General features: G+C 65.7%; 47 protein-coding genes and 3 pseudogenes (2 of these 50 only partly in view). 25 read left to right on the top strand and 25 right to left on the bottom strand.

The window, feature by feature from the left end; all coding sequences use genetic code 11:
- Together ASE02_RS03660 and ASE02_RS03655 are read right to left on the bottom strand one after the other, a co-directional pair.
- On the bottom strand, nt 1–638 hold the beginning of the coding sequence (locus tag ASE02_RS03660) for a M14 metallopeptidase family protein (RefSeq protein ID WP_056731228.1). Its footprint begins 2101 nt before the window's first position; 638 of the gene's 2739 nt are visible here — the first part of the coding sequence; it begins with the start codon at nt 636–638; the stop codon falls past the left edge of the window.
- A 136-nt stretch (nt 639–774) separates the two neighbouring features.
- Nucleotides 775–2556: an amidohydrolase family protein gene (locus ASE02_RS03655; RefSeq protein WP_235536602.1), complete on the bottom strand. Its 1782-nt coding sequence runs from the start codon at nt 2554–2556 to the stop codon at nt 775–777.
- Between the two features lie 260 nt (nt 2557–2816).
- Here ASE02_RS03655 and sppA point away from each other — a divergent pair, with 260 nt between their 5' ends.
- Complete coding sequence (gene sppA / locus ASE02_RS03650; RefSeq protein ID WP_056731225.1) at nt 2817–4592, top strand: signal peptide peptidase SppA; 1776 nt, start codon at nt 2817–2819, stop codon at nt 4590–4592.
- Nucleotides 4593–4594: 2 nt separating this feature from the next.
- On the opposite strand, the gene ASE02_RS03645 is transcribed toward sppA, so the two are convergent.
- The 3 genes from ASE02_RS03645 to ASE02_RS03635 all read right to left on the bottom strand — a co-directional run bounded on the left by ASE02_RS03645 (nt 4595) and on the right by ASE02_RS03635 (nt 10621).
- Nucleotides 4595–5602, bottom strand: coding sequence for an aspartyl protease family protein (locus ASE02_RS03645; protein ID WP_056731222.1), 1008 nt, complete (start codon nt 5600–5602; stop codon nt 4595–4597).
- A 141-nt stretch (nt 5603–5743) separates the two neighbouring features.
- Nucleotides 5744–8680, bottom strand: a complete 2937-nt coding sequence (locus ASE02_RS03640; protein ID WP_162257133.1) for a TonB-dependent receptor domain-containing protein — start codon at nt 8678–8680, stop codon at nt 5744–5746.
- 273 nt (nt 8681–8953) lie between these two features.
- Nucleotides 8954–10621, bottom strand: coding sequence for a peptide ABC transporter substrate-binding protein (locus ASE02_RS03635; protein ID WP_162257132.1), 1668 nt, complete (start codon nt 10619–10621; stop codon nt 8954–8956).
- Between the two features lie 18 nt (nt 10622–10639).
- On the opposite strand from ASE02_RS03635, the gene ASE02_RS03630 reads away from it, so the two are divergent.
- Nucleotides 10640–11185, top strand: coding sequence for a hypothetical protein (locus ASE02_RS03630; RefSeq protein ID WP_056731216.1), 546 nt, complete (start codon nt 10640–10642; stop codon nt 11183–11185).
- A 4-nt stretch (nt 11186–11189) separates the two neighbouring features.
- Here ASE02_RS03630 and ASE02_RS03625 read toward each other — a convergent pair whose 3' ends face one another.
- Both ASE02_RS03625 and oppB read right to left on the bottom strand, forming a co-directional pair.
- Nucleotides 11190–12098 (bottom strand): ABC transporter permease, encoded by a 909-nt coding sequence (locus ASE02_RS03625; RefSeq protein WP_200957605.1) that lies wholly within the window; start codon nt 12096–12098, stop codon nt 11190–11192.
- Nucleotides 12095–13018 (bottom strand): oligopeptide ABC transporter permease OppB, encoded by a 924-nt coding sequence (gene oppB, locus ASE02_RS03620; protein ID WP_056731281.1) that lies wholly within the window; start codon nt 13016–13018, stop codon nt 12095–12097. The genes ASE02_RS03625 and oppB overlap by 4 nt, the downstream gene beginning before the upstream one ends.
- Nucleotides 13019–13128: 110 nt before the next feature.
- On the opposite strand from oppB, the gene ASE02_RS03615 reads away from it, so the two are divergent.
- Nucleotides 13129–13539: a TIGR01244 family sulfur transferase gene (locus tag ASE02_RS03615; RefSeq protein ID WP_056731212.1), complete on the top strand. Its 411-nt coding sequence runs from the start codon at nt 13129–13131 to the stop codon at nt 13537–13539.
- Nucleotides 13540–13763: 224 nt separating this feature from the next.
- Nucleotides 13764–14660, top strand: a complete 897-nt coding sequence (locus ASE02_RS03610; protein ID WP_056731211.1) for an MBL fold metallo-hydrolase — start codon at nt 13764–13766, stop codon at nt 14658–14660.
- On the opposite strand, the gene ASE02_RS03605 is transcribed toward ASE02_RS03610, so the two are convergent.
- The 3 genes from ASE02_RS03605 to ASE02_RS03595 all read right to left on the bottom strand — a co-directional run bounded on the left by ASE02_RS03605 (nt 14649) and on the right by ASE02_RS03595 (nt 18177).
- Nucleotides 14649–15881, bottom strand: a complete 1233-nt coding sequence (locus tag ASE02_RS03605; RefSeq protein ID WP_056731209.1) for an alpha/beta fold hydrolase — start codon at nt 15879–15881, stop codon at nt 14649–14651. The two genes, ASE02_RS03610 and ASE02_RS03605, sit on opposite strands and share 12 nt — an antisense overlap.
- Nucleotides 15878–16168: a hypothetical protein gene (locus ASE02_RS03600; RefSeq protein ID WP_056731207.1), complete on the bottom strand. Its 291-nt coding sequence runs from the start codon at nt 16166–16168 to the stop codon at nt 15878–15880. Before ASE02_RS03600 ends, ASE02_RS03605 begins: the two co-directional genes overlap by 4 nt.
- 158 nt (nt 16169–16326) lie before the next feature.
- The gene (locus ASE02_RS03595; protein ID WP_235536595.1) at nt 16327–18177 is read right to left on the bottom strand and encodes a long-chain-fatty-acid--CoA ligase; all 1851 of its coding nucleotides are present in this window, start codon (nt 18175–18177) and stop codon (nt 16327–16329) included.
- Nucleotides 18178–18360: 183 nt separating this feature from the next.
- Here ASE02_RS03595 and ASE02_RS03590 point away from each other — a divergent pair.
- Together ASE02_RS03590 and ASE02_RS03585 are read left to right on the top strand one after the other, a co-directional pair.
- A pseudogene (locus ASE02_RS03590) lies at nt 18361–19422 on the top strand (NAD(P)/FAD-dependent oxidoreductase); the annotation flags it as partial.
- Nucleotides 19423–19571: 149 nt separating this feature from the next.
- Nucleotides 19572–20687 (top strand): endonuclease/exonuclease/phosphatase family protein, encoded by a 1116-nt coding sequence (locus ASE02_RS03585; protein ID WP_056731205.1) that lies wholly within the window; start codon nt 19572–19574, stop codon nt 20685–20687.
- A gap of 4 nt (nt 20688–20691) precedes the next feature.
- Here the strand turns inward: ASE02_RS03585 and ASE02_RS03580 are convergent, their stop codons facing one another.
- Together ASE02_RS03580 and pdxH are read right to left on the bottom strand one after the other, a co-directional pair.
- Nucleotides 20692–22194, bottom strand: coding sequence for a bifunctional aminoglycoside phosphotransferase/ATP-binding protein (locus ASE02_RS03580; protein WP_056731203.1), 1503 nt, complete (start codon nt 22192–22194; stop codon nt 20692–20694).
- Entirely contained in the window at nt 22191–22856 is a 666-nt protein-coding gene (gene pdxH, locus ASE02_RS03575; protein WP_056731201.1) for a pyridoxamine 5'-phosphate oxidase, read from the bottom strand. Before pdxH ends, ASE02_RS03580 begins: the two co-directional genes overlap by 4 nt.
- Nucleotides 22857–22957: 101 nt before the next feature.
- On the opposite strand from pdxH, the gene ASE02_RS03570 reads away from it, so the two are divergent.
- From ASE02_RS03570 to ASE02_RS03555, 4 genes are all read left to right on the top strand, one after another.
- Nucleotides 22958–23641: a DnaJ C-terminal domain-containing protein gene (locus ASE02_RS03570; protein WP_156405894.1), complete on the top strand. Its 684-nt coding sequence runs from the start codon at nt 22958–22960 to the stop codon at nt 23639–23641.
- Between the two features lie 33 nt (nt 23642–23674).
- Nucleotides 23675–24796 (top strand): chorismate synthase, encoded by a 1122-nt coding sequence (gene aroC / locus ASE02_RS03565; RefSeq protein ID WP_056731198.1) that lies wholly within the window; start codon nt 23675–23677, stop codon nt 24794–24796.
- Nucleotides 24797–24997: 201 nt separating this feature from the next.
- On the top strand, nt 24998–25507 hold the full coding sequence (locus ASE02_RS03560) for a response regulator (protein WP_056731196.1): 510 nt from the start codon (nt 24998–25000) through the stop codon (nt 25505–25507).
- Between the two features lie 59 nt (nt 25508–25566).
- On the top strand, nt 25567–25770 hold the full coding sequence (locus tag ASE02_RS03555) for an NF038104 family lipoprotein (protein WP_056731194.1): 204 nt from the start codon (nt 25567–25569) through the stop codon (nt 25768–25770).
- Here ASE02_RS03555 and ASE02_RS03550 read toward each other — a convergent pair.
- The 3 genes from ASE02_RS03550 to queC are packed head-to-tail and all read right to left on the bottom strand — an operon-like array spanning nt 25767 to nt 27540.
- On the bottom strand, nt 25767–26141 hold the full coding sequence (locus ASE02_RS03550) for a 6-carboxytetrahydropterin synthase (protein WP_056731192.1): 375 nt from the start codon (nt 26139–26141) through the stop codon (nt 25767–25769). The genes ASE02_RS03555 and ASE02_RS03550 overlap by 4 nt on opposite strands.
- A 38-nt stretch (nt 26142–26179) precedes the next feature.
- On the bottom strand, nt 26180–26812 hold the full coding sequence (gene queE / locus ASE02_RS03545; RefSeq protein ID WP_056731190.1) for a 7-carboxy-7-deazaguanine synthase: 633 nt from the start codon (nt 26810–26812) through the stop codon (nt 26180–26182).
- Entirely contained in the window at nt 26809–27540 is a 732-nt protein-coding gene (gene queC / locus ASE02_RS03540) for a 7-cyano-7-deazaguanine synthase QueC (RefSeq protein ID WP_056731277.1), read from the bottom strand. Before queC ends, queE begins: the two co-directional genes overlap by 4 nt.
- 401 nt (nt 27541–27941) lie before the next feature.
- Between queC and ASE02_RS03535 the strand changes: the two genes are divergently transcribed.
- From ASE02_RS03535 to ASE02_RS03515, 5 genes are all read left to right on the top strand, one after another.
- Nucleotides 27942–30776 (top strand): TonB-dependent receptor, encoded by a 2835-nt coding sequence (locus tag ASE02_RS03535; RefSeq protein ID WP_056731188.1) that lies wholly within the window; start codon nt 27942–27944, stop codon nt 30774–30776.
- A gap of 396 nt (nt 30777–31172) precedes the next feature.
- Nucleotides 31173–33701, top strand: a complete 2529-nt coding sequence (locus ASE02_RS03530; protein ID WP_056731186.1) for a TonB-dependent receptor — start codon at nt 31173–31175, stop codon at nt 33699–33701.
- Nucleotides 33702–33886: 185 nt separating this feature from the next.
- Nucleotides 33887–34993 (top strand): response regulator, encoded by a 1107-nt coding sequence (locus ASE02_RS03525; RefSeq protein ID WP_056731185.1) that lies wholly within the window; start codon nt 33887–33889, stop codon nt 34991–34993.
- Nucleotides 34994–35030: 37 nt separating this feature from the next.
- The gene (locus ASE02_RS03520; protein WP_056731182.1) at nt 35031–35651 is read left to right on the top strand and encodes a class I SAM-dependent methyltransferase; all 621 of its coding nucleotides are present in this window, start codon (nt 35031–35033) and stop codon (nt 35649–35651) included.
- A 117-nt stretch (nt 35652–35768) separates the two neighbouring features.
- The gene (locus ASE02_RS03515; RefSeq protein ID WP_056731180.1) at nt 35769–37418 is read left to right on the top strand and encodes a M10 family metallopeptidase C-terminal domain-containing protein; all 1650 of its coding nucleotides are present in this window, start codon (nt 35769–35771) and stop codon (nt 37416–37418) included.
- A gap of 18 nt (nt 37419–37436) precedes the next feature.
- Here ASE02_RS03515 and ASE02_RS03510 read toward each other — a convergent pair whose 3' ends face one another.
- Complete coding sequence (locus tag ASE02_RS03510) at nt 37437–37646, bottom strand: hypothetical protein (RefSeq protein ID WP_162257130.1); 210 nt, start codon at nt 37644–37646, stop codon at nt 37437–37439.
- Between the two features lie 262 nt (nt 37647–37908).
- Between ASE02_RS03510 and ASE02_RS03505 the strand changes: the two genes are divergently transcribed.
- Complete coding sequence (locus ASE02_RS03505; protein WP_056731178.1) at nt 37909–38310, top strand: DUF883 family protein; 402 nt, start codon at nt 37909–37911, stop codon at nt 38308–38310.
- Between the two features lie 82 nt (nt 38311–38392).
- Nucleotides 38393–38572 carry a hypothetical protein gene (locus ASE02_RS03500; RefSeq protein WP_156405892.1) on the top strand — a complete coding sequence of 60 codons (180 nt, stop codon included), beginning with the start codon at nt 38393–38395 and terminating at the stop codon, nt 38570–38572.
- 1 nt (nt 38573) lies between these two features.
- Here the strand turns inward: ASE02_RS03500 and ASE02_RS03495 are convergent, their stop codons facing one another.
- The 4 genes and pseudogenes from ASE02_RS03495 to ASE02_RS22845 form a co-directional block, all read right to left on the bottom strand.
- Nucleotides 38574–38927: a hypothetical protein gene (locus ASE02_RS03495; protein ID WP_156405891.1), complete on the bottom strand. Its 354-nt coding sequence runs from the start codon at nt 38925–38927 to the stop codon at nt 38574–38576.
- A 666-nt stretch (nt 38928–39593) separates the two neighbouring features.
- On the bottom strand, nt 39594–39974 hold the full coding sequence (locus tag ASE02_RS03490; RefSeq protein WP_056731173.1) for a type II toxin-antitoxin system VapC family toxin: 381 nt from the start codon (nt 39972–39974) through the stop codon (nt 39594–39596).
- Nucleotides 39971–40228 carry a type II toxin-antitoxin system Phd/YefM family antitoxin gene (locus ASE02_RS03485; protein ID WP_056731172.1) on the bottom strand — a complete coding sequence of 86 codons (258 nt, stop codon included), beginning with the start codon at nt 40226–40228 and terminating at the stop codon, nt 39971–39973. Before ASE02_RS03485 ends, ASE02_RS03490 begins: the two co-directional genes overlap by 4 nt.
- 226 nt (nt 40229–40454) lie before the next feature.
- A pseudogene (locus ASE02_RS22845) lies at nt 40455–40792 on the bottom strand (transposase); the annotation flags it as partial.
- 417 nt (nt 40793–41209) lie between these two features.
- On the opposite strand from ASE02_RS22845, the gene ASE02_RS03475 reads away from it, so the two are divergent.
- A complete protein-coding gene (locus tag ASE02_RS03475; protein WP_082601849.1) occupies nt 41210–43546 on the top strand; it encodes a TonB-dependent receptor in 2337 nt (778 codons plus the stop codon).
- A 197-nt stretch (nt 43547–43743) separates the two neighbouring features.
- A pseudogene (locus ASE02_RS23290) lies at nt 43744–43854 on the top strand (IS481 family transposase); the annotation flags it as partial.
- 110 nt (nt 43855–43964) lie between these two features.
- On the opposite strand, the gene ASE02_RS03470 reads toward ASE02_RS23290, so the two are convergent.
- Together ASE02_RS03470 and ASE02_RS03465 are read right to left on the bottom strand one after the other, a co-directional pair.
- A complete protein-coding gene (locus tag ASE02_RS03470; RefSeq protein ID WP_082601848.1) occupies nt 43965–45098 on the bottom strand; it encodes an acyl-CoA dehydrogenase family protein in 1134 nt (377 codons plus the stop codon).
- Nucleotides 45099–45154: 56 nt separating this feature from the next.
- Nucleotides 45155–46366, bottom strand: a complete 1212-nt coding sequence (locus tag ASE02_RS03465) for an acyl-CoA dehydrogenase family protein (RefSeq protein ID WP_056731163.1) — start codon at nt 46364–46366, stop codon at nt 45155–45157.
- Between the two features lie 138 nt (nt 46367–46504).
- Here ASE02_RS03465 and ASE02_RS03460 point away from each other — a divergent pair, with 138 nt between their 5' ends.
- Nucleotides 46505–48073: a long-chain-fatty-acid--CoA ligase gene (locus ASE02_RS03460; protein WP_200957604.1), complete on the top strand. Its 1569-nt coding sequence runs from the start codon at nt 46505–46507 to the stop codon at nt 48071–48073.
- A 2-nt stretch (nt 48074–48075) separates the two neighbouring features.
- A complete protein-coding gene (locus ASE02_RS03455; protein WP_056731162.1) occupies nt 48076–49044 on the top strand; it encodes a Rieske 2Fe-2S domain-containing protein in 969 nt (322 codons plus the stop codon).
- A 1-nt stretch (nt 49045) separates the two neighbouring features.
- On the opposite strand, the gene ASE02_RS03450 is transcribed toward ASE02_RS03455, so the two are convergent.
- Nucleotides 49046–49585, bottom strand: coding sequence for a MarR family winged helix-turn-helix transcriptional regulator (locus tag ASE02_RS03450; RefSeq protein WP_056731160.1), 540 nt, complete (start codon nt 49583–49585; stop codon nt 49046–49048).
- A gap of 482 nt (nt 49586–50067) precedes the next feature.
- On the opposite strand from ASE02_RS03450, the gene ASE02_RS03445 reads away from it, so the two are divergent.
- Together ASE02_RS03445 and ASE02_RS03440 are read left to right on the top strand one after the other, a co-directional pair.
- A complete protein-coding gene (locus ASE02_RS03445; protein ID WP_200957603.1) occupies nt 50068–50952 on the top strand; it encodes a hypothetical protein in 885 nt (294 codons plus the stop codon).
- On the top strand, nt 50945–51184 hold the full coding sequence (locus ASE02_RS03440) for a hypothetical protein (RefSeq protein WP_056731158.1): 240 nt from the start codon (nt 50945–50947) through the stop codon (nt 51182–51184). Before ASE02_RS03445 ends, ASE02_RS03440 begins: the two co-directional genes overlap by 8 nt.
- A 396-nt stretch (nt 51185–51580) precedes the next feature.
- On the opposite strand, the gene ASE02_RS03435 is transcribed toward ASE02_RS03440, so the two are convergent.
- On the bottom strand, nt 51581–52309 hold the full coding sequence (locus ASE02_RS03435; protein ID WP_235536593.1) for an alpha/beta fold hydrolase: 729 nt from the start codon (nt 52307–52309) through the stop codon (nt 51581–51583).
- 331 nt (nt 52310–52640) lie between these two features.
- Here ASE02_RS03435 and ASE02_RS03430 point away from each other — a divergent pair, with 331 nt between their 5' ends.
- A complete protein-coding gene (locus ASE02_RS03430) occupies nt 52641–55484 on the top strand; it encodes a TonB-dependent receptor (RefSeq protein ID WP_056731156.1) in 2844 nt (947 codons plus the stop codon).
- Between the two features lie 13 nt (nt 55485–55497).
- Complete coding sequence (locus ASE02_RS03425) at nt 55498–57435, top strand: CocE/NonD family hydrolase (protein ID WP_235536591.1); 1938 nt, start codon at nt 55498–55500, stop codon at nt 57433–57435.
- Here the strand turns inward: ASE02_RS03425 and ASE02_RS03420 are convergent.
- On the bottom strand, nt 57432–57671 hold the final stretch of the coding sequence (locus ASE02_RS03420; protein ID WP_056731153.1) for an ABC transporter substrate-binding protein. Its footprint extends 855 nt past the window's final position; only the last 240 of its 1095 coding nucleotides appear in the window; its start codon lies off the right edge, out of view; it ends in the stop codon at nt 57432–57434. The genes ASE02_RS03425 and ASE02_RS03420 overlap by 4 nt on opposite strands.

Below are 57671 nucleotides of genomic sequence, written 5' to 3'. Positions count from 1 at the left end.
TTGTTATCGTGGCCGATATACTTCTGGTACAGGCGCGGCAGGCTGCCAAACTCACGCTTCGCCGGGTCGGCGTTACGCATGTACCAGTTGGAGACCAGCTCCTGGCCGTCAGGGTTCACCTGACCGAACAGGATGATGACGTCGTCCAGGATACGGCGCGTCTCGGCGTCGTCCTTGGTCAGCATGTCGTGCAGGGCGGCGATCAGCGCCTGGGGCGGAACGACCTCGGTGGCGTGCAGCCCGCCGTCGATCCAGATCACCGCCTTGCCTTCGGCGGCCAGGGCCTTGGCCTCTTCCTCGCTGACGCCTTCAGCCTTGGCCAGCTTGCGAGCGATCTCGCGATAGCGGTCCAGCTTGGCGAGATTGGCCGGCGAGGAGACGATGGCCATGTATTCGCGGCGACCCTCCTCGGTCGGGCCGATGTCGACCAGCTTCATGCGGTCGGACTGCCCGGCGAGGGTTTTGAAATAGGCTTCCAGCTGGGTGTAGTTGGCGAGGAAGTAGTCGTCGCCGATGTCATGACCGAAGGCCTCCTTCGGCGAGGTGATCCCACTCGGCGCGGCCAGCGCCGGGGCGCCCAGCGCGATGGTGATCGCCACGACGGCGGCGGCGTTCTTCAGCGATCTGGAAAAGTACATGGGACCCCCTCACGGCGCACAACCGTCACCTTATGAAACCCAGACGCAGGGCGATTGGAAACCCACATCCCGGCCGCGATTTTCCAGCTGGCCGCGGCCCGGCCCTCGCCTAGAGAACCGGGCCGCCGGGCCGACCTCAGTAGAAGGTCACGTTGTCGATCTCGACCCACAGCTTCTGACCCGCGGGCCGAGCGCCGTCGATAGAGACCTCCAGCAGGTCATCGCCAGTCCACGGGCCGCGAGCCCCGCCCCAGCCAGCGGCGGCCTTCAGGGCGCTGAAGGGAACCTCGACCGTGCGCCATTCGGCGCCCCCTTGGACCTCGGAGGCCCAGCGACCGCTCAGGGTGTTGACGCCCAGCTCATAGGCGCCGTCGCCCCGCACGTCGAACCGCACGCCCTTGAAGGGGCGCGCATCGACCGGCTGCACTGAACCACGGGTCAGGGGGAAGATGACCCCGGCGTTGGGATCGTCCTTGGTCGACATCCGCGCATCGAGGCTGAGCACGTGGTCGCTGGCCGTGCGCGGGATCACCTGGGCCACCTGGACCGTACGGTCGATGCCGCCGTCGGTGTCGTTGAGGCGCAGGGTGTCGAGGGCCGTGCGTTCCTTGGCGCCTTCGAAATCGTCGATCAGGGCCTGGACCTTCACCGGCGGCATGGCCTTTTGGCTGTTGGCGGCCGGCAGCTTCACGCCGGGGCCGTGCACCAGCTTGCCGTCGACGAAGACCCGGTCGGTCTTGCGAACGTCGGCGATGTTGGTCCAGGGCGCGCCGGACACCAGGACCAGGTCGGCGCGCTTGCCCTTCTCGATGGTGCCACGGTCATCCAGTTCGCCCAGCGCCTTGGCGCTGTTTGCGGTGCCGGCGATCAGCGCCTCGCTGGGGGTCAGGCCGGCCTGGACCAGAAGTTCCATCTCGCGCAGCGTCGAGACGCCGTGCGGGGTGCCGGGCATGCCGGCGTCGGTGCCGAGCGCAACGATCACGCCCGCGTCGTGCAGCGCCTTGGTGTTGTGCAGCGCGTAGCCGAACTTGATCTCGCTGCGCTTCCTGGCTTCGGGGTTGGTGGCCGCCCCCTCGCCCTTGGCCGGATCGTAGACCGCCAGGGTCGGCGCATAGGCCGTGCCCGCCGCCTTGATCAGGTCGATGGTCGCCCTGTCGAGCTCGCGGTCCTGCAGGCTGTGGGCGATGATGTCGACCTTGGCGCGGGCGGCGATCTGGCCGCGCTCGACCGTCACCGTATGGGTCAGCACCTTGATCCCGTTACGGTGCGCCTCGTCGACCAGGGCGCTCAGCGTGCCCTCGTCCATGCTGGTGTTGTCGGCTGATGCGCCATAGCGCCAGCCGTCGGTGAAGGCCTTGATGAAGTCGGGCTTGTAGGGAACCAGCGCCTTGACCTCGACCCGCGCGGCCTGAGGCGTGTTCACCCACTTGGTGGTGGCGGTGTCGGCCCAGTCGGCGCCATGGCCGCCCGGCGTGCTCATCCGCGCAACGAAGTTCACATGCGGCGAGGCCAGGGTCCCGATCCACTGGCGGCGCGGGGCGAAGGACTCCGGCTGCTGGTGGAAATCGTTCACAGTGGTGACGCCCGCGGCGATGTAGGCGTTCGCGATCTCCGGCGAGATGTTCGGCTTTCCGCCCGGGGTCCAGTGGGTGTGGACGTCGAAGAAGCCCGGCAGCAGGGCCTTGCCCTTGGCGCTGATGACGACCGCGCCGCGCGGCGCCTTCACGTTCGGCCCGACATCGGCGATGCGGCCGTCCTTGATCAGCACATTGGCCAGGTGCGGCGCCGCGCCGGTCGCATCGAACACCGTCGCGCCGATGATCGCCACCGCCGGACCTTCGGCATGGGCCGCGCCCGCGACCGTCAGAATCCCGCCGGCCGCCAGGGCCCCGGCCACGCGCCAACCGTCTCTCACCACGCTCAAGGCAACCCCCGATACTCTTGCTTCCGACTGCGCTGGAGGGCGTCCTGCCCCCTCGCAGCCTGCTGCATACTGCGCGAAAGGGAGAGAAGGCCAAGCCTAACGGCGTTCGCGTGGAAGAATTTGCCTCGCCCTGACTTCACGCCGCCACAAACGACCAACGACAGCCCTCGTGCGACAATTGCCGCGTCTTCATTTGAACGAAACGCAGGCCCATGTAGCTTGGGCGGCGCACTTTCCTCCTGGCGAACTCCTCCATGAAGCAATTCCTCATCACCACGGCCGGCGTCTTTGCGGGCTTGGTGCTCTTCCTGATCGGCGTGCCGTTCCTGCTGATCGTCATGGCCGCCGGAGCCGCCAAGCCCGCGCCGACCCCGTCCAACGCGGTGTTGCAGCTCGACCTGCGCGACCCGCTTACCGACCAGGACCCGGTCAATCCGTTCGCCTCGATCGGCCGCCGCTCGATGTCGGTGATGTCGGTGATCGAGACCCTCGACCGGGCGGGCAAGGATGGAAAGGTCAAGGCCGTGCTGGTCCGGCTGCCCGAGGGCGGCATGGCCCCGGCCGCCGCCGACGAGATCCGGCTGGCCCTCAAGAAATTCCGCGCCGCCGGCAAGCCGGTGATCGCCCACAGCCAAGGGCTCTACCCCTCCGGCGTGGTGACCTCGACCTACATGCTGGGGGCTTCGGCCGACGAACTCTGGATGCAGCCCGGCGCATCGTTCCAGGCCGTGGGCCTGTCGAGCGAGGACGTCTTCCTCAAGCGCGCCTTCGACAAGTACGGCGTGAAGGCCGATTACGAGCAGCGCTACGAGTATAAGAACGCGGTCAATCCCTACCTCTACAGCGACTACACCCCGGCCCACCGGGAAGCCCAGCTGTCGTGGATGGGATCGGTCTACAGCACTGCCCTGGCCAACGCCGCCACCGACCGCAAGCAGACCCCGCAACTGCTGCGCACCAACCTGGAGGCCGGCCCCTATCTGGCTGAGGACGCCCTCAAGCTGCACCTGATCGACAAGGTCGGCCAGGTGAAGGAGGCCGAGACCGCGGCCCTGGCCAAGGCCGGCAAGGGCGCCGAACTGATCGGCTTCGAAAAGTACATGCGCGCCAGCCGCGATCGGGTTCACTCGCCCGGCCCGGCCATCGCCGTGGTCGAGGGCGAAGGCGCCATCGTCACCGGCCATGACGGCACCTCCAACCCGTTCTCGTCCTCATCGTCGATGTATTCCGACGACATCTCCAAGGCGCTCTACGACGCCATCGAGGACAAGGACGTGAAGGCCATCGTCTTCCGCGTCTCCTCCCCCGGCGGCTCCGACACCGCCTCCGAACAGATCTTGGCCGCCGTGCGCGCCGCCAAGGCGGCCAAGAAGCCGGTCGTGGTCTCGATGGGCGCCTATGCGGCCTCGGGCGGGTACTGGGTGTCGAGCGAGGCTTCGGCCATCGTCGCCCAGCCCTCCACCCTCACCGGTTCAATCGGGGTGTTCGGCGGCAAGTTCGCGCTCGGCCCGGCCCTGGAACGCTTCGGCGTCGACGTGCGCCAGATCGGGGTCGGCGGCGACTATGCCGGCGCCTTCGGCATGGGCGGCGAGATGAACCAGGCCCAGCGCGCCGCCTTCTCCGGCTGGATGGACCGCATCTACGACAACTTCATCTCCCGCGTGGCCGAGGGTCGCAACCTGCCGCCCGAACGGGTGCGCGAGATCGCTAAGGGCCGCGTCTGGACCGGCGCCCAGGCCCGCGAAATCGGCCTGGTCGACGAGGTCGGCGGCTTCTATCAGGCGGTCGACAAGGCCAAGGCCCTGGCCGGCCTGAAGGGCGAGGTTCGCCTCAAGCGCATGACCACCCAGACCTCGCCGTTCGAGGCGCTGGAAAGCGCGCTGGGCGTCTCGGCCACCTCGGTCCGGACCCTCGCAGCGGCGGCTTGGATCATGGGCGACCCGCGCGCCAAGGGCATGCTGGACGAAATGGCCCAGGAACGGCTGCGCAGCGGCGGGGCCATGGTGCTGGCGCCGACCCCGGTGAAGTAGGGCTAGCTCGGAGGGCGTACTCGGCGCGGACTGCCTGACGGCAGCACGAAGATGACCTGGCGTCGACCATAGTCGAGAGTCACGGACTCGAACTGCCGCATGGCGTCGATCCCCATGAGCAGGCTGGGCTTGGTCTTCAGGTCCCAGATGTCGAAGACGTGCAGATCGGCGAACACCGTGGTCAGACCCGCGATGCTGAGCCCGCCGATCTTCAGCAGCGGCATGACCGCCAGCTCCCCCTGGGACGTCTGGCCGGTCGCGCTGAGCACCGGCACCAGATAGCGGGGCTTCTTGGGGTCTGGCTCAGTGCCCAGGACCAGCCGACGCAGAGCGTGGTTGCCCACGGTGCTCTGGGACCCTGAGTCCATGAAGGCGGTCACGGGCCGACCGGCGACATCGGCGCCGATGATGATGAGTTGGCCAAAGCGATAGCGCGCGGGCACCACGATCTGACGGCCTGCATGCTCCTGCGGCTCGACCCTCGACGCCGCCTGCCCCATCACCGGCAGCACCCCCGCATCGCCCCGCGAGGCGGTGATTCTGAATTGATTATGCTGGAAGTCGATCGTGACGCGCCGGTTGCGCAGGACATCGACGCCGAGCAGGCCATCGGCGCCCAGACGCCCACGGCTGAGGGTCGGCGCACGTATCTTCCGAGTGACCACGTCCCCCACCCGCAGCGTGTCGATGATCGCCGTCCCGGCCGGCTCGATCCCGGCGACGCCGTGGATCTGGGCCGAGCCCGCATCCGGCAACCCCAGCTGAGTGGCCAGCGCCGTGGTGATCACCGTCCGGTTGGCGCCGGTGTCCACGACGAAATCGAACGGCCCCTGACCATTGATCCAGACCGGCGCGGTGACCCGGCCGGCGAGGTCCGCCGCGGTGGCGAGATCGGCGCCGGCGTCCGGAGCGGCCGGTGCGCCAGCGGCCGGGGGCGGCGCCAGCTCAGCGAAATTGACGAGAACGGCCGGCTCGCGCGAGGCGCAGCCCGCAAGGGCGGCGGCTGTCATTCCCAGTCCCGCGCTGCGGCGGCTGAATAATCTGGACTCCAAGCGGCGCATCCTCCCCACCCTGGATAGACCGGCGTTCGCCAAAGAAAAAGGGCGGCGGATTGCTCCGCCGCCCTTCGCCTCCCTTTGAGGGGATGCGTCTTAGAAGTTAGCCGTGAAGCCGACGAACAGCTTGCGACCCAGCAGATCGTAGGTCGGGTAGGTGTTCGGCAGGCCCGTGCCGATGAAGCGCGAGATCAACGGCGGGTCTTGGTCCAGCACGTTGTTCACACCCGCGCGCATCGTGAAGGTGTCGTTGATGTTCCAGATGCCGGCCAGGTCGACGTAGGTGCGCGACGGCAGCATGTGGTTGAACAGATCGTTCCCACCGGTGCCGATGGACGGCTCGTTGGTGTCACGCTCCAGCTTGACTTCGCCGATATAGCGCCAAGCAGCCGAGAACGTCACATCCCACGGCGTGGTCCAGTTCACGCGGGCGGACGAACGCCAGCGGGGGCTGATGCCATCGCATTGCGGACCGTAGAGACCCGCGCAGTCATACTTCGGGTCGCCCGGCAGCGAGACGGTGGTCTTCTCGATCAGGTAGGCGCCGTTGAAGGACACCGAGACCTGGCCGAAACGATCCCAGCCCATGGCGTCCAGGGGCAGGTTGTAGTTGGCCTGGAAGTCGACGCCCGACAGCTTGTCCGCACCGACGTTGACGTTGGCGCCGTTGAAGTAGCCGGCCGAGGCGACGTCGTCGCCGAACAGCGAACCGTTGGAGGCGTTGCGTCGGATCTGGCTGCAGAAGTCGGCTTCGCCGGTCTGCAGGCAGCGCTCCAGGATCACGCCCAGCGGGATGTTGCCGATCGTGCCCTTCAGGTCGATGGTGTAGTAGTCGACGCTGGCGGTCAGGCCGGCCAGGAACGTCGGCGTGAGGGTGAAGCCCACGGCGATCGTCTTGGCCTTTTCAGCCTCCAGGTTCGGGTTACCACCCGTCAGCACCGCGCACTGGCCCGACGGGCACTGCGGAATGGTGACGTTGTTGTACTGAGCTTGAGTGACGCCGGTGTTCGCGCATTGCGCGAAGCTGGGACGATTGGCGACACCCTGGGCGCAGGGGTCTTCACCCACCTCGCTGGTGTTGGTGACCGATTGCGGCGTGTAGAGTTCCAGCAGGTTCGGAGCCCGGATCGCGCGCTGATAGGAGGCGCGGAAGCGGATGTCGTCGGTCGGAGCCCACTGAATGGCGCCCTTGTAGGTGTCGGCCTTGATACCCGTCGAGTAGTCCGAGTAGCGGTAGCCGACATCGATCACGACGTCGCGAGCGAACGTCATGTCCTGGATCACCGGGATACGGGCTTCGGCGAAGCCTTCGGTCACGCTGATGCTCTTGTCGATGGAGACCGAAGCGCCGCCGGCGCCGGAGAGGTCGCCGCTGAGCAGGGCCGTGTCAGGCGCGTATTCCAGGTTCTCACGACGGTTCTGGAAGCCGAAGTTGACGCCCACGCCGTCATTCGCCCACGGCGACTTGATGCCGTATTCGCTGAGGTCGCCGGTGATCGAACCTTCGACGATCCGCTGGCTGACCGCACCGCGCGAGGTGCCGGTCACGTCGAGATAGGCCAGGGCTTCCGGGGTGACGCCGCCGTCCTTGAAGATGTTGTAGGGCACGCAGCCGGCGCCCGAGATGCACTCAGGACCGTTGGCCCCCTGGACCACCTGCAGCGCGTTCTGGATCTTCGAGATGGCGAGGTAGTTCTGCGAGGCTTGGTACAGGCTGGTGTAGTAGTACGAACCATAGAGGTCATACGACCAGGGGCCAACGATGTCGCCGCGGGTGCCCAGAACAACACGGTAGTTCGTGTGTTCGTAGAACTGGTTCCGACCACCGCCTTCGACGTTGCGGCGACCGATGTACATGTCGACGCTTTCACCAGCGGTGACCATGCCCGGCGTACAACCGATGGCGCCCTGCTGTTGCGCGCTCATGAACGGGTTGTTGCAGTTGACCAGGAAGCCGCTGCTCGGCGACGGGCCGCTGCCTTGGAACAGGCCGGTCGGCGCGATCGTGACGTTGGTCCGATCGTTCATGAACGAGAAATCGGAGTACAGCTTGACGTGATCGTTCACGTCGTACTTGGCGAAGAAGCCCGCGGTGTAGCGGGTGCTCTGCTGCATCAAGTACGCGTATTCGTTCGAGTTGAAGAGCGGCGGCGGGGTGGTGACCGCGCTTCCGCTGTACGGCGCGAATTGGTTGCCGACGACGGCGAATTGCCCACCCGTGCCATCGGCGCGGAACCACTGGTTCGAGTTCGGCGAACCGGCGCAGCTGGCGATACCGCCGGCGTTGGCGGCGTTGATCTGACAGGCCGAGTAGTCGCGCTTGCCTTGAGCGACAGGATCCTGGTCGTGGTAGGTGAAGAAGGCGGTGACGTTGCCGCGACCGTCCGACGAATTGGCGCCCCAGACGATGCTCAGGTCACGGGACTTGCCGTCCCAGGCGCTGTCCTTCGGCCCCTTGACTTGGCGCGGGCCAAACAGGCTCTGCACGAATTCGTTGTGCTGCTCGTGCTGATAGACGCCGAATTGGGCGTCGACCTGCAGGCCTTCGAAGTCGCGCTTCATGATGAAGTTCACGACGCCGGCGATGGCGTCCGAACCGTAGGTCGCCGAGGCGCCGCCGGTCAGCACGTCGACGCGTTCGATCAGCTGGCTGGGGATTTGGTTGAGGTCAGGCGCGGGGTTCGGGTTGCCGGTGTTCGGGTCGCCGATGCCGAGGCGACGGCCGTCCATCAGGACCAGCGTGCGGGTTTGGCCCAGACCACGAAGGTCGACGGTGGCCACGCCGCCCGGCCCGGAGAGCGGGTTGGAGGTGCTGGAGAGGCCGGCGCTGGCGCTCTGCGAAACTTGCGGAAGTTGGTTCAGGAAGTCAGCGGTGACCGGACGGCCGCCGAGGGTGACTTCTTGCGCGCCCACCACCTGGACGGGGCTGACGCTGGTCAGGTTCGGTTGCGGAATCCGCGAACCGGTGACGACGATTTCGCTGACTTCGGCCTCTTGAGCCAGGGCATGCCCGGCGCCCAGAGAGACGACCATCCCGCAAATCATCGATGACGCCATCAGGCGTCCACGTTGCGTAGTCATTTTCAAGGTCTAGATCCTCCAGCGGTCCGCCAAGCCGTAACGACCTGCGATACCCGCTCCCCACATAAGGTTCGGTCCCAGGTTCAATTCCGAACCCGGTTACGTTGGAGTTACGAGGCTTACAGCCTGGGGGTCAACGCAGATTAAACCGCTGCAATCTGAAGGGCGCCAACCTGTCGCATTCTGGTCACAGAATGTGCCCTGGAGCCCATTGCGCGCATGAATTTACCCTTTTGGCGCCGCAGGGGCGGCCGGCGCGGTACGGGAACCTGCAACACACCAGTAACGCGCCCGGTGCTGATCGACGATGTTATCGACGAAGCCGGTCACCTTCGGGGCGACGAGATTCTTGTTCACGTAGAAGTAGATAGGCGCAACCGGGGCGTCATCGAGCATCATCTGCTCAGCCTGCGCCAGGTAGCCCGCACGCACCTTGGCGTCGGGCTCGTTGTCAGCCTTGGCCAGCAAGGCGTCATAGGCGGGATTGCGGTAGTCGCCATAATTTTGCGCGCCAGTGGCCGACTGCTGCAGGTAGAGGAAGCTCATCGCATCGTTGTAGTCGGCGATCCAGGCGGCGTCGGCGACCTGGAAATCGCGCGAACGGAACGCCGCATAGGCGATCTGAGCCTCGTTCTGCGCCAGGGCGGTGTCGACCCCGATGGCTTTCCAGTCGGCCTGGATCGCCGGCATGAACAGCATCGGGTCGGGCGTATTGCGGTGCTTGATCTCGATCTTCAGCGGCCGGCCGGGGCCGTAGCCGGCCTGGGCCAGCAACCGCCTGGCCTCGGCCTGACGCTTCTCAAGCGGCCACGCGGCCCAGGCCGGCGGCTTGGCCGGCTCATAGTTGGCCACCCCGGGCGGCACGAAGGTGTAGGCCGGCTTCTGCCCGCCCCGCAGCAGCTTCTGGGTGATGAAGTCGCGATCGATGGCCATGGCCAGGGCGACACGGACACGCTTGTCCTTGAACGCCGGAACGGACGAGTTGAAGGCCAGATAGGTGACGCCAAGATACGTATGGGTGCGCACATACTGCGGCGTCTTCTCCCGCAGGAAGGCGATGCGGTTCGACTGGATGTCGGCGTTCATGTCGAGCTCGCCGCGTAACACCCGGCGCTCGGCCATGGTCGCGTCGGAGGTGGGGTAGAGGTAGATCTCGTCGACGCAAACCTTGTCGGCTTCATAGAACCGCGGGTTCTTCACGATCTTCACATAGTCGCCGAGCTTCCAGTCGGTCACCACATAGGGGCCGTTGGAGACGTAGTTGCCAGGCGTCACCCACTTGTCACCCAGCCTCTCAACCACATGCCGGGGCAACGGGTACATCGTCTGGTGCTTGGCCAGCTGCGGCAGGTAGGGAGCCGGATGCTCGAGCGTGATCTCCAGCACCTTCGGCGACACCGCCCGAACGCCCAGCGCCTCCTTCGGCGCCTTGCCCTCGCTCACCGCCTGGGCGTTCTTGATGAGATAGAGCAGCGAGGCGTACTCCGACGCCGTCTGCGGCGACATGATACGCCGCAGCGCGAAGACGAAATCGTCGGCTGTGACCGGCACGCCGTCCGACCAATCGGCATCACGCAGATAGAAGGTCCAGACCAGGCCGTCGGGCGTGGTCTCCCATCGCTCGGCCATGCCGGGGACCGCGTTGCCTTCGGGATCGGCCTCGGTCAGGCCGACCAGCAGGTTCGAGACGATGCGATCTTCCCAGACCCCGGTGATCTTGTGCGGATCGAGGCTGACTGGTTCGGCGACATTGCCGGCCTGGATACAGACCTTGCCGGGAGGGCATGGCGGCCTCGACGGCCCCTTGGGAGCGCAGGCGGCGAGCGAAAGCGCCGCGAGCCCCAGCACGAACATGTTGCCCAGCGCCGGGAGCGCCCTATCAATACGGGACATCAAAACCATGGGTCACGGATGACACATTTTTCCATCGGCTCAAAACTGAGCGCCTTCGTCCTGTTGGGCGTCTTCGCCAGTAGCGGAGCCATCGCCGCCGAGCCCAAGATCGAGGGGCGCACGGCGGTCCTCCAGAACGTGCTGGACTGCAAGGGCAAGACCGACGCCGCCGAGCGCCTGGCCTGTTACGACGCCGCCGTCGGTTCGCTGGGCGCGGCCGAGCAGAAGGGCGACATCGTCGTGGTCGACCGCGAACAGGCCCAGGCCGCGCGCCGCCAGGCCTTCGGCTTCGCCATGCCCTCGCTGGACATCTTCAACCGCACCGACACCACGCCGGAACAGGCCGACCGCCTGGAGACCGTCGCGACCAACGCCTATCGCGGCGGCGACGGCAAGTGGGTGTTCGAGCTCGAGGGCGGCGCCGTCTGGTCGCTCTACGACGCCGTGACCCTGGGCCGTACGCCCAAGGCGGGCTCGAAGGTCGAGATCCGCAGGGGCGGCGTCGGCGGCTTCTTCCTCAGGTCCGACGGCCAGGCCGGCGTTCGCGCCAAGCGCCTTCGGTAGCGCCTCAGCGGTCCTTCGGGTCGATCGCGTCCCGAAGGCCGTCGCCGATGAAGTTGAAGCTCATCAGCGTCACCACCATGGTCAGCGACGGGAAGATCAGCAGCCAGGGCGCCAGCTCCATGTCCTGGGCGCCGCCGGCGATCAGGGTGCCGAGCGAGGCCATCGGCGGCTGCACGCCCAGACCCAGGAAGCTGAGGAAGCTCTCGGCCAGGATCACCGCCGGAATGGTCAGGGTCACATAGACCACCACCGGCCCGAGCAGGTTGGGCACGATGTGCTTGGCGATGATCGAGCCCTGGCTGAGGCCGGCGGCGCGCGCCGCCTCCACGAATTCCTTGTGCTTGAGGCCCAGCGTCTGGCCGCGCACGATCCGGCTCATGGTCAACCACTCCACCGCCCCGATGGCGATGAAGATCAGGATGATGTTCGACCCGAAGGTCACCATCAGCAGGATCACGAAGAAGATGAACGGCAGCGAATAGAGCACGTCGACGACGCGCATCATCAGCTCATCCAACGCCCCGCCGACATAGCCGGCGACCGCGCCCCAGACGATGCCGATGGCCAGCGAGACCATGGTCGCCACCAGCCCGATCGCCAGCGACACGCGCAGCCCCATCAGCAGCCGGGCCAGCAGGTCGCGGCCCAGCGAGTCCGCGCCCAGCAGATGCCCGCCGGTCAGCGGCGGCGCCCACACGTCGTTCTTGTTGATCTGGTCGTAGCTGAACGGAACCAGGTGCGGCCCGATCAGGGCGACGGCCACCAGGACCGCCAGCACCAGCATGCCGCTCACCGCCGCCCAGTTGCGGAACAGCCGGCGCCGGGCGTCGTCCCACAGACTGCGGCCCTTGACGGCCTTTTCCATGACTTGCGCCCCGGCGCGCGAGCCGGGGGCCAGGATTGGACCGATCACGACAGCCTCACGCGGGGATCGAGCGCCGCATAGAGCAGATCGGCGATCAGGTTCAGGACAAGGATCAGAGCAGCGTAGAAAATCACCATGCCCATGACAACGGTGTAGTCCCGCTGCAGGGCGGAGATGACGAAGAATTTCCCCAGGCCCGGCAGATTGAAGATTTTCTCGACCACCAGCGAACCGGTCAGCAGCCCGGCGCAAGCCGGGCCCAGATAGCTGACCAGCGGCAGGATGGCCGCGCGCAGGGCGTGCTTGATGACGATCCGGTGCTCCGGCAGGCCCTTGGCCCGGGCGGTGCGCACATAGTTTGAATGCAGCACCTCGATCATGCCGGCCCGTGTCAGCCGCGAGATGATGGCGATCTGCGGCAGGGCCAGCACCGCCACCGGCAGGATCAGGTTGGCCAGCGCACCGCCGTTCCACCCGCCCGACGGCAGGATCTGGAGCTTGGAGCCGAACAGCAGCACCAGCAGCGGCGCGGTGACGAAGGTGGGAATACAGACCCCGACAATCGCCACCGCCATGACGCCGTAGTCGATCAACCGATTTTGCCGCAGCGCCGCCAGGACGCCGAGCGTGACGCCAACGATGCTGGCGATCAGGATCGCCGACAGCCCTAGGGTCAGGCTGACCTTGTAGTTCTCCTTGAGGATCTGGAGGACGCTCTTGTCCTTGTATTTCAGCGACGGGCCGAAATCGCCACGAGACACATCCTTGATATAGTTGAAGTATTGCTCATGCAGCGGCTTATCCATGCCGTACTTGGCCATCACGTTGCGCTCGATCTCGGGCGAGAGCTTGCGATCCATGTCGAAGGGGCTGCCGGGCGCCGCGCGCATCATGAAGAAGGCGACGGTCACGACCAGGAACAGCGTCGGTATGGCCACGAGCAGGCGGCGGCCGATGAAACGCAACATTTGGGAGGGGCTCGAGGTGAAGGCCATTTGTCGGCCGGGCGTTGCGAAACTTTCATCGCCCCCCGATGATGTCAAACGAAGGGTCCTCCTCCCAACCTGCGGTAACTCACATGACTGACTTTCGACGCGTCACCGATCAGCTCTCCGTCGCCCCCCAGATCGGGACCGACGACCTCGCCGCCGCCGCGGCCCAGGGCTTCAAGATGGTGATCAACAACCGCCCCGACGGTGAAGACCCGACCCAGCCGTCCAGCGCCGAGATCGAGGCCGCGGCCAAGGCCGCCGGGCTCGCCTATGTCCACATTCCGGTGCGCGGCGGACCGACGCCCGATCAGGTCGAGGCCAATCATCGCGCGATCGAGGCCGCCGAGGGTCCGGTGCTGGCCTTCTGCCGCTCGGGCACGCGCTCGATCGTCACCTGGTCGCTGGGCCAGTTCCAAGCCGACGAGCGCAGCGCCCAGGAGCTCGTCGATCTGGGCGCCCAGGCCGGCTACGACCTGTCAGGGGCGTTCCCGCGCTAGCGCTGGCTGAACTCGAGCGGGATCCGGGCTGCGCCCATGGCCACCTGCTCGGGCTCGCAGCTCGCGACCGCCAGGACCAGATGCGCCGCAAAGAGACACAGTAAGGCGAAGACCGCCCTCTGAAGCCGTTTTGATACAAAAATCGCCGCGTCCGTCGCCATAACCGACCTCATTTTCAGATCGAGGTTGGTCGGAGCAATTAAGGCGCCGTTTAGGATATTTCGATGATCCCCTATGTCCGCGAGATCAAGTTCGACTACGGCGCCTGCGATCAGGTCTCGCCGCTGATCCGGCGGGTGGTGGCCAACAACCCCGGCCCCTTCACCTATCTGGGCACCGGCACCTACATCGTCGGCAAGGGCCAAGTGGCGGTGATCGATCCCGGCCCCGACCTGCCCGAACACCTCGACGCCCTGATGGCGGCGCTGGAGGGCGAGAGCGTGACCCATATCCTGGTCACCCACCACCACTCCGACCACTCTCCCCTCGCCCGCCCCCTGCAGGAAAAGACCGGCGCCAAGATCTACGGCTGCGCGGTCGGCGGCCAGGCGGTGGAATCGGTGATCATCACCGAGGCCGGCCACGACCTCTCCTTCCGTCCCGACATCGATATCTGCGGCGGCGGCGCGGTGTTCGAAGGTCCCGGCTGGACGCTGGAGGCGATCGCCACGCCGGGCCACACCTCCAACCACATCTGTTTCGCCTTGCGCGAGGAGAACGCGCTGTTCTCCGGCGACCACATCATGGGCTGGTCGACCACGGTGGTCTCGCCGCCCGACGGCGACATGACCGACTACATGGCCAGCCTCGAGCTGGTGAAGGCGCGCGACTTCACGACCCTGTGGCCGACCCACGGCCCGCCGGTCTTGGAGGTCGAACCGTTCATCACCGCCTATATCGCCCACCGCCGCGCCCGCGAGGCGCAGGTGCTGAAGGCGGTGAGCGAGGGCCACGGGCGCATCAAGGACATGGTCCCGGTGCTCTATGCCGAGGTCGACAAGCGTCTATGGCCGGCCGCCGCACGCTCGGTTCTGGGCCACATCATCGACCTGGAACGGCGCGGCGTACTGAAGACCGACGGCCCGCCCGGCCCCGACAGCGACTACCGACTAGCCGGCTGACGGGCAGCTGGTCTTCGCGGGCTCGCCGCGCAGCCGCATTTCCATCCAATGGAGTATCCCCTCGCGGGCCGAGGGGATGATGCTGCGATGGTCGCCGCCCTCGATGCGGTCGATCTGCAGCTTGGTCCCCACCGCGCAGGCGCGCGCCTGGTAGAGGTCGGTGCTGCCGAACGGCACGATCCCATCGGCCGATCCATGCACGACCAGCACCGGCGCGGCCGAGACACGCAGCCCCGAGTTGTTCCGCTCCAACGCCGTCGTCCAGGCGGGATCGTTCGTGACGTCGGCGATCACGCCCGGTTCCTTCGAGCGCCCGACTTCCTTGAAGACTTCCAGGATGCAGCCCTGCCCGGCGACCTCGACAAGATCCCGCCCGCGCTGGGACAGCAGATCGGTCGACAGACCATAGGCTGAGGCGTAGCCCCGAATGATCTCGTAGACGTGCGGCGTGCCGGACCGGAACAGCTGGTTCACGACCGGAGACATGATGGTCGCGCTAGGCGCCAAGGCGGCGACCCCACGCACTCGCAGGTCAGGGGCGTAGGCCGATGCGACTTCGCCGGCCGCCAGGGCCGCCTGCCCGCCCTGCGACCAGCCCAGCACCACCACGTCCGCGCCGGCCTTCGCGCCGCGCAGATGTCTTGCCGCGCGGGCGGCGTCCAGGCCGCCGCGCGCCGCGGTGTCGCCGACTAGGAACTGGTGCACGCCCGGCCCGCCAAGGCCCTGATAGTCGGGGGCCGCCACCACGTAGCCGCGCGCCATCAGGTCGGTCAGATAGGGCGTGCCGATGTCGATGGGATAGCCGGCCGCGCCGCCGCGCTCGAGGAAACTCCGGGCGGGATCGGGCGCCAGCGACGGCGCGCAGCCCCGCGCTCCACCGGTCGTCCCATGCGCCCAGACCAGCACCGGGCGCGGCCGGGTCGTCTTGGCCGTGGAGGCGATGATCAGCCCTGTCGCGGCCACAGGCTGGTCGTCCCAGGTCCGCGAGGCGTACATCACCCGCCAGGCGCGCGCGCCGGACGGCGCGGCCACCGGCTCGGCCTTCAGGATGTCGCCCGGCTTGGCGCGGGCGAGCTTCGGCGAGGCGTCGTAAAACGACGTCACCGCGAAGGCGGGCGGCACGTTCGCCCCCGCGTCGAAGCCCTGCAGGGGCTGGGCCAGGGCCGAAGACCAGGCGATGACGGCGCCGGTGACGCCGGTCAGCAGGTGGCGAAGCATCATGGAGCGGTCGAGACCATGGCTGGAACGGTGGGTGCGGGCGCCGCCGAGGCCGGAGCCTGCCGATCCCAGACATAGGCCAGCAGGGTCAGGGTGGTGATGGTCAGCACCAGCAACGCCCGCAGCCAAAAGCGCTGGAAGCCGGCGAGCATGGCGACGATCACCCCGAAGACACCGGCCGCCACGCTGCCCAGTGCGACATGCGGGGCCCACTCATAGGCCATCCTGCTCAGCCCGAACTCCGGGCTCAGCAGGCCAGACTTCGCCCCCGCCCACCCCACGACCACCATGACCGTCGGGGCCAGCGCGATCAGCGTCGCGGCGTGCAGATAGAGATCGGCGAATCCCGCCGAAACCGACCGCCCCCGGGATGAGGGCGGCGTCGGCGACGGCGAGATCGCAGGCCGGACAGATTCCGGCCGGGGAGGCGGAGCGGCTTCAGCCGCAGCTACCTCCCCCGAAAAGGGAGTTGGGCGTCCGCCGGGGCCTCCACGTGGTCGGCGGGCGCCGCCGGCGCCTCCCGGCGGCTCCGATCCACCGACTGCGCCGCGTCCGGGGTCCAGTGCAGCCAGGCGTCATCCTCGTGCCCCGGCTCGACCACGGGCTCCGGCTCCGGCGCGTAGATCTTGGGCTCGGGCGGCGCGGCCAAGGCCACGGCGCCGCTGGCCACCCCGGCCGCGGGCGGCAGGACATAGTCCTTCATCCGTTCGCGGATCAGCTTCTTGTCGATCTTGCCGGTGGCGCCGAGCGGGATCTCGTCGACGAACACCACGTCGTCGGGCATCCACCACTTGGCGATCTTGCCGTCGAGGAACTGCAAGAACTCGTCCTTCGTCGCCGCCTCGCCCGTCTTCAGCTTGACCAGCAGCAGCGGACGCTCGTCCCACTTGGGGTGGACCACGCCGATCACGGCGGCCAGTTCGGCCTTGGGATGGCCGGCCGCGATGTTCTCGATCTCGATGGACGAGATCCATTCGCCGCCCGACTTGATGACGTCCTTGGCGCGGTCGGTGATCTGCATCACGCCATGCTCGTCCAGGGTCGCCACGTCGCCGGTGTCGAAGAAGCCGTCCTGGTCGAGGATCTTGCCGCCTTCGGCCCTGAAGTACTCGCCGACCACGAACGGACCGGCCACCTTCAGGCGCCCGAAGGTCGTCCCGTCGTGCGGCAGCGGCTTGTCGTCATCGTCCACCAGCTTGAGCTCGATGCCCAGCGGCGCGCGTCCCTGCTTCAGCTTGAACTGCAGCTGCTGTTCGGCGTCCATCTGCGAGATGGCGTAGTTCGGCGTGGCCTGGGTGCCGAGCGGCGAGGTCTCGGTCATGCCCCAGGCATGGGTGACGTCGACGCCGTATTCGTCGCGGAAACCGCGGACGATGGCCTCGGGCACCGCCGAGCCGCCGATGACCACCCGCTTCAGGGTGCTCAGCGTGCCCTTGCTGGTGCGCAGGTGGGTCAGCAGCATCTGCCAGACCGTCGGCACCGCGGCCGAGAAGGTGACGCCCTCGGTCTCCAGCAGTTCGTGCACCGAAGCGCCATCCAGCTTCGGACCCGGCATGACCAGCTTGGCGCCGACCGCCGGCGCCGAGAAGGTCAGGCCCCAGGCGTTGGCGTGGAACATCGGCACCACCGGCAATACGGTGTCGGTGGCTTTGATCCCCAGTACGTCGGACCCCATGGTCACCAGGGTGTGCAGGAAGTTCGAACGGTGCGAGTAGAGCACGCCCTTCGGATTGCCGGTCGTGCCCGAGGTGTAGCAAAGGCCCGCGGCGGTGTTCTCGTCGAACCCGCCCCAGGAAATATCGGCCGAGGCGTTCTCAACCAGGGTCTCGTAAGCCAGCGCGCCGGGCAGGCTGCCGTCCAGATGAGCCTCGTCGGACAGCACGATGATGTGCTTCACGCCGGGAATCTGATCGCGGATCGAGGCCAGGACCGGCACGAAAGTCAGATCGGTGATGATGATCCGGTCGTCGGCGTGGTTGATGATGTAGACGAGCTGCTCGGCGAACAGGCGCGGATTCAGGGTGTGGCACACGGCCCCCATCCCCATGATCCCGTACCAGGCCTCGATATGGCGGCCAGTGTTCCAGGCCAGGGTGGCGACCCGGTCTCCGGGCAAAATCCCCAGGCCCAGCAAGGCGTTGGACACTCGCTTGGCGCGCTCATGGATCTCGGCGTAGGTGGTGCGGACGATCGGTCCCTCGACCGAACGGCTGACGATCTCGCGTCCCCCGTGCCAGGCCTTGGCGTGGTCCAGGATCTTGTCGACCGTCAACGGCCAGTCCTGCATCAAGCCTTGCATTATATTGTCTCCTCCCGACATTGCCCTTTGGGCTGGCGCGCAAGCTAGATTCACCAAGTCTTTTAAGCAACGCGGCGCCCGCCGAACGGGCGACTTAAACTTGATGTCGCCAAGGCTCAGGTTGACTTGGAGGTCCGCCTCTTATCGAAGAGCCTCTCTTTTGATCAGGTCGCGAGGCGGCAATTGGATTTCTTCGACGTCGTCGTGATCGGCGCAGGTGCGGCGGGCATGATGTGCGCCATCGAGGCCGGCAAGCGCGGGCGCAAGGTGCTGGTCGTCGACCATGCCGCAGCCCCCGGCGAGAAGATCCGCATCTCCGGCGGCGGCCGGTGCAACTTCACCAACATTCACGCCGCGCCGGCCAACTTCATCTCGACCAACCCGCGCTTCTGCATCTCGGCCCTACGGCGCTACACGCAGAAGGACTTCGTGTCCTGGGTGGAGCGCGAGGGGATCGCCTATCACGAGAAAACGCTGGGCCAGTTGTTCTGCGACGACTCCGCCAAGCAGATCATCGCGATGCTGACGGGCGCCATGCGCGCCCACCGCGTCGAGCTGCGCCTGCGCACCGCCGTCGACAAGGTGGAGAAGACGTCGGACGGTTTCCAGCTGACCCTGACCCACGGCGCGGTCACCTGCAGCTCGGTGGTGATCGCCAGCGGCGGCAAGTCGATCCCGAAGATGGGCGCCACCGGCTTCGGCTACGAGATCGCCCAGCAGTTCGGGCTGAACATCATCGAGACCCGCCCCGCCCTCGTGCCGCTGACCTTCGAGATCAAGACGCTGGAGCGGCTGAAGCCCCTAGCCGGGGTCGCGGTCGACGCCGTGGCCGCCTGCGGCAAGACCAAGTTCACTGAGGCGATGCTGTTCACCCACCGCGGCCTCAGCGGTCCGGCCATCCTGCAGATCTCGTCCTACTGGCGCGAGGGTCAGGCGATCACCGTGACCATGGCCCCTGGCCTGGACCTGACCCAGACGCTGAAGACCGCCCGCGGATCGCGCGGCAAGCAGGCGGTCGTCACGGTTCTGGCCGAGCATCTGCCGCGTCGCGTGGCCCAGATGATCCTTGAGGAGATCGGCGCCCCGCCCAATGTCGGCGACCTGTCGGACAAGCTGATCGCCCGCATTGATGAGGCGGTGAACGCCTGGACGGTCAAGCCGGTCGGCTCGGAAGGCTACCGCACCGCCGAGGTCACCCTGGGCGGGGTCGACACCGACGAGCTGGACTCCAAGACCATGGCGGCGNACAATTTCCAATGGGCGTGGTCGTCGGGCTGGGTGGCGGGCCAGGCCGTCTAGGCGCGCGGCTGTCACCAGGTTTTCATTTGGCCGTGGTTCTCTGAGACTCGATAGATCGATCGGCTGCATCTCAAACCAGCGGAAGCTCGCGAACTGTGAATCTGGCGGCGATAGCGACAGCTCCCGTACTTGCGGCCACCGCGGCGACGGCTCCGGTCGGCGGCGGCGCCACGATCATCTCACCGCCGCCGGTGATCGTGGAACGGGCCGCTGCGAGCGACGACCACAGCACCGACATCAGCGTGCTGACCTACAATATCCGCGGCCTGCCCTGGCCCATCGCGCGCGGCCGCGCCAAGGCGCTGAAGAAGATCGGCGCTGAACTGGCGACGATGCGCGAGGAAGGCCGCCAGCCCGACGTCGTCCTCATTCAGGAAGGGTTCCGCAGCGAGGTCAGCGACCTGGTGAAGACCAGCGGCTATCGCTACTGGGCGCAGGGGCCGACCCGGTTCGAGCGCGCCTCCGGGTCGGCGCCGCAGGACGGGCGACACTATCGGCGTGTTCGATATGTCCGGTTCGGCGAGGGATGGGGCAAGTTCACCAGCGCGGGCCTGCATGTGCTGACCGACGATCCCATCGTGGAGGTTCGCAACACCCCCTATCGGTTCTGCGCCGGCTTCGACTGCCTGGCCAACAAGGGCGCCATGCTGGTCCGCCTGGCCCCGCCCGGCCTGCCGCAGGACCTCGACATCATCAACACCCACCTGAATTCGAGGGGCGCCTCGAGAGTGCCGCTAAAGCGCTCCCTGCGGGCCCACAATCTGCAGACCGAGGAACTGAACGCCTTCATCAACGATCACTGGAAGGCTTCCACGCCGCTGCTGATCGGCGGCGACTTCAACGTCAGGAACGCGCCCGACCGCTACGACTACCAGGCGGCCGAACGGCCCTATGTGGTGGTCAGCGAGTTCTGCAACCACCGCGCCAACCCCTGCGCGGGTCAGGCTCCTGCCGATGGCGAAAAGCCCTGGCTGCGCTCCCAGGACCTACAGGCCTTCGCCGGCGACGGGGCGGTCAGCGTCCGGCCGATCAGCGTGGAGAAGGTCTTCGGCGCCGCGCCCGGCCGGCGGCGGCTCTCCGATCACGACGGTTACCTGGTCAATTATCGGCTGAGTTGGAAGCCGAGCCTGGCGGCCGCGTCACCTCCCCGGCCCGCCGAGACGCCGCAGCTTGCGGCGTCGGACTCCGAGATCGCCGGCGGCCAGCCCTGAGCGGTCAGGTCAGCGGCGAACCGCCATAGGTCGCCGACCAGGCCTCGGCCGCATCCTGGGCCGGACCTGACGCATCTACGCGCACCCAGCCGATCGGGCCGACGTCGCGTTCCAGCTGCATGCGCAGGGTGGCCACCGTCGCATCCGAGGCGTCGCCCTGCCGCCCCTCGATCCGCGCGGCCAGCACCTCGGGCGGAGCCTCCAGCCAGACGCCGTGGAAAGGCGCCCCGACCTCGGCCGCCAACTGTTCGACGCGCGCGCGCAGGTCCGGCTGGATGAAGGTGGCGTCGACCACCACCGCCCGGCCGGCGGCCAGCAATGCTCCGGCCTCGCGCAGCAGGGCGTCATAGACCTCGGCGTAGAAGGCCGGGGAATAGACGGCGGAAGAGAGTTGGGCGTCGGGCGCCACGCCCAGCAGCCGCTTGCGGATTTCGTCGGTGCGCAGGACCACCGCGCCCGGCGAGGCCCCCAGGCCCGGCGCGATCAGGCGCGCGAAGGTGGATTTGCCGCTGCCCGACAGTCCGCCCACCGCGGTCAGCTGCGGCGACGGCGGCGACAGATGGGCGAGCGCGGCGTCGAGATAGGCGCTGGCCGCCTCGAGGTCTCCGCTATGGGCCTGGACGTGGGTGCGGACCCCGGCCCGGACCGACAGCATCAGCGGCAGCGCCGCCAGGCCGTCCAGCAGATCAGGCCCGAAGTGACGCAGGCCCTCGTCCAGATAGGCCGACAGCACCCGCACCGCGGCGTCGCGCCGACGGCGGAAGTCGAGGTCCATCAACAGGAAGGCCAGATCGTACTGGATGTCGATGTCGGAGAGGACGTCGTTGAACTCGATGCAGTCGAAGAGGATCGGCTTGCCGTCCTCCAGCAGGATGTTCCCCAGGTGCAGATCGGCGTGGCAGTGGCGCGCGAAGCCCGCGGCTCGGCGGCCGTCCAGCAACGCCTCGCGGCGAAAATACTCCGCGTCGGTGGCGGCGATCAGGGCCTCGACGCGCGCCTCGCCCAGTTGCGGGGCCAGTTCGCGGATCAGCTTGGCGTTGGAATCGATGGTGTATTTCAGCGCCTTGCCGCCGCCGCCCTGCGGCCGGAGCGTGGCGCGGGCATGCACCCCGGCCACCTCGCGGCCCATGGCCTCGGCCAAGGGGCCGTCCACGGCCCAGGGCCGCGCGGCCAGCACGAAGCTCTCGTCGAAGCGGCGCATTTCCAGCGCGAACTCGACCACCGCCCCCTCGCCGTCCAGCTCCAGCCCGCCGCCCGCCGTTCGGGTCAGCTTGCGAACCGCGCGATAGATGTCGGAGGTGGCCGCCAGGTTGAAGCGCAGCTCGCGCTCCAGCGCCCAGTGGCGCAGGTCCAGCGTCGAATAGTCCAGATAGCCGAGCTCGACCCGTCGCTTGACCTTGAAGGCGGTGTCGCCGGCCAGGAACACCCGGGCGCAGGCCGTCTCGATCGTCCGCTCGGCGCGCTCGCCGAACCAGGCTGTGACCTCGGCTTCTTCGGCGTCCGTCAAGGATAGAGGCGCTGGGTGGTCCAGCCCTCCCCGGCGCGGACGAACACCAGGCGTTCATGCAGCCGGAAGGGACGGTCGCGCCAGAACTCGATCGCCTCGGGCACGACGCGGTAGCCGGACCAGTGCGGGGGCCGGGTGACTTTGCCGATGCCGAACTTCAGGCCCATCTCGGCGATGCGCTTCTCCAACGCCAGACGGTCCGGCAAGGGTTGCGACTGCTCCGAGGCCCAGGCCCCGATCTGGGCCGGCCGGGCGCGGGTGGCGAAATAGGCGTCGGCCTCTTCCGGCGTCACCGGAACCACGGTCCCGCGCACGCGGATCTGACGGCGCAGGGACTTCCAGTGAAATAGCAGGGCCGCCTTCGGACTGACCGCAAGCTGGCGGGCCTTGGCGCTGCCGAGGTTGGTGTAGAATACAAAGCCGTCGGGACCGGCGTCCTTCAACAGCACCATGCGCACGTCGGGCATGCCGTCGGCGTCGACGGTTGAGAGCGCCATGCCGTTGGCGTCGTTCGGCTCCTTGGCGACCGCCTCCTTCATCCAGTCGGCGAACAGCTCGAACGGATCTTGGGCCGAAAGCAGCGGCGGCGGCTCGGCCGCGGACACCTGGCGGACGTACTCGTCTTCACTGGGAGACGGCGGGATGGCGGTCTTGTCGCTCATGGTCGCCGTATAGCGCGAGTTCGCGAGCTTGGCATGCTTAACGCACCGTTGACCACGACGAGGTCACAGTCCCGCCGATGGCCGCGCCCCCACCACCAACGATGCAGAGGAAACGGGCGCGCGAGATCCTCGGGGTCTCCTCGTTCGCCAACTCCGCCCAGCTCCGGCTCGCCTTCCGTGAGGCCGCCAAGCAGGCCCATCCCGACCGTCCGGGCGGCGACGCCGAGCGGTTCCGCGAGGCCGTCGAAGCCTTTCACCTACTGAACCAGCCCAAGGCCGTCGACAGGATCATCCAGCCGCCGGCCACGGTGGCGCGCCCCGCCCGCACCGACGCCGTCCTGCCGATCACCCCCCTGCTCGCCCTGAACGGCGGCGTCCTGCTGCAGGAGACGGCCGACGGCCGCCGGCTGAAAATCGTCGTGCCGGAGGGGCTGCGGACCGGCGACACCCTGCGGGTCGGCGACATCGAGTTCGAGATCGCCGTGCGCAGCGACGGGGAAATGCTGGTTCGCGGCGATGATCTCTGGCTCACCGTGCCGCTGGATCCGCACCTGCTGACCCAGGGCGGCCGGGTCGCGCTGGATACCCCGCTCGGTCGCCGCGTGGTCTGGATCACCCGCAAGGCCGGCGAACGCGGCCTGGTGCGGTTGGTCGGCCAGGGACTGCCGGCGCGCGGCAAACATCGCCAGGGACACATGTTCCTACGCCTCGCGGCCCAAGTCCGCACCACCGATTCCGCCGCCAGAACGCTGCGCCGACGCTTCGCCGCGGCCTGGGCGGCCTAGCGCTGCGCGCCTCTCGCCTTTAAAAGCGCCGCCATGTCGCACAACACCTTCGGCCACCTCTTCCGTGTCACCACCTGGGGCGAGAGCCATGGGCCGGCTCTCGGCTGCGTGGTCGACGGTTGCCCTCCCGGCATCGCCCTGACCGCCGAGGAAGTTCAGGTCTGGCTCGACCAACGCCGTCCAGGCCAGGGCAAGTTCGTCACCCAGCGCCAAGAACCGGACGCGGTGAAGATCCTGTCGGGCGTCTTCGAGGACGAGCGCACGGGCGGTCAGGTGACCACTGGCACGCCGATCTCGATGATGATCGAGAACGTCGACCAGCGCTCGCGCGACTACGGCGAGATCGCCACCCAGTTCCGGCCCGGGCACGCCGACTACACCTATTTCGCCAAGTACGGCGTGCGCGACTATCGCGGGGGCGGACGGGCCTCGGCGCGCGAGACCGCCTCGCGCGTGGCGGCCGGCGCCGTGGCGCGCAAGATCCTGGCCGGCGTGACGATCCGCGCCGCTGTCGTGCAGATCGGCCCGCATGCGATCGACCGCGACCGCTTCGACTGGGACCAGCGCACGGAGAACCCGTTCTGGTGCCCGGACGCCCAGATGGTTTCGGTCTGGGAAGAACACCTGGAAAAGGTCCGCAAGGCCGGCTCCTCGACCGGCGCCATTGTCGAGGTCGAGGCGCTGGGCGTTCCGGCCGGCTGGGGCGCGCCGGTCTATGGCAAGCTCGACGCCGAGCTGGCGGCGGCCCTGATGTCGATCAACGCCTCGAAAGGCGTGGAGATCGGCGCGGGCTTCGCCTCGGCCGCCTTCTCCGGCGAGGAGAACGCCGACGAGATGCGCATGGGCAATGACGGCCCGATCTTCCTGTCCAACAGCGCCGGCGGCATCCTGGGCGGCATCTCCTCCGGCCAGCCGGTGGTGGCGCGGGTGGCGTTCAAGCCGACCTCCTCGATCCTCACCCTGCGCCGCAGCCTGAACGAGGCCGGCGAGGAGATCGACCTGCGCACCAAGGGCCGCCACGACCCCTGCGTGGGCCTGCGCGCCGTGCCGGTGGTCGAGGCCATGACCGCCTGCGTGCTGGCCGACGCCTATCTGCGCCATCGCGGCCAGACCGGCGGCGGCGCCTTCACTCCCGGCGCCACGACACGCAGCTGATGGACGCCGTCTAGATTTCGCCGCGCCCACGTCGCCTAGCCGACTTTACTTGAAATCCACTCAAGGTTGACTTGAGTTTTTTGAGTTGACCGCGAAAGTTTCACGCCGGTATTCACACCTGACTGCGGGGGCGGTCTCTTGAGTCGCCTCGTCGCTGTCGCGGATAGACCTGAATTAGTCTCAACCGAAAAGTCAGAGACTGTGCGCCTCGAGCTTCTAAAAATTCTGATCGTCGAGGATAATCGCTACACTCGCGTGTTGCTGATCGAGATCCTTCGCGCTATCGGCATCCAACAGATCTACGAAGCCGCCGACGGCGCCGAGGCCCTGCAGGCCATGCGCGCCCACGCCATCGATATCGTCCTGACCGACCTGGCCATGGAGCCGCTGGACGGCATCGACTTCGTCCGGCTGCTGCGCAACTCGCCCGACAGTCCCAACCCGATGGTTCCGGTGCTGATGATCACCGGCCACTCGACCCTGCGCCGGATCCACGAGGCGCGCGATGTCGGGATCAACGAGTTCCTGGCCAAGCCGATCACCGCCCGCGGGGTGATCGGGCGATTGCAGCAGCTCATCGACCACGCCCGGCCCTTCATCCGCTCGGACGACTATTTCGGCCCCGACCGCCGCCGCAGGAACGACCCCGAGCATCCCGGCCCGTGGCGGCGCGCCGCCGACGGTCCCACGGTCCGCGCCCTGCGCAGCTGAGCGCCGTCACCATTTGGCGATTTTTGGCGGCTAGAGAGGCGGCTCCTCAGGAGCTCGCCATGCACGTCGCCCGCCTCGCCGTCCGACTGTCGCTCTTGGCCGGGCTCACGGTTCCGCTAAGCGGATGCCTCGCCGGCGCTGTCGTCGGCACCGCGGTCGGCGTCACCGGCGCAGCTGTCGGCATGACCGCCAAGGGCGTCGGAATGGCCGCCGGCGCCGTCATTCCCGACGGCGACAAGGATCAGGACAAGAAGCGCCGCTAGACGATGTTGAGCGCACAGCTCTCGCTGATGGTCGGGCGCGAGACCACGATCTTCGACAGGCCCGGGAAGCGCACCTTCAGCCGCTCGGCGAAATAGAGGCAGAGGTGCTCAAGGGTCGGGCGCTCGAGGCCCGGCTTCTCGTTGAGCAGGCCATGATCGAGTTGGGCGGCGACCGCCTTCAGCTCGGCGTCGAGGTCGGCCAGGTCGGCCACCCAGCCCACCGGCTCCTGCTGGACGCCGCGCACGGTGGCTTCGACCTTGAACGAGTGGCCATGCAGATTGGCGTAGGGCCGGTGTTCCGGCCCATCGGCGAAGTAGTGCGCCGCATCGAAGGTCGCGGCCTTGGTGATTTCAAAAACAGGTTGGGTCATTCAGCAGGTCTTAGGGCGTTCGGAGACCAGGCATGGTCTCACGGAATGCCGAGGTACTTGTGGGTTTGGACGCTTAAACGCCACCGAGGGTGCGCGAGGCAATAGGCGATCGCCGCCTGCGTGTTTTCGACACGCGCCGGACCGTCCATCGGCTGCAGCAGGAATCGCTCAAAATCCAGATGCTCGAAGCGGGCCGGATCGACGTCCACCTGAGGAAAGACGAGCTTCAGTTCCTGCCCCTTGGTCTGGACGATGGCGGCCTGGGCCTTGGGGCTGACGCACACCCAGTCGACGCCGGCCGGCGCCGCCAGGGTGCCATTGGTCTCCACGGCGATGCTGAAGCCCCGCGCATGCAGGGCGTCGATCGCAGCGGGATCCAACTGCAGCAAGGGTTCGCCGCCCGTGCAGACCACCAGCCGATCATCGCGCCCGCCGGTCCAGGCGGCCTCGACGGCGTCGGCCAGACGTTCGGCCGTGGCGAAACGCCCGCCGCCCTCACCGTCCATGCCGACAAAGTCGGTGTCGCAGAAAGTGCAGACCGCGGAGGCCCGATCCTCCTCGCGACCCGACCACAGGTTGCATCCGGCGAAGCGGCAGAACACCGCCGCCCGGCCCGCCTGCCCGCCCTCGCCCTGGAGCGTCAGGAATATCTCTTTGACCGCGTAGCTCATGCCTCGTTCCCCGGGCGGCCGGCGGCGACCCATTCGCGCCAACCCTTGGCGCGTAAGTCGCAGGCGGGGCAATCGCCACAGCCGTGGCCCCAGTCGTGGCGCTCTCCGCGAGCGCCGCGATAGCAGGTGTGACTGTCCTCAAGTATCAATTCGACTAGGTCCTCGCCGCCCAGATCCTGGGCCAGACCCCAGGTTTGAGCCTTGGTCAGCCACATCAACGGCGTCTCGACGACAAAGTCCTGCGCCATGCCCATGTTCAGAGCCTTTTCAAGGGCCTCGAGCGTATCACGACGGCAGTCCGGATAGCCGGAGAAGTCGGTCTCGCACATCCCGCCTACTAGAAAACGCAAATTTCGCCGATCGGCCAAGGCCGCCGCATAGGTGAGAAAGACCAGGTTGCGGCCGGGCACGAAGGTGTTCGGCAGCCCCTTCTCCGTCACCTCGAAGGCCCGCTCCTGCGTCATGGCGGTTTCACCCACCGCGCCGAAACCCCTCAAGTCGAGGACGTGATCCTCGCCCAGCCGATCCGCCCACTCAGGGAAACGCGCGCGCATCGCATCACGAACCACAGAACGCTGTTCCATTTCGACCGCGTGACGCTGGCCGTAGTCGAAACCGACCGTCTCCACATGGCCATGACGCGCCAGGGCCCAGGCCAGGCAGACGCTGGAATCCTGGCCGCCGGAGAACAGGACAAGGGCGCGGGTCTGAGGGGAAGCTTCGCTCATCGGCCCCATATGCGCGCGCGAGGCGCAAACCGGAAGCCCGGTGCGACGAGTCTTCGCGCCCCAGCCCATACCGCAACATCGAAAAGCGGCACGTCGGAAAGTGTTCGCAGTTGCAGCATCGACGACATCAACACAGCTTCAGTCATCGCTGACCCCATCAATTCGCATCTACCCAGAATTGTGAGTTTTCGAAGCATTGGTATTTGCGCAACATCAATTCGGAAGTTTCGACATGAACGCTGATAACTTATCGACGTCACGTTGACAGACTCCACAACTGGGCGCGAGCCTTTGAAATGTCGGGGGATTGGCCGCCACCCCTTGGCTGAAATCTTGCGCGGCGATGCTGACGTACCGGGCCGATATGTAGAGAGCCTCGGGCGTACTGGGAGGAATCTGGAATGTTGAACACTCTGCATTTGCGGAGCCTACTAATCGTGGGTGCGTCTGCCGCGGCGATGAGTTCGATCGCTTCGCCGGCCTGGTCCCAGAACGTCATCCAAGAGCTGGTGGTCACCGCTCAAAAGCGTGAGGAAGCCCTTCAGGACGTTCCGATCGCCGTCTCGGCCTTCAATCAGGACGCGCTTGAGAAGGGCAAGATCGACGGCGGTCCAAACCTGGTGCTCGCCGTCCCGAACGTGAACTTCTCCAAGGGGAACTTCACCGGCTACAACTTCCAAATCCGCGGCATCGGCTCCAAGCTGGTGGCCGGCTCGGGCGACGCCGGCACCGGCATCCACCTGAACAACGCCCCGCTCATCTCCAACAATCTGTTCGAGACCGAGTTCTACGACGTGGAACGGGTCGAGGTCCTGCGCGGGCCGCAGGGCACCCTCTACGGCCGCAACGCCACCGGCGGCGTGGTCAACCTGATCACCGCCAAGCCGGTCGATGAATTCCAGGCGATGATCCGGGGCGAGATCGGCAACTACAGCACCCGCAAGGTGCGCGGCATGGTCAACCTGCCCCTGGGCGACGTCTTCGCCCTGCGCGTGGCCGGGTCGTACCTGAAGCGCGACGGCTTCGGGAAAAACCTGGTCACCGGCAACGACGCCGACGACCGCGACCTGTGGGGCGGCCGCGCGACCCTCGGCTTCACGCCGACCGACAATTTCCGCGCCTACTTCATGATCGACCACTTCGACGAAGAAGACAGCCGCTCGCGGATCGGCAAGCAGTTCTGCACCAAGGACAACGGCCCCTCCAATGTCGGCGGTCTCGGCTACTCCGCCGCGGCCGGCGGCCTGATCGGCCAGATCCAGCGCGGCCTGTTCAGCCAAGGCTGCCAGGCGACCTCGCTCTACTCGGCCGGCGCACTCGGCACGGTGAACTCCCAGGCGACCCTGGGCGGCCTGTTCGGCGCGCTGGGCGGCTTCCAAACCGGGGACGCCTACGCCGGCAAGATGCAGACCAGCGACGTGCGCGACATCGAGTCGAGCTTCGACCCGATCTACCGCTCCAAGACCGACATCTACGAGTTCAACCTCGACTGGGACCTCACCGACGACCTGCGGCTGACCTGGCTGACCGCCTATACGAAGTTCGACCTCTATACGCGCCAGGACTACAACCGCTACACGCCCAGCACCTCGTTCAACACCTCGCCCAATCCAGTGAACGCCTTCGCCGCGGTGCCTGGCTATGCCGGGATTTACGCCAGCCTGTTCCCCGGCGGCGTAATCAACGACGCCCAGAACAAGCCGGCCAACAGGTTCACCACCAGCGACATTTCCTCGGCCTTCACCGAGCAGTGGAGCCACGAGGTGCGGTTGCAGTCGGCCTATGACGGACCGTTCAACTTCAACGTCGGCGCGATCATGGTCCGCTATCAGGGGACCGGCGACTACTACGTGATGTTCAACACCGGGACCGGCTATTACCAGCTCAACAACCTGTTCAACACCGGCAACCCGAACTGCAACGGGCCATCGCCCTGCATCGCCGTCGACCAGAACTACGAGCCCAACCGCAGCGGCCACAACTACTACGACGCCTACGGCCCCTACGACCTGCGCTCGCACGCCTTCTTCGGCGAACTGTACTGGCAGGCGACCGACACCCTGAAGTTCACCGGCGGCCTGCGCTACACCGTCGATGACAAGGAAGTCGAAAACCACCAAGTCACCCTGGGCACCCCCGGCAGCGGCATCGGCGGCCCGATTCCCGGCACCCCCGACATCCTGCATGTGAAGTTCAAGGAGACGACCGGCCGGATCGGCTTCGACTGGAAGCCCGACCTCGGCTTCACAGACGAGACCCTGGTCTACGCCTTCTACTCGCGCGGCTATAAGGCTGGGGGCCTGAACTCCCCCTGCAGCGGCGGCGCCGGCGTGATCTGCGGCCCGGCGACCTTCGATCCGGAGTTCATCAACTCCATCGAGATCGGGGCGAAGAACACCGTGCTGAACGGCACGATGACCCTCAACGTCACCGCCTTCCACTATGACTACAAGGGCTATCAGGTCTCGAAGATCGTCAACCGCGCCTCCACCAACGAGAACATCGACGCCAAGATCAAGGGCGCGGAGTTTGAATCGGTCTGGCAGCCGCTGCAGGGCCTGCGCCTCAACGCCGCCATCGGCTGGCTCGACACCGAGATCGGCAAAGGCCAATCGATCGACACCTTCAATCGCACCCAGAGCAATCCCAACCTGGTGTTGATCAAGACCGCCGCGGCCTCCAACTGCGTGGTCAGCGTGGCCTCGGCCCAGACGGCGCTGGGCTTCTCGAACGCGACGAACAACCCCTTCGCCGTGCTGGGCGCCTGTACGCCGACCTCCACAGCCGGCGCAGGAACCAATATCGGCGGCGGCGCGCTCGCGGTCGGGACCAACGCCTTCGGCGGCCTGGTCAGCGACGGCGTGCCGGTCAATCTCGACGGCAAGGAACTGCCGAACGCCCCGCACTGGACCATCTCGCTGGGCGCTCAGTACACCTACGAGTTCGGCAACAACTGGTCGGCCACCCTGCGGGGCGACTACTACAAGCAGACCGAAACCTTCGCGCGGATCTACAACAGCGAGCCTGACCGGATCGACGACTGGCAGAACGTCAACCTGACCCTGACCTTCGCCAATCCCGAATCGGGCTGGGAAGTCGCCGGCTTCGTCAAGAACGCCACTGACGAGGAAGCCATCACCGACTTCTACCTGACCGACGACTCCTCGGGCCTGTACCGCAACGCCTTCTACACCGAGCCGCGCACCTACGGCGTCTCGATCCAGAAGCGCTTCTGATCGCCTGACGACCTTCGTCGTTCGGCCTCGCCGCCGCCCCAACCGGGGCGGCGGTTTTTTCTTGTCCGCATGGGCGCTCAGAACATTTTCGGCGACCGGTACGAAACGGCGAACGGCGACGGCTCTCAGAAACCCCTTATTTCCTTTTGATTCACGAATGCGTCAAAGAACGACGGTCAGTTTTGTACAGCCGATTTGAAAGCGCGGTATTTCGGCCACAAAACAGTGAAAGCTCAACTGAATTACGGTCGGTCATCGGCCTTTACGTTGACGCCAGCCGGACGCCGACCGAGGTTCGGCCACCGGCGCCTCCCCGCGCCGCAACATCACTGCATACGCATCACGCGGGCGGGCTTCAGAGGGCGTTCCACGCCCCGCCGCCCTGGGAGGATATTGATGTCTAACCAAGCTCCGCGCCTGCGGACCCTGCTTGCCTTGAGCGCGTCGGCCCTGACGCTCTCGGCGATCTCGGCCCCGGCCCACGCCCAAGAGACCGACAGCTTCCAGATCGAAGAATTGGTCGTCACCGCCGAAAAGCGCGAACAGGCCCTGCAGGACGTGCCCGTGGCCGTCTCGGCCTACACCTCCCAGCAGCGCGATATCCGCGGGATGACGAACATCCAGGACTTCGTGAACTTCACGCCGGGCATGAACTATTCCGGCACCGACCGCGTCTCGCTGCGCGGCGCCGGGCGCAACACCTTCTACATCGGCAACGATCCGGGCGTGGCGACCTATACGGACGGCTTCTACTCGGCGTCCTCGTCGGAACTGTTCAAGAGCTCGCTGTTCGTCGAGCGCACCGAAATCCTCCGCGGCCCGCAGGGCACGCTGTACGGCCGCAACGCCATGGGCGGCGCCGTCAACACCATCTCCAAGCGCCCGTCGCATGACTTCTCCGGCGAAATCCGCGCCGGCGTCGGCAACTACGAACGCACCAAGATCGAGGGCGTGGTCTCCGTGCCCGTCGCCGACAACCTGCGCTTCAAGATCGGCGGCTCGCAGGACTGGCAGCGCCAGGGCTTCATCGAGAACGCCGGCAGCGCCAACGAAGGCGCCACCATCAAGCGCACCTATTTCGAGATCCAGGCCGAAGCCGAACTCGGCGACAACCTCGAGGTCTGGGCTCGCTACAACCGCACCAACTGGGACGACAGCACCGGCGTGGGCGACCGCCTCGCCAACCTGATCACGCCCTACGACACCACGCGTCCGTTCCAGCCGATCGGCGGCCTGGTTCCCAACCCGCAGTATGGGATGACCACGCTCAATCCGGGCGTCCAGGATCCCTACACCCAGTCGACCAACCGCGACGGCTACGGCCAACTGCGCGGCAATCACATATTCACCACCACGGTCAACTACGACCTGGGATGGGCCGACCTGAAGTACATCGGCGGCTTCCAGCAGTACAACTATCAGACCGGCGGCGACAACGACGGCACCAGCCGCACCACCTCGTTCCTGATCCCAGGTTCCACGACACCGGTCTTCGGTGATCAGACGACGGACTTCAACGAGCACAAGCGTTACTTCTCGAACGAGATCAACCTGTCCTCGAACAGCGATGGCCCGTTCAACTGGATCGTCGGCCTGTACCAGTACAAGGAAGAGTACAAGCAGCGCATCCAGCTCGCCAGCAAGCTGCAGACCCAGCTGGACCGCCCGAGCTTCCACTATGGATCGGTCAACGGCGGCGCGGCCGGCGCTTCGGGCTTCGGCACCCAGGCGCTGAACCCTTCGCGCAACTTCGTCGACAACCAGGCCGAGCTGGAATCCAAGGCCTGGGCCGCGTTCGGCCAAGGCACCTACAAGTTCAACGACCAATGGGCCCTGACCGCCGGCCTGCGCTACACCAAGGACGAGAAGGACGGCTTCGAATCCCAGCGCCTGGTGCTGTTCAACCCAGCCGGCCCGTTCGGCGGCGCGGCGGTGGACGTCTCCAGCGACATGGATCTGGTCACGCCCGGCGTGCAGAACTACCGCAACCTGTCGGACACCTGGAGCGCCGTCACCGGCACCCTAAACCTCGACTGGACGCCCGACGACGACACCCTGGTCTACGCCAAATATAGCCGCGGCTATAAGTCGGGCGGCTTCCTGCTGGGCACTCTGGCCGCCAAGCCGATGGCCGACGAGGAATCCGTCAACGCCTACGAAATCGGCCTGAAGAAGACCATCGGCGGTCGCCTGATCCTGAACGCCTCGAGCTTCTACAACGACTTCGGCGGCCTGCAGCTCAACCTGTCCCAGCTGAACGCGGCCGGCACCGCGGCCTCGAACAACTTCGTCAATGTCGACGCCGAAGCCTACGGCCTGGAACTGGAAGCCACCTGGCAGCCGATCCAGCCGCTGCAGATCTCGGCCTCCTACGGCTACCTGCACACCGAGATCACCAAGGGTTGCTGCTTCTACGACCCGGCGGATCCGAGCGCCCTGAAGTCGACGGCCCGTCCGTCGGGCGGTTCGGCGACGACCAACGGCGTGCTGCTGGTCTTCCAGGACCTGGCCGGATCGAAGATCTACCAGTCGCCGGAGAACAAGTTCGCGCTCAACGCCAACTACACCTTCGACTTCTCGCCGGGCTCGCTGATTCTCTCGGGGACCTACACCTGGACCGACGAGACCACCTACCAGCCCTTCGACAACCCCGACTTCACCGTGCCCTCCTACGGCACGGCCGACCTGCGGGTGCTGTGGAAGGACGCGGGCGACCGCTACTCGCTCATCGGCTACGTGAAGAACGTGACCGACGAAGAGGGCTACACCTCGACCTCCTCGACCAATCCGACGGCGGTGTTCGGCGCCCCGAACCCTGGCCTGGTGGTCGGCGGCACGCCCTATCTGCGCCAGACCAGCACCGCGATCACCCGCGGCCTGATCATGCCGCGAACCTACGGCGTCGAGCTGCAATACCGCTTCTAAGAGACCTTCAGTCTCGAACGGGCGAGGGCGGCGGGAGCAATCCCGCCGCCCTTTCTTTTGGTCGGCCACCCGACATCCGTTTTCACGCCTGCGTCAAATGATCGCTAACCCCAGGGTGGAATTTAACATCTCCGCAAGCGCTTAGGCCCATGATGAGCATAAGTTCCCCCAGGACGTCGGCGTTCATGTCTCTGCCCGAGTTCTTCTTCGAGCGCGTAACCAGCGAGATCCATCAACAGATGGAAGGCGTGCTGGCGCTAAGCGAACGACTGGCCCGCCAGCCGATGGCGCCGGACGCCCAGGCCTGCGTCGCCGGAGTGGTTGAGGCCGCTCGCGCCGTGCGCCAGATCCTGACCTCCTCCGCCGATCTGAAGACCGCGGCCACTGACGGCCTGCTGTTCACCGCTCAGCCGAAACGGGCGGCCGACCTCGCCGACGAGGTCCAGGCCCGCTGGCAGGACCGCGCCACCGACGGCGGGGTCACTCTGCTGGTGTCCTACGACGGAGACCCCGACGCCCTGGTCATGGTGGACGCGCTCCGCATGCATCAGATTTTCGACGCCTTCATCGCCCAGGCGCTGGCCGGCGTCCGCCGCGGCGCGGTCGAAGTTACTCTGAAGGCCTCATCCAAGGGCGACATCACCCGCCTGGAAGGCCGTGTTCGCGGCGGCGGCGACCGGGTGATGGGCGATCGCGCCCTGGACATCCGCGAGATCGAGGCCCTGTTCGGACTGGAAACCGCACTGGGCGTGGCGCTGGGCCGCAACATCATCGAGGCCATGGACGGCGTCGTCCGCTCCGAGGCCAATGTCGGGGCCGGCGAGACCCTGGTCTTTGAGGTCTCCGTGCCCCGTGCGCTGCCCGAGGTCGAGGCCGAGGAAACCCTTCATCAGCCGGAACGCGCGGCTCATATTCTTGTCGTCGACGACAACGCCACCAACCGCATGGTCGCCGAGACCCTCTGCGAGATGTTCGATTGCACCTCGGAGTCGGCCACCGACGGCGTCGAGGCCGTTGAAGCGGCCCGGACGGGTCGGTTCGACCTGATCTTGATGGACATCAAGATGCCGCGCATGGACGGCGTGTCGGCCACCCGCGAGATCCGCGCCCTGCCTGGCGCGGCCGGTCGCGTGCCGATCATCGCCCTGACCGCCAACGCCGATCCCGAGGACGCGGCCGGCTATCTGAAGGCCGGGATGAACGGCGTGGTCGAAAAGCCCATGAAGCCGGAAAACCTGCTGCGCGCCCTGCAGGAAAACCTGAGCGGCGAAGGCGACGCTGCCGCGGCGTAAGGCTAGGCGCGCGCGCCAGTCTGGGCCATCGTCGCTCATGGCCTCCTTCTACGAACGACACATCCTGCCCGCGCTGCTGACCCGCGCCTGCTCCTCGCCGCCGATGATGAAGCAGCGGGCCAAGATCGTGCCCCTGGCCGAGGGGCGCGTGCTCGAACTCGGGATCGGCATGGGCCTGAACCTTGGCCTCTATGACGCCGCCAAGGTCGAGAGCGTCACGGGCGTCGATCCGGCCCCGGAACTGCGCGCCATCGCCGAGGCCGCTCCCCGCGATCCGCGCCTGAAAGTCACCGTCGCCGATGGAACCGCCGAGGCCCTGCCCTTCGAGGACGCGAGCTTCGACACTGTCGTCTGCACCTTCACCCTCTGCTCGGTCCACGGCCCGGCCCAGGCGCTGTCCGAGGCCCGTCGGGTGCTGAAACCCGGCGGCCGGTTCCTATACTGCGAACACGGCCTGGCCCCGGACCACGACGTCGCCAAGTGGCAGCGGCGGGTCGAGCCGATCTGGAAGCGCCTGGCCGGCGGTTGCCACCTGACCCGGCCGATCGCCGAATCCATCGGCGCGGCCGGTTTCCGCCTCGGCCGCGTGCAGACCATGTACGTGCCCGGCACGCCACGGATCGCCGGCTGGAACGAGTGGGGCGAAGCGCTCGCGTAAATTCTTTCGAAATGCCAATGTCATAGGGGTTTGGGGAAACACGATACGCCGTTATCGCCCGCCGTTCGGCGAACGCATCCACGGCGATGAACCCATCTGGGACCCTGGAACGCGTTCATGTTTGCTGATCCCGACGTCACAGGCCGCCTGAACTTCCTGAACGCCGACGCTCGCGGCGCGATCGTTGGAACCAAGGAAAGCTACACCGTCGCCGAGGCCGCCCATCAGCTCACGGGCGGCGAACCGGGCTGGTCCTCGGCGCTCGGCACGGCCGCCACCATCACCTATGGCTTCCGCGCCACCGCCCCTGGCACGATGCCAGATGACACCACGGGCTTCTCGCAGTTCAACGCCGCCCAGATCGCCCAGACCGAGCTGGCCCTCGCCGGCTGGAGCGACGTCGCCAATATCAGCTTCACGCGCGTGGGCTGGGGAACCTCGGGCGAGGCCGCCTATACCGACCAGGCGACCATCCTGCTCGGCAACTATTCGGCCGGCGCCGACACCGCGAGCGCCTTCGGATATTATCCGGGCTCTCTGTCGGCGACTTCGCGGGCCGGCGACGTCTGGGTCAACGTCACCTCCGGCAGCAACGCAAGCCCCGCCATCGGCAACTACGGCGCCAATGTCCTGATCCATGAGCTGGGCCACGCCATCGGCATCGCCCACCCCGGGGACTACGACTCCGAAACATCGCCCACCTACGCCGACGACGCGGTCTATTATGAGGACTCCCGGCAGTTCACGGTGATGAGCTACTTCGGCGAAGCCAACACCGGCGCCTATTTCGCCGGCCGCTACGCCGCCTCCCCCATGCTGGACGACATCGCCGCGGCCCAGTCGCTGTACGGCGCGAACATGGGCACGCGTACCGGCGACACCACCTATGGCTTCAACTCGAACGCGGGCCGCCCCTGGTTTGAGGCGGCCAGCGCCGGCGCCAAGCTGATCTTCGCGGTCTGGGACGCGGGCGGAAACGACACCTTCGACTTCTCGGGCTATTCCAACAGCCAGACCATCGACCTGCGGCCCGGCTTCTTCTCCAGCGTCGGCGGCCTGACCGGCAACGTGGCGGTCGCGATCGGCGCCAGCGTCGAAAACGCCATCGGCGGCGCAGGCGCCGACGCGATCAACGGCAATGAGGCGGCCAACGCCCTCACCGGCGCGGCCGGAAACGACGTGATCTACGGCGGCGTGGGCGGCGACACCCTAAGCGGCGGCGATGGACAGGATTTCCTGCGCGGCGAAGAGGGCGACGACTCGATACTCGGCGGCGCGGCCTTCGACGACATGCACGGCAATATGGGCGCAGACACGCTCTATGGCGGCGAGGGCGACGATTGGGTGGTCGGCGGCAAGGACAACGACCTGCTGCACGGCGAGACCGGCGCGGACCTGATCTACGGCAATATGGGCGACGACATTCTCTACGGCGAGGCCGGCGCCGACATCCTGCGCGGCGGCCAGCACAATGACCTGATGTACGGCGGCGAGGGCGACGACTGGCTGTCGGGCGACCGCGAGAACGACACCATCTGGGGCGGATCGGGCGCCGACAGCTTCCACATCTGGGGCGACTCCGGCCTGGACCGGGTCATGGACTTCAACCGCGCCGAGGGCGACCGCGTCCTGGTCAGCGAAGGGGCGACCTATACCTTCGCCCAGGTCGGCGCCGACGTGGTGATCAACCTCAGCGGCGGCGCTCAGATGGTCCTGGCGGGCGTCAGCACGGCCTCGCTCACCGAGGGCTGGATCGTCTCGATCTGACGCGCCGCAAGGCCGATTCTAGAGCTGGTTGTATTCGCCGCAGCGGCACTTCACGACCACGTCACGGACATCGGCCCGCTCGTGGCTGGTCAGGACGATCTCTTCGCAGGCGCCGCATACGAAGACCGAACCGGCCTCGTCGGCCGCGAAGACGTGCGGGGTCTCGACAGCCTGGACCACTTCGCGGCGCCCGACGAACAGGCTGGGGAAAACACGCATCGAAGTCATGATCATCGGTACTGCCTCATTCTGACCCATACGGGGCTTACGCCACTGAGCACTTGCAAAAGTGGGGTAGCGTTATTCTGCTGCGGCGCAATGACGGATTGATGTCCGAGCCCCGAAATCCGCCAAACGCCCGACAATCGAACGATCGGGCGGCGCAATCACCACGGGTACGGAACTGCCGCGCGCCACCGCCGTTTCAAGGGGTCAGCATCCGTAAAGCCGGCGCACCGCAGCGCGCCCATCCCCAAGAGGCTCCCTGAACATGACCAACGCCTACGGTTCCAACCACGACGACGCCATCCGCGCAGCCGCCGACAAGCTCGAGGACGCCGCCCAGGATGTCCGAAGCGGCGCCAAGCGCACGGCCAAGAGCGCCAAGAAGGCGGCTGTCGCGGCCTCCGGCGCCCTCGCCGAAGCCGCCACGACCCTGGCCCGCGACACTCGGGTGCTGGTCGAGGAAAAGGTCGGCAAGGCCAAGGCCACCGCCGAAGTGCAGTACGACCGCCTGAAGAAGCAGGCCAAGGTCCGCGCCGGGGAAGCCGACGTCTTCGTTCACGACCGTCCCTACGCCGCCCTGGCCATCGCCGCCTTCGCCGGTTTCCTGATCGGCCACATCATCACCAGCGCCAAGTCCAACGTCGTCTACCTGCGCGACGACCGCTAGCGGCGCCCCATCGACACCCTGCATCTCTGAAGTGGCGCCGATCCTGCTGCCAGGCGCCATGAAACAGGAGCCAGGATCGATCATGGACAGGGCCGACCCCAATGCGCCGCCCTTCGAACTCGACGTCGCGCCGGACGGCGAGCGCTGGCGCTATCGCAAAAGGTGGCGGCAGGGCTTTCGCAGGTTCCTGCCGTCGCTCTGGCACGTCACCGACGCAGAGGGGCTCAAGGCCCTGACCCGCCAGGACCAGCCGCGAGCCTAGCTCAGCCGCGACCGCGACGCAGCAGGCCGGCCACCAGGGCCAGCGACGGGATCGCCCCGCTGGCGACGGCCTCGCCTATCCGCACTTCATATCGCGCGGGCTTGGGTCCGACCACCGCCGGCGAAGGGGTGATCGACCACGCCATATCCCGAGGCAGCAACCGCGTCGCGAGGACCTCGGCGTGGCGGTAATCGCCCTGCAGGCAGAGCATCAGCGCGATGAGGTCTCCAGCGTCAGCCTCCAGGTGTTGAACGATCTCCCGCGCGATCTCGTTCGCTTCAGATCTGAGTAAAGGCTTCGTTGCGCCCTCAAGGCGGTCGACATACTTCTGAATCAAAAACTTACTCACACGCACGCTTACAAGTTAACGCTGATATTCGAATATTCAGCCAAATCAGAGGCTAGCTACCCTTTAGTTGACTTGCATGGTGGCACAACAATTTCACGACATTATTTCACGTGAAGAAGAGGAGGCGCTATTGTGTGACATTCGCGCTGAACCCCGAGGAAGCGACGCTCCACGCCGCATCGGGCCGCGGCCTTCATCCGGCACACCGGCCTCCAGACCGATCCGCCTCCAGTCGAAATCCACGACCTCGCTTCGGCGGCTTGTGGCCGCCCTCCGCCAGGCTGAGAAGGTGCTGCAGGATTGCGTCACGATCGTCGGCCGACAGAGAGGCAGGAAGCGCGGACCGACAGGCCTCGACGAGGTTCATCCGGCCACCACTCTTGGGGGACATTTCTCACTCTGGGCTAAAACGCAGTCGGCATGCCTCACTAAGCACCGCTGGTAGCCCTTAGTCCGACCAGATGGAGACGTTTGACGACCAGCCAGCCCCCAGGTCCGCAGACGAATTTTTCGTCGAACGCCGCGCCCGTTAGTGATCACTTACCTCTCTCGGCAACCGCGTCTTCGATGCAGCGGAGCGCAAGCTCTACGCCAGCGTCGCGCGCGTCGGCGACATCTTCGATACCCGGTTTGCTCACAGGCCCGCACCCTCCCCCAGCGCTGAGGCGGGGTTTAGACTTGCTCGACGTCGGTCTGAGCGAAATCGCGGCCCACGAAGAGCAGCGGAAAGTTGGTTTCCCGAGCTAGGGCGTAGGCGAAGCAGTCGCCGAAGTTGAGCGACGCCGAATGAACCCCCCTTCCCCATCGCGCGTAAGCCTCCGCCACCTTGACCGAGGTGGAACTCGAAACGGGCGCGACTTCGAACCCCAGCCCATCGATGAGCGCGCTCATCTCGCCGCCGATATTGCGGCGGCAGGCCACGATCAACGCCTCGGCCAGGGTGCCGGCCGAGATAAGCACGTTGGGCTGAGCTTCGAGCACCTTGATGCAACGGTCGCCTTCTGGTTCGGCCAGGAGGATCGCCATAAGCGCCGACGTATCGACGACGATCACTTGGGAAGGCCCTCGTCATCATAGAGGAAGTCCTGGCTCTCGGCGGCGCCAGGTCCCTTCACCGCCTTCTCCGAAGCCAGTCGGCGCGCTGTTTCCAAGATCCTGCGGCGAGCATCGCGATCACCAACGGTCTTGATCGCGACCAGCCGGACCGTCGGCTGCCCGTGACGGGTCAGCACGACGTCATCCCCAGCCTCGGCCCTGCGAACCAGGTCCGTAAGTTGCGCCTTCGCATCGCTGACTGATATCTGCACGGCGCCTCACCAACTACGCAGTAGACCAATTCTGATAAATTAGACCACAATATAGTCCACCACAAGGCCGACGTCAGCGGGTGGACATATGCCAGGGCCATCCGACTCCAGCGCAACGGCGAGCGTATTGTCGGGCGTTCACCCTCGCCTCGTCTGGCAGGCGCTCGTCGGCAGCTTCAACAATCTTCACCAATTCCGCCAGGTTTTCGCGGCCGATCGGACCCACCAACCCAAACTCGGCCATGTGGCCGCGGATGGCGTTGGAGAGTTGGGTCCGCTGCTGTATCAGTATCTGGCGGACCTTGTGCAGCACCATCACACTCTGCTGGTCTGGGCTCTTCACCTCGACGAACCGCATCGTCGGCCGGGTCACCGCCTCGCAGATCGCCTCCGCGTCGGCCGCATCATTCTTCTGGCGTTTGACATAGGCTTCACGCAGCTCGGCGGCATCAGCCGCACCTCATGACCCAAGTTCCGGAGCTCTCGGCCCCAGAAGTTGGCGCTAGCGCAGGCCTCGATGCCGACTAGGCAAGCCGGCAGCTTCGCGAAGAACCCGATCATCTGCTCGCCTAACCGACGGCCGCGACCGTGATGCTATGGCCGCCGACGATCTAGGCCGGAGTTCACCCCCATCAGCCCAATCGGATCGAACCCCAAAGCCCGATATTCGCGACCGCTTAGCGCCATGTCTGGACGGCTCCCCGTTGGCAACGGTTGATTTGAGAGCTCTGGTCGGCGCGGCCATGTCTTCAACCATTGACCCTGCATTATCGTATGGTAACATACTATATAGATTGGGTGAGGGGTCCGCTGCACACCTGTCCGGGATCCGGCAGGACAGCGCGCGAAAATCGAAGCCGGCCATAATCTCGGCGAGGCCAACCTCGCCGCAGGAACGGCTCTCCGCAGTCACGATCGAGAAGCTTCGCAAACGAGGCTCCGCTCTTTCCAGAGGCATGACCTCTTGGAAACGGCGCAACGATGAAACGGGAGGAGTACGAGATGAAGTGCCGTCACGGCCTAGCGGCGATTACGATCGCGGGAAGCCTGTTCTCGACCAGCGCGTTCGCCCAGTCACAAGGCGCCGGTGAGCCACCTGAGCTGGAAACCGTGATTGTGACCGCCACAAAGCGGGAGCAGTCGGTTCAGAACGTCCCGATCGCTGTCAGCGCCTTCAGCGGCGAAAGTCTGGCGGATCGCGGCGTCGCTGACATCAACAATCTGCAGGAGGTTTCACCAAGCCTCATGATCAACACCGCCAATTCGACGTCCAACGGCGGCACGATCAGAATTCGCGGCATCGGCACCATCGGCAACAATATCGGTCTGGAATCGGCCGTCGGCTTCTTCCAGGACGGCGCCTACCGGAGCCGGTCCGGCCACGCCCTCAACGAGCTGTTCGATATCCAACGCGTGGAGGTTCTTCGCGGACCGCAGGGCACTCTTTTCGGCAAGAACACATCCGCGGGCGCAATCAGCGTCTATTCAAAAGCGCCCGAGTTCGAGTTCGGGGGAAACTTGAGCGCGAGCCTGGGCAACCTCGACTATCGCAGAATCGAAGGCGTGCTGACGGGGCCGATCGCGGGTGACGAGCTTGCCTTCCGCCTATCCGGTGCAGTGACGCGTCGCGACGGATACATGACCGAGTTGCGAACCGGCCAGGACATTAACAACAAGGATCGCTGGGCGCTCAGGGGACAGCTTTTGTGGGAGCCCGGAGATGACTTCCGCGCCCGCCTGATTGTCGACTACCTTGAAAAGGACGAGCGCTGTTGCGCGGCCAGCTTTGCGATTGTCGGCCCCACCGGCCCGGTGCTGCGGGCGCTCGGCGGAACGACAACCATCACGGACAACGGGCGGACCGTAGGCGCCAACAGAGCGCCCTTCGATCAGGTCGAGGATGGCGGCGCCGTGCTTGATCTCGAATGGCGTCTTGGCGACGCGACGCTGACGTCCATTTCAACCTATCGTCATCTCGACGCCCATCGTGGGCAGGACGTGGATTTCACCGACGTCGATCTGTTCCAGTTTTCCGACACCCAGGAATCGTTCGAGAGTCGGAGCCAGGAATTGCGGTTGGCCGGAACGCGCGGCAGCCTGGACTGGCTCGTCGGCGCCTATGCCTCCAGCGAAAGCATAGCAAGTCGTGGGCGGCCGCTGGTGACTCTGGGCGCGACGGGGCCCAGCTATTTTGCGATCCTGTTCGGCAATCCCGCCGTGGCGGGATTGCTGCAGCCCGGGAACGGAGTGTCGGCGTCGTTCAACCAGAAATCCACCGGGTGGGCGGTCTTCACCAACAACACCTGGAATATCTCGGACGCCTGGTACCTCAACTTCGGACTGCGATACACGGAGGAATCCAAAAAGGGCGGCAGCGTTGTCAACGAGACCGGTACAGCCGGAATTGTCGACAACAACTGGCCCTGCGCCTTGCTTCCTGTGCCGACCTTCTGCGGAAACGCGGGTTATTCCCTGAAGCGTAGCGACAACAACCTGACCGGCACGGTGAAGATCGGCTACAAGCTGTCTGACGACGTCAATCTCTATGCCGGCTGGTCGAATGGCTTCAAATCGGGCGGCTTCAATCTCGATCCCCTGGCCTACAAGGTTAGCCCCACCGGAAACGTGATCGGCGACGGGCGCGAATTTGGGGACGAAACCGTCGACAGCTTCGAGGCGGGCCTCAAGAGCAAGTGGTTCGACAACCGGTTGGCGCTCAACATCGCCGTGTTCCACAGCACATTCAAAGGCTTCCAGGTCAACAATTTCACCGGAACCGTGTTTGCCGTTGAGAACATGCCGGAGGTGGTTTCAAGGGGCGTCGAACTTGAATCCTTCCTGGCCGTCGCCGACGGCGTCTTCCTAAATGGTGGCGTGACCCACACAGACGCGACCTTCACGGCCAACACGCCCATCACCAACGCGACGGCCAATCTTGGCGGCCCCACCAATCTGGAAGGTCGACAACTGACCAACGCGCCGCGCTGGCAGCTCAGCATCGGCGCCAACATCGAAAAGGACCTGCCTTTCCTCGACGGCTGGAGCTACATCGCGAACGGCAACTGGATGTACCGTAGCGACTATAACACCGGCGCCGATCTCGATCCCCAGAAGGAGCAAGACGCCTTCAGCCTGCTCAACCTCCAGGTCGGCTTGCGCTCTCATGACCGTCGCGTCGATGCGCGGCTGTGGATCAACAATGTGTTCGACACTGACTACAAGCAGTTCGTCCTGGACTCCGTGCTCCAGACGGGAAGCTGGCACCAGACCGTCAGCGAACCGCGCACCTGGGGCGTGACATTGCGAACCGAGTTCTGACCTGAGCGGGCCGCCGACTAGGCGGCCCGCTCCTTCGTTGCGAGAACGAGCGGCCGCTCTCGTTGCGAGCGCTCAGTAGGTTGTCCATCCGACCCGGGCCGAGAAGCTGTGGTTGCGAAACTCCAGCGAGCCAAGAGGGGGGCGGATAAACGTGCGCACGACTGCCCGGCCAGCGGCGCACGATACGGTGTACCTGGCTCGTCGCGCTGCCCCTCCAGCCGATCACTGGCCGGCAGATCACCCGCGACCTGGTGGTCTCGCCCGCTACGGTCAGCCGGGTTCTGCGGGCCGCCGGCCCGCCTCGGCTTCACTGTGGCCCGGGTGATGACCGACAACGGCGCTTGCTACAGATCTCCCCCGATCGCGACGCCCGCGCCGAGCTCAGCCTAGGTCAGGACAACCTATTGAGGCTCCACATCTAGTAGCCGCTCAACTGCGCCCAACGATTCCTGTGGTGTCGGGCGTCCCCGAAGATCGTCTCACTCACGCGAGCGCGTTTCAGGTAGAGGCCGATATCGCACGCGTCCGTCATGCCCATGCCGGCGTGGATCTGGACAGCTTCATTGGCGACCAGTTTGTAGGCGTCGCTGCAGCGCGCCTTCGCCAGCGACACCAAACGCGATGCGTCATTGCTATTGCAGTCCAACGCGCGCGCGGCGGCCAGCACCGCCGAACGCGCCAGCTCGATGTCCATGAACAGGCGGGACGCCCTGTGCTTCAGCGCCTGGAAACTCCCAATCGGCACCCCGAACTGCACCCGTGTCTTCATGTGATGCAGGGTCAGTTCGAAGGCCTGGCTCATTCCGCCCAGCATCTCTCCGCTTAGCAGCACCGTCGCCGCCTCGATCGACCGCTCAAGGAGGTCGGACCCACGATGGACCTCCCCGATGACATTCGAGGCCGGGCAAGACACGTTCGTCAGCTCCAGCAGAGCGCAGTTTCGATGATCGATGAGGCGCTGACGCTCAACCTTCAAGCCCGGCGCGTTCGCCTCGACAAGAAACAACGTCAGGGCGCCCGGAGCATCGACAGCGCGCGCCGGCACGATGAACGCATCGGCGCCGCACGCGTCAAGCACGAGGCTCTTGGCGCCATTGAGGACAAACACGCCGTCCCGGAACTCCGCCCGCGCGCCCACGTCGACCACATCGTGGCGACCGCCTCGCTCATGATGGGCAAGGGCGACGATACGAGAGCCATCCACAACGCCGCGCAGCCATTTCTCCTTCGTTTCGCCGGCGCCCGAGCGCGCCAGGGCTGTGCCCGCCAATCCAACACACCCGATGAACGGCTGCGGCGCCAGAGATCGGCCAAGCTCCTCCATGATGATGATCATCTCAGCGAAGCCCAAACCCGCCCCGCCATGGGCCTCATCGAAGAGGATGCCCGTCCAGCCGAGGCCCGCCATCTGCGTATAGAGCGCCCGCGAATATCCCAGGGGGTCGTCTCGATCTCGAAGCGTGCGGAAGCTCGCGACGGGAGATTCCTCGCGCACAAAATCACGCGCGGTTCGAGCGATCAGGGACTGTTCTGAATTGAGGGCGAGTGACACTGGCGTTCCTTCTTCGTGTTGGATCTGCGTTTCGCGGTAGACGCTTGAGGGCGCCTTCAGTCCGGCAGCCCCAGAACGCGTTTGGCGATCACGTTCAGCTGGATCTCTGTGGTTCCTCCCCCGATCGTCTCGGCTTTGGACTTCAGCCAGGCGAGCGTCGCCTCAAGGTCGTCAGCATCGAACCCCGGACCGCCCTCCCCAACCGATTGCGGACCCAGGATGTGCATCTTGAGTTCGTTGCGCCGCTGACTGAGTTCGGTGCCGTAGGCCTTGAAGATTGAACTTTCCGGACCCATCGCTTGACCGGCGAGCTCCGCGTCGCGCGTGCGCTGCACGGTCAGGGAGATGGCGCAGGAATCCATCTCGATGGCCGCGACTTGGTCGCGCACCACCTGATCGCCAATCCGGCCGGCGATCTCGCCAAGATGCGTCTTGGCCAACGACGTAAGCTCGACGTCTGCTGGAATTGCGCCGCCCGAGCTTTTGTGGGCGCCTGTCTCCTCGGCGATCATGATCCTCTCATGCCCGAGCAGAGCCTTCGCCACTGTCCAGCCTTCGCCGATTTCATGCACGACATTTTCGACAGGGACGCGCACGTCCGTAAGATATGTCTCGCAGAAATCGGACTCCCCCGAGATCAACCTGATCGGGCTCGCCGCGACGCCAGGATCGCTCATGTCGATGAGGATGAAGGTGATGCCCTTCTGTCTCGCCGACGGGCTCTGATCGGTGCGAACGAGCGCAAACATCCACTCCGACCGATCCGCGCCTGACGTCCACAGTTTCGTGCCGTTGATGATGAAGTGGTCGCCTTCCCGCACAGCGCGGGTCTGGAGCGAGGCTAGATCAGATCCGGCGCCGGGCTCCGAGTAGCCTTGGCACCAACGAATTTCACCCCGACAGATCGCGGGAAGATGCCGCGCCTTTTGCTCCTCCGTTCCAAACCTGAGCAGGACCGGACCAATCATGGCCAGACCGAAACCAACGAGTGGCGGCGGAAGCCTGAATGACTTCATTTCCTCTGACAGGATCTGCGCCTGCTCGGGCAGCAGTCCGCCGCCGCCGTATTCCTTCGGCCAGCTCGGCGCGGTCCAGCCTCTTCCCGCCATCCGTTCGAGCCACTGCTTTTCGGCCGCGCTGCGGAACTGCCACCGACGCCCCCCCCAGACGCCGTCGAGCATGCCCGCGCTGGTCCCCTTCAAGGCGTCAGGCGCATTTTCATTCAGCCACGCGCGGACCTCTTCCCGAAAATTATTCTGGCTCGTCATGATCTCGCTCGCAGCTGCTTCCAACGCCGGGCCGGATCACGCCATCTGGAATCGAGCGTCATTGACCGTCCCCATATGGTACGCTAACATACTATTTGCGGAATAGAAAAGTACGAGGCTCCTCGGGAGGGGGCACGGATGAACCCAGCCCCGCTATCGCAGATGACGTCGATCGCCGACATCATCCGCACGCACGGTGCGCGCGACACCGGCCGCGTTGCCATCGAGTTCGAAGGCCAGTCCGTCTCCTTCAGCGCCATCCACAAGCGCTCAAGCCAGGTCGCCAATGCGTTGCTCGAATCTGGCGTCGAACCTCAGCGAACCGTCGCGTTCCTGGACAAGAACACGCTGGAGTATTTCGACATCGTCTTTGGCGCCGCAAAGGCGGGCGCCATCAGCCTCGGCGTCAATTGGCGCCTCTCACCGTCGGAAATGGCGTTCATCCTGAACGACGCGCAGACACGGGTTCTGTTCGTGGGGCCAGAATTCTTCGCCGCCGTCGAGAGCATTGAAGCCGAACTCCCGAGCGACTTGCTCATCGTCGCATTCGGCGCGCATGCGCGGTGGCCGGACTATCACGCCTGGATGCAGTCGCAATCGGCCGTGGACGCAGGCTATGCGAGCCACGGCGAGGACGTCGCCTTCCTGACCTATACGTCGGGGACAACGGGCCTGCCCAAGGGCGCCATGATGACCAACCGTGGCTTCTTCGCAGCCTTCGCGGCGCTTGAGAGTTGGCGGCTCGACAGCCAGTCCGTCAGCCTCGTCATGATGCCGATGTTTCACTTCTCCGGCTCCGGATGGTCGCTGCTCAATCTCGGGATCGGCGCACGGATCGTCCTACATCGCGATGTCGATCCGACGGGCGTCGCCAATGCGATCGACGCGTTCGCGATAACGAACGTGATCATGCCGCCCATCCTGATCGACGCCATTCTTTCGGTGGCCCCGCCCCGGGATCTCAGCTCGCTTCGCGCGATCTGCTATGGCGGCTCACCGATCAACGAGGCTCTCCTGCAACGCGCGAAGCAAGGCCTTCGCAGCGAACTGATCCAGCTCTACGGCCTAACGGAAACCGCTGGGGGCGTTTCGCAGCTCGACCACATCGACCACGACCCTGCCAATCGGCCGGAGCTGATGCGGTCCTGCGGCAAGCCGTTTGCGTGGGTGGAGCTCAAGATTGTCGATGCGAACTCCGGCGCGGAGATCCCGACGGGCAAACCGGGGGAGATCTGGGTTCGCGCGCCACAGAACATGGTCGGCTACTGGAACAATTCTGCGGCCACCTCGCGGACGATCACGCCGGAGGGATGGTTGCGCACAGGCGACATCGGTCAGCTCGATGAGAAGGGCTATCTCTACCTGCTGGACCGGGTCAGCGACATGATCGTTTCCGGCGCTGAGAACGTCTATCCGCTCGAAGTGGAAGCTGCGCTGCAGAAACACCCCGCGATCGCGCAGGCCGCCGTCTTCGGCGTACCCGACGACAAATGGGGAGAGGCCGTCCGGGCCGCCGTCATCAGGGCGCCCGGGACAAGCGCAACCGCAGAAGAAATCATTCACGACACGCGCAAGCATCTTGCCGGCTACAAGCTGCCCAAGACCATCGACTTTGTGGAGGAGCTGCCCAGAAACGCCACGGGGAAAGTGCTTCACCGCCTACTGCGCGAACCTTTTTGGGCCGATCACGGCAGAAGGATCGCCTGAACATGACCGTCGAAAACGCGGCCGGGACGGGCGCACGCGAAGACTACCGGTATCCTTTCGAAGCCTATCCCACAGGATGGTATCTGCTGGTCGAGTCCGGCGAACTTGAGTGCGGCAAGGTCCTACCGCTGCGATATTTCGGACGCGACATCGTCCTCTATCGAACCGAATCTGGAAAGCCGGTCCTGGTCGACGCTCACTGTCCGCACATGGGCGCGCATCTGGGTTACGGCGGAAAAGTTTGCGGCGAGAACATCCGGTGCCCATTCCATTCGTGGGAGTTCGCCCCCGACGGACCCTGCGCCTCAATCCCTTACCGAACCACCGAGCGCATTCCCGAGGTCGGACTCAAGACCTGGCGGATTCGCGAAACCAGCGGCTTCATCTTCGCCCACTACAGTCCGACGCGCGAGGAGCCGGCCTGGTCGGTTCCCGACGAACCCGCCTGGAAGGAAAAGGGCTGGATCGGCTACGAGAAATTCAGCTGGCGAGCCAAGGTTCACGTTCAGGAAGTCGCTGAGAACATTCCCGACACCGCGCACTTCGTCTACGTCCACGATGTTCCCGCGCTTCCAAAAGTCAGGGGGAAAATCGATGGTCACATCTACCGACAGTCGATGACGAACCTGGTTCGCGGCAAGGAGGTCAAGGTCCTGGAGCATGACGCGCATGGCCTCGGCTTTTCATGGATCGAGGCGTTTATCCCGGTGCACTACCGCATGCTCGTGACGGCGACGCCGATCGATGCGCTGTACACAGATCTTCGGATCTATTTCCTGGTTCACGAAGGCGAGGGCGCAGAGACCCTGTCGCAGCTCAGCCGCGACACGATCGACCTCGTCATCGAGAATACGTCACGGGACGTGCGCATCTGGGAGCACAAAGCCTACGTCGAGCGGCCCCCGCTCGTTCAGGGCGATGGACCAATTGGGGTGCTGAGACGCTGGTCGCGCCAGTTCTATTCTGCGTGATCTACGGCGCGCATGGCGCGTCCGGCGCGTCATTCCGCGACGGGTCGTCCAACTCCGAAGAGTTTTGATGCACACGCAGTAAAACGGCCAGCACCTCCTGCACCTGCGCGTCGGTAACGCCCGACAGAAGGATCGGCGTGACTGACTTGATCCGGGCATTGATCTTCTTGATCATTTCCCGCCCGCTCTCGTTGAGGGTGACGTCGATCTGCCGGGCGTCCGTTGAGCTGCGCCGGCGCTGTAGAAGACCGCGGGCTTCAAGGTCGGCGATGAGCGCCCCTGTCGCCGCCTTGCCTATCCCTAACGACCGGGCGATCTCCATCTGATTGAACAGGCCTGCCCACTCAAGTTGCAGCAATATTCCGGCTTCATTGCTCGTCAATCCAAGAGACCTGAAGTGGGAATTGTAAAACCTCAGGATCGAGCGGCTCACCAGATGCAGCACGAACTCGAACTGACGTTCCGGCTCGCGCGCCGGACCCTCGTTCGGCTGAGAGATGGCCGCTGCTTCCTCACGCTTCAAACGGGTTTTGGACGGCATGCAACCCCCTACCACAAGACCGCGTCGCCCCTCCAACGAAAGACTGTCGGGCCGGTTCGCGTCGATCCAACTGACGCGCGCTTGATGAGGCGGGGCCATGAAGCGCGCTACGGCGGGCGCCTCCGACCCTTGCCTCTGTGATCCCCGTCGAGAGTAGCGAACAGCCCTTCGCCGTCAATGTGAACGGGCAAATACGTGAGGCCGAGAGAGTGCCCCTGTAAGCGTCTGCAAGGGTCAGAGACGGCTATCTCTCGATGAGCGCAGCGGCGTGCGATCGATGCGACGAACACCGAAGCTGAGCGTCCGACTAATATGAACAGGCAGGGTATGCCATATGTCCTAAGGACATATGGCATACCCTGCCAATCGTCAATTACGCCGGGCAGCTCAGCGCGCCGAAGGAGAGAACTAGGACCAGAAGACAATTGACACACCTATTGGCCGATCTATATGTCCTAAGGACATATAGATCGGCCAGGTAGATGATATCCTTCACCGACGCTCTAGAAGAAGCTCTGCTCGTAGACGACCACCCTGTGGTGACGGATTACGACGTCTTTCGCAGAGCCGGTGCTTTGATCGACATGCGAGTGTGGAACAGCCAACCGATCAAGCACCTCCCGCAAGGGTGGGATCAGGCAAAGCTTCGTGGTGCGTTGAGACGCCTCGTGGAACGCCAGGCGATCGCTGAAGATCGAGACTTCCGCTCAGGCGTCTGGCGGCTCGTGCAATCAACAAAATCAGGCTCGGCCGAAGAGGTGGCCTGCATCGCCGATCCGTTCTGCTACGTCTCCCACCTCTCGGCCATGCAGCGATATGGTCTTTCCGACCGCAATCCCACAGCATTGCATCTCACCACGCCCCGCCGGCCGATCTGGAACCAGATGCGCGACGGCAAGATCGCTGAGGAGCTGGCCTTAATTCCAGACGACCCCGCCACGTTGCTCGCGCGCGTCGGATTCAAGGAGAAGCTGCGACGCCGCCCCGTGGTGGTGCATGAAACCAGCCACCCGACCAAGCCCACCTGGGTTCGGGGCGAGCATACCCGTATCGTCCCGGTCGGCCAGACCTTCGTGGACATGCTGTCTGAGCCGGCATTGTGTGGGGGCATGCGCCATGTGCTCGATGTCTGGGAGACACATGCGGCCGAATGGTTGGAACAGGTCATTCCCGCCGTCGACGCGTCCGACGCAAAGATCGTCAAAGTCAGAGCGGGCTATATCCTCACCGAGCGACTTGATGTCGACCATCCGAAGGTCGCCGCCTGGCAGGCCTATGCGCAGCGCGGCGGATCGCGCAAACTCGATCCGGAGGCTCCCTATGAGCCCGTCTATTCTGAGAACTGGATGATCTCCCTAAATGTCTGAAGGCGATCCATCCGCCGCCGACCATGTCGAGGTCGATATCCGGGCGTGGGTCGAGGCCGCGTCGAACAATCTAGCCCTCTATCGCGACCGCCGGGTCACCGAGATCGTTCTGACGGCTATCGGGCTTGCGCCAAGCCTGAAGGAAACTCTCGTCCTGAAAGGCGGGACTGCCTGCTTGATCGGCTCCAGAGCAACTCTCACGCGACCATTCCTTCATATGTTCACGCCCTGACGGCGCGTTTCCTTCGCAAGGGAGTAGTGGCTCAAGTTGCATTTGAAAAACTGCTAGATTTGATCACGCCGCATCACCGACGGTGATGTCGCGCAGTGGCCGGAGATTGGTCGAATTCGGCTCACCGGGTATTCGCGTCATGGACGAAACCAGGACCTCTCCCAGTCACACCACCCAGCGGCCCACCGGGTCACGACGCTTACCGGGAAACTGTGGACCTCGCCCTTGATCGTCACCGTGATCAACAGGCGCGTGACATCCTTCGGCAGAACACTCCGCCCCGCCGCCGCCCCAGCCCTGGACGCTCCCGATCGGGCCAGCGTCCACTAGCGAGGCTGTCAGGGTCGACCGTTTTCGACCTTTTTTCGGACGTTCTGAAAAGCGGCTCTCGGGCGCTCAGACTTGCCTATCGCCAAAATTGGCTCGCAACCAAGGCGCGACGATTTCCACTAGGTCCTCTGGCGCCTCTAACGGGATCATGTGGCCTGAGCCGGGGACCACGGCCAGCGTCGAATGTGGGATGCCGTCGTGGAGGGCCTTCGCCTCATCCAACCGACGTAGTCGATCTTCCGCTCCCGCGACGATCAGGGTCGGGCAGGAGATTTCTCCAAGGCGGTCGGCGTCGCTCGTCCTGACCAACGCGGATTGACGCTGGAACACGCCCCCGCCCAGCCGGTCTCCCATGGCCTGAATGCGGCCGATGATCGAGCTGTCGGCGTGCGCGGGCGCGACGGATGACAGAACAGCCGAACGGCTAAGGCCTGCAAACCTCGAAGGGTCAAACGAGCGAGCGACAGCTTCCTTCCGCTGTCGTTGGATATCGGAATCGGCCTCCGAAGAGGTTGCGATCAGGACAAGAGCCAGCACGCGCTGCGGCGCCGAGCGAACGACCGTCCGCGCCACGTAGCCGCCCATCGAGAACCCAACCAGGACGAAGCGCTCAGGCGCGGCCGCCAGCAGTCTCGCGGCCATCGTCTCGATGGTCGCGTCTTGCGAGAGATCGGCGTGATGAAGGCTCAGGCCCTGCGGCCCTACGGCGGCCAGTCCGGCCTCGAACTCGGTCCATAGGTCGCGGTCCAGCATGTAGCCTGGCACAAGCACGATATTAGGAGGGTCGATCATCATCACAGGTTCTCATAAAGCACGGGCTGTAAGTCCTCTGGCGCGCTAGGTTTTCGCGCTTCCCGGTTCGACCGGTTCACATCACTCTCTCGTCGCCCTTCCAAACGTGTCCGGCGCAGTGGCGCCTGAGCTTATGCGGCCGCGGCTCTCGATAGGCCTGGCCGCTGGTCATCCGGGCGTTCTTGTTGGCGCCACAGCCGCGACTTTGGTGCTTCACCAGTATCCCACGACAGCTAGATGACAGTTTTCCGCGCCTAGTGTCCTCCACGCAGGGTGAAGAACCGCGAATGCGAACGCCGAGGGGGCGTCCTGCGTCACGAGGGGAGAGCTGGTGATGAAGACAACCAATCGCATGATGGCGAGCGCATCGGTGGCCGCGCTGTTGATCAGCCTGGGCGGCGTCGCTCACGCGCAGACCGTGCCGGCTGGGGATGGCGAAGCGCGCGCCAGCGCCGTGGAAGAGATCGTCGTCACCGGCTCGCGCATCCGCCGCGACGCCACCACGGTCGGCCCTCTGACCACGGTCGGCGCCGAAGAGATCGCCCAGGCCGCGCCCACCTCGGTCGGCGAAGTTCTGCAGAGCATGCCCAGCGTCGGCGTCAGCCTGAACTCCAACGGCACCCAAGGCACGTCCTACGGCGTCAGCTCGATCAATCTGCGCTATCTCGGCAGCGCCGAGGGCAGCGGCAACCGCACCCTGGTGCTGGTCGACGGCCATCGCTGGGTGAACGCGGTCGGCGGCCGCAGCTTCCGCGACTTCGTCGACCTGAACACCATCCCGCTCGGCATGATCGACCGCGTCGAGGTCCTGAAGGACGGCGCCTCGGCGATCTACGGAGCCGACGCCATCGCCGGCGTCGTCAACATCTTCACCAAGAAGTATGTCGACGGCTTCGAAGCCAATGTCCGCGCCGGGATCACCGACCGCGGCGACAACGAGAACCTGAGCGGCTACCTCAACTGGGGCAAGCGTTTCGACCGCGGCTCGGTGCTGGTCTCGGCGAGCTACAGCGACACGAAGGAAATCCTCACCTCGGACCGCGCGCTGACCGTTCGCGCCCTGACCCCGCTGACCGCGGCGCCGCCCAGCCCGCGCGGGCTCTATGCGCTGCCGGGCCTGGCCAACAACGCCTATTTCGGCACGGGCGCGGGCTTCGCCTCCAGCGCCAATCCGATCACCCGCCTGCCGGGCGTGACGAACATCGGCTCAGGCGCCTCGGCCGACAACAGTTTCCGCACGGCCAGCCTGCCGGCCGACGACTACAACCCGATCACCCAGGGCCTCTATTCGGTCGGCCCGAGCAAGCGGACCGGCATCTTCGGCCGCTTCACCTATGAGCTGACCGAGAACACCACCGGCCGCATCGAAGCCCTCTACAGCCACCGCACCTCCAGCCAGGTGTTCCGTCCGCCGCTGCTGGACGTGCGTGGCTCGAACGGGATCATCATCGCCCGCGACCAGGCCTATAATCCTTTCGGGACCGCCAACGGCGTGCCGCTGGCCAACGCACTCGCCTTCAGCGGCAACTCACTGCGCATCCAGCGCTATGCGCCGGAGATGGGCATGCTGGGCAGCTTCCAGGAGGTCGACACCGTCCGTATCGCCGGCGGCCTCGAAGGCCGCTTCGAACTGGCCGGCGAGTGGAAGTGGGACATGTTCGCGTCCTACTCCACCAACGAGGCGAAGTTCCGCAGCGAGGGCGGCGTCAACTACGAGAACGTGCTGCGCGCCCTGGGCTCTCCGGCGGTCTGCGCGGCCACGGCCGGCTGCACGCCGCTGAACATCTTCGGCGTGATCACCCCGGAAATGGCGGCCTATATCGGCAACACCTCCACCGACGAGAACGGTGCCAAGCAGTACGACTTCGCGGCCAACGTTTCGCGCGAGCTGTTCCAGCTTCCGGCCGGGACCATGGGTTTCGCGGCGGGCTACGAGTACCGCAAGGAGTCGGCCTACGACATCCCCGACGCCTTCGCCTCGTCGGAGTCGATCCTGCTGCCGCCGATCAGCGGTTCGGCCCAGTCGCCCACCGGCGGCACGCCGCGCACGGCGACCCGCGGCTCCTACGACCTGCATGAAGTCTATGCCGAGGTGAGCGCCCCGCTGCTGCGTGATCTGCCGGGCGTCTACCGCCTCGAGCTCGACGCGGCGGTTCGCTACTCGCACTATTCGACCGTCGGTGGGAAGGCGACCAGCAAGCTTGGCCTGTCCTATCGCCCGATCGAGGAGGTGCTGTTCCGCGGCACCTATTCCCAGGGCTTCCGGGCGCCGTCGATCCTGGAACTGTACCAGAGCTCGCGCGGCCAGAACTTCCCGGCCGTCGATCCCTGCAACGGCGGCGGCGCGGGCAAGCCCGGCTGCGCCGGCGTGCCGACCACCTACAACCAGTCGCAGTTCAACGGCGGCCTGATCGCCGGCGTCACCTCCGGCAACAAGGAGCTGGAGCCCGAAACCGCCGAGACCTACAGCTTCGGCGTGGTCCTGACCCCGTCGGCCATTCCGCGCTTCTCGCTGACCGTCGATTGGTTCCAGATCAAGGTCGACGACGCCATCGCCTCGCAGTCGGCGACCCAGGTGCTGGCCGCCTGCGCCAACACCCTGACCTTCTGCAATCTGGTCCAACGGGAATCGACGGGCGAGGTCTCGCGCCTGACCCAGGCCGTGGTGAACCTCTCCAGCATCGAAGTGGCCGGCGTCGACGCGGTCGCCCGCTACGGGATCTCCACCGACTGGGGCAATTTCCAGGGAACCCTGGACGTCTCCTACCTCGACAAGTACCGCACCTCGGTGCCGCAGCCCGACGGCTCCATCGTCGTCGACGACCGCACTGGCAAGTCGGACCTGCCCCGCTCGACCTTCCCGCGCTGGAAGGGCCAAGCCTCGGTCCGCTACACCAACGGCGACTTCGACGCCGGCTGGAAGACCCGCTACATCGGGTCGACCAAGGACATCCCGAACAACGCGGTCAACGGCGGCACGGTCAAGGCGATCTATTATCACGACGCCCAGGTCGGCTACACGATGCCCGACATCGACACCAACTTCACGCTGGGCATGGACAACGTCTTTGATCAGCAACCGCCAGCCTCGGCGGCGAACAACCCGATCAATTTCGACATCTACACCTACGACATCCGCGGCCGGTATCTGTACTTCCGCGTCTCGACCAAGTTCTAAGGAGCAAGCCGTCATGCCGGACGTCATGGGTGGCCCGATCAATCGCCGCGACCTGGGCGTCCGGTTCCTGCAACTGGCGGCGTTCCTCGCCCTGCCCTCGGCCGCCGCGGCGGCCGTGGATAAGGGCCAGTTCGACGTCGTCGTGCGCCGCGACGTGATGGTGGCCATGCGTGACGGCGTGCGCCTGGCCACCGACATCTACCTGCCCGCCCACGGCGCCGAACCGCTGGCCGGTCGCTTCCCGGTCATCCTGGAGCGCACCCCCTACGGCAAGTCGCAGGACGGTGTTCGTCACGCCAGCGCCGCCATCGCCAACATGCTGGCCAGCCACGGCTATGTGGTGGTTCACCAGGACTGCCGCGGCCGCGGCGGTTCGCAAGGCGAGTACGTCAAGTATCTGAGCGACGGCGCCGACGGCTACGACTGCTGCGCCTGGCTCATCGCCCAGCCCTGGTGCAACGGCAAGATCGGCGCCCAGGGCCTGTCCTACGGCGCCCACACGGTCGGCGCCCTGGCCAGCGCCAACGCGCCCGGCGTCTCAGCGCTGTTCATCGACTCCGGCGGTTTCTCCAACGCCTATCAGGGCGGCATTCGCCAGGGCGGCGCCTTCGAGCTGAAGCAGGCCACCTGGGCCTACAACGCCGCCTTCGAGGCCCCGGAGATCCGCGATGATCCGGCCAAGACCGCCGCGCTGAAGGCCGTCGACATCCGCGACTGGTTCGCCCGCATGCCCTGGTCGCGCGGCCACTCCCCGCTCAGCCTGGTTCCCGAGTACGAGGACTATGTCTTTGATCAGTGGGAAGCCGGCGACTTCAACGGCTTCTGGAAGCAGCTCGGCATCTACGCCGAAGGTTTCTACGACCAGTTCAGCGACGCGCCGATGACCTGGATGTCGTCCTGGTTCGACCCCTATCCGCGCACCGCCACCGACAACTACATCGCCCTGTCGAAGGCCAAACGCGGTCCGGTGCGGTTGATCCTCGGCCCCTGGACTCACGGTGACAACAACAAGACCTTCGCCGGCGACGTCGATTTCGGGCCGGGCTCGACCCTGTTCGGCAATCTCGCGCCCGACCTGACCACCATGCGCAAGCGCTGGTTCGACCGCTACCTGAAGGGTGAGGCCAACGGCGTCGACAAGGAACCGAAGGTTCGCATCTTCGTCATGGGCGGCGGATCCGGCGCCAAGAACGCCGAGGGCCGTATGGATCATGGCGGCCAGTGGCGCGCCGAGGCCGACTGGCCCCTGCCCGCCGCCCGCAACGCGATGTTCCACCTGCACGGCGACGGGACCCTCTCGGAGGCCGCCCCCGCCAAGGGCGCGAAGGCCCGGGCCTTCAAGTACGACCCCAAGCATCCCGTCCCGACCATCGGCGGCACGGTGACTTCGGGCAAACCGGTCATGGTCGGCGGCGCTTTCGATCAACGCGAAGGCCCCGACTTCTTCGGATCGCGCGCGCCCTATCGGCCGCTGGCGGAACGGCCTGACTTGCTGGTCTTCCAGACCCCGGCGCTGGACGACGACATGGAGATCACCGGCCCGATAGAAGCCGACCTGTGGATCGCCTCGGACTGCCCCGACACCGACTTCACGATCAAACTGATCGACGTCTATCCACCGAACAAGGACTATCCCGAAGGGTTCGCCATGAACCTGACGGACGGCATCCTGCGCTGTCGCTATCGCGACTCCTGGGAAGCTCCCAGCCTGATGACCCCGGGCAAGGCCTACAAGATCAAGATCGCCGCCTTCCCGACCTCGAACCTCTTCAAGCGCGGCCACCGGATCCGGCTGGACATCTCCTCCAGCAATTTCCCGCACTTCGACCTGAACCCGAACACCGGCGATCCCGAGGGTAAGTGGACAAAGAGCCGGGTGGCCACGAACAAGGTCTTCGTCGATGCGGCGCGAGCCTCCAGCGTGACCCTGCCGATCATCCGCCGAGTTTAGCCGTCTCGGCCCAGCGCCTTGTTCCAGTCACGCAAGAACCGGGCGCGCTTGATCTGGTCGAGATTGGCCAGTAGGCCAGGTCCCACCGGAATGGCCTGGATCTGATCGGGCCGCGGCGCCGGGACCCCGGAGTTGGGCATGTCGATGCGCACCGGCCCCATGCTGCGGGCCGCCAGCTGCTGCTGGCCGCGCCGCGACAGCAGATGATCGAGGAACAATCGCGCGGCATTGGGATT

Source organism: Phenylobacterium sp. Root700, assembly GCF_001429025.1.
In the GTDB taxonomy this organism is placed as follows: Bacteria; Pseudomonadota; Alphaproteobacteria; order Caulobacterales; family Caulobacteraceae; genus Phenylobacterium.
This window is presented reverse-complemented; position numbering and strand designations above follow the sequence as displayed.

Coding starts and splice junctions, on each gene's coding strand:
- ASE02_RS03510 (WP_162257130.1), bottom strand. CDS start 37,646: ATGACTTCGATGCGTGTTTTCCCCAGCCTGTTCGTCGGGCGCCGCGAA.
- ASE02_RS03445 (WP_200957603.1), top strand. CDS start 50,068: ATGATATCCTTCACCGACGCTCTAGAAGAAGCTCTGCTCGTAGACGAC.
- ASE02_RS03435 (WP_235536593.1), bottom strand. CDS start 52,309: ATGATGATCGACCCTCCTAATATCGTGCTTGTGCCAGGCTACATGCTG.
- ASE02_RS03615 (WP_056731212.1), top strand. CDS start 13,129: ATGACTGACTTTCGACGCGTCACCGATCAGCTCTCCGTCGCCCCCCAG.
- ASE02_RS03640 (WP_162257133.1), bottom strand. CDS start 8,680: ATGGTCGTCTCTCTGGGCGCCGGGCATGCCCTGGCTCAAGAGGCCGAA.
- ASE02_RS03555 (WP_056731194.1), top strand. CDS start 25,567: ATGCACGTCGCCCGCCTCGCCGTCCGACTGTCGCTCTTGGCCGGGCTC.
- ASE02_RS03595 (WP_235536595.1), bottom strand. CDS start 18,177: ATGCAAGGCTTGATGCAGGACTGGCCGTTGACGGTCGACAAGATCCTG.
- oppB (WP_056731281.1), bottom strand. CDS start 13,018: ATGTTGCGTTTCATCGGCCGCCGCCTGCTCGTGGCCATACCGACGCTG.
- ASE02_RS03460 (WP_200957604.1), top strand. CDS start 46,505: ATGAACCCAGCCCCGCTATCGCAGATGACGTCGATCGCCGACATCATC.
- ASE02_RS03515 (WP_056731180.1), top strand. CDS start 35,769: ATGTTTGCTGATCCCGACGTCACAGGCCGCCTGAACTTCCTGAACGCC.
- ASE02_RS03455 (WP_056731162.1), top strand. CDS start 48,076: ATGACCGTCGAAAACGCGGCCGGGACGGGCGCACGCGAAGACTACCGG.
- ASE02_RS03610 (WP_056731211.1), top strand. CDS start 13,764: ATGATCCCCTATGTCCGCGAGATCAAGTTCGACTACGGCGCCTGCGAT.
- ASE02_RS03500 (WP_156405892.1), top strand. CDS start 38,393: ATGGACAGGGCCGACCCCAATGCGCCGCCCTTCGAACTCGACGTCGCG.
- ASE02_RS03550 (WP_056731192.1), bottom strand. CDS start 26,141: ATGACCCAACCTGTTTTTGAAATCACCAAGGCCGCGACCTTCGATGCG.
- ASE02_RS03605 (WP_056731209.1), bottom strand. CDS start 15,881: ATGATGCTTCGCCACCTGCTGACCGGCGTCACCGGCGCCGTCATCGCC.
- queE (WP_056731190.1), bottom strand. CDS start 26,812: ATGAGCTACGCGGTCAAAGAGATATTCCTGACGCTCCAGGGCGAGGGC.
- sppA (WP_056731225.1), top strand. CDS start 2,817: ATGAAGCAATTCCTCATCACCACGGCCGGCGTCTTTGCGGGCTTGGTG.
- ASE02_RS03450 (WP_056731160.1), bottom strand. CDS start 49,585: ATGCCGTCCAAAACCCGTTTGAAGCGTGAGGAAGCAGCGGCCATCTCT.
- aroC (WP_056731198.1), top strand. CDS start 23,675: ATGTCGCACAACACCTTCGGCCACCTCTTCCGTGTCACCACCTGGGGC.
- ASE02_RS03530 (WP_056731186.1), top strand. CDS start 31,173: ATGTCTAACCAAGCTCCGCGCCTGCGGACCCTGCTTGCCTTGAGCGCG.
- queC (WP_056731277.1), bottom strand. CDS start 27,540: ATGAGCGAAGCTTCCCCTCAGACCCGCGCCCTTGTCCTGTTCTCCGGC.
- ASE02_RS03520 (WP_056731182.1), top strand. CDS start 35,031: ATGGCCTCCTTCTACGAACGACACATCCTGCCCGCGCTGCTGACCCGC.
- ASE02_RS03535 (WP_056731188.1), top strand. CDS start 27,942: ATGTTGAACACTCTGCATTTGCGGAGCCTACTAATCGTGGGTGCGTCT.
- ASE02_RS03440 (WP_056731158.1), top strand. CDS start 50,945: ATGTCTGAAGGCGATCCATCCGCCGCCGACCATGTCGAGGTCGATATC.
- ASE02_RS03505 (WP_056731178.1), top strand. CDS start 37,909: ATGACCAACGCCTACGGTTCCAACCACGACGACGCCATCCGCGCAGCC.
- ASE02_RS03430 (WP_056731156.1), top strand. CDS start 52,641: ATGAAGACAACCAATCGCATGATGGCGAGCGCATCGGTGGCCGCGCTG.
- ASE02_RS03600 (WP_056731207.1), bottom strand. CDS start 16,168: ATGGTGGTCGTGGGGTGGGCGGGGGCGAAGTCTGGCCTGCTGAGCCCG.
- ASE02_RS03465 (WP_056731163.1), bottom strand. CDS start 46,366: ATGACGAGCCAGAATAATTTTCGGGAAGAGGTCCGCGCGTGGCTGAAT.
- ASE02_RS03630 (WP_056731216.1), top strand. CDS start 10,640: ATGACACATTTTTCCATCGGCTCAAAACTGAGCGCCTTCGTCCTGTTG.
- ASE02_RS03635 (WP_162257132.1), bottom strand. CDS start 10,621: ATGTCCCGTATTGATAGGGCGCTCCCGGCGCTGGGCAACATGTTCGTG.
- ASE02_RS03475 (WP_082601849.1), top strand. CDS start 41,210: ATGAAACGGGAGGAGTACGAGATGAAGTGCCGTCACGGCCTAGCGGCG.
- ASE02_RS03425 (WP_235536591.1), top strand. CDS start 55,498: ATGCCGGACGTCATGGGTGGCCCGATCAATCGCCGCGACCTGGGCGTC.
- ASE02_RS03645 (WP_056731222.1), bottom strand. CDS start 5,602: ATGACAGCCGCCGCCCTTGCGGGCTGCGCCTCGCGCGAGCCGGCCGTT.
- pdxH (WP_056731201.1), bottom strand. CDS start 22,856: ATGAGCGACAAGACCGCCATCCCGCCGTCTCCCAGTGAAGACGAGTAC.
- ASE02_RS03570 (WP_156405894.1), top strand. CDS start 22,958: ATGCAGAGGAAACGGGCGCGCGAGATCCTCGGGGTCTCCTCGTTCGCC.
- ASE02_RS03525 (WP_056731185.1), top strand. CDS start 33,887: ATGTCTCTGCCCGAGTTCTTCTTCGAGCGCGTAACCAGCGAGATCCAT.